Origin of the sequence: Streptomyces sp. NPDC051018 (assembly GCF_044456085.1) — a bacterium.
In the GTDB taxonomy this organism is placed as follows: domain Bacteria; phylum Actinomycetota; class Actinomycetes; order Streptomycetales; family Streptomycetaceae; genus Streptomyces.
In genome coordinates this window covers 345,005-402,675 of record NZ_JBITFN010000002.1, presented here as the reverse complement: position 1 = coordinate 402,675, position 57,671 = coordinate 345,005, and the positions used below count along the sequence as shown (strand labels likewise).

Below are 57,671 nucleotides of genomic sequence, written 5' to 3'. Positions count from 1 at the left end.
GCGGTTGACCTTGACCCGGGTGGGCCACGCGGCGAGTTCGCCGGCGAGACCCCCGACGGTCCAGCGCTCCTCGCGGTCCACCTCGTGGGCGATGTTCCAGCCCTGGTAGAGACCGATGTGGCCGCCGTGCACGGAGAAGACCTGGCCGGTGAAGGGGCAGTCCGCGGTGGCCAGATAGCCGACGAGCGGTGCGATGTTCGCCGGGTCGAAGCGGTCGAAGCCACCGGCCTTCTCGGCCGCCTTGGCGATGGCCTCGCCGAGCCCGGGGGTGGCCGGCACCGGAGCGGTCGCGGCGACCGGGGCGATGGCGTTGGCCCGCACCTGGAAGCGCTTGAGCTCGACGGAGGCGGTGACCGCCATCATGGCCGAACCGGCCTTCGCGGCTGAGTAGTTGAACTGGCCGGGGTTGCCGTGCAGACCCGCGCCCGAGCTGGTGTTGACCACCGAGCGGTCGGAGGTGCGGCCGGCCTTGGACTGGTCGCGCCAGTACACGGCGGCGGCCTTCGTCAGGGCGAACGTGCCCTTGAGATGCACCTCCAGGATGGAGTCGAACTGCTCCTCGGTCATGCTGACGAGCAGCGCGTCCCGGATGAATCCGGCGTTGTTCACGATGATGTGCAGATCGCCGTAGGTCTCCACCGCGGCGTCGACCATCGCCTGGCCGACCGCGAGGTCGCCGACGCTGCCCTCGACGGCGACGGCCTGCCCGCCGGCCTCGGTGATCTCGTCGACGACGGCCTTGGCGCCCTTGATGTCGTTCACGACGACCCGGGCTCCCTCGGCCGCAAGCAGTAGCGCCTCTTCGCGGCCCAGTCCGGCGCCCGCGCCGGTGACGACGGCGACACGTCCGTCAAGCTTTCCCATGATGGTCAGATCGCCTTCGAAGGACGCCTCACCCCCACCACCCACTGACACCTCAACAACCAAGATCAGCCGTTGATTGGACAGACCCGGCCGCGGCTCCGGACGGGGGCTGCCCGGTGCGGCACCGCGCCGGGCAGCCGTCGGGCCGCTGTCGGGCCGCCGGTCAGGACGCCGTTCCCACCCTGGGCTCGCGCGGGAGGCCGAGGGCCCGTTCGGCGATCGTGTTCTTCTGGATCTCGTCCGTACCGCCGCCGAGCCGCAGCCCGGGTGTTCCGCACACCAGCTCGGACCAGGCGTAGGTTCCCCACTCCCCCGTGTCGGCCACCATGGCGGGGCCGAGCAGCAGGGTGGCTATCTCGCCCGCGCGCTGAAGGGACCGGGTGAGGGCGAGCTTGGACAGGGAGCCCTCGGGGCCGGGGACGCCCTTCGCACGGGCGGATGCCGCCGCGCGCCGGGCGGTCCAGGACCGCATACGGTTTCTCGCGTAGAGATCCGCCAGCGCCTGCCGGACCAGCGGGTCCTCCAGCCTGCCGAACTGCCGGGCGGTCATCACCAGCCGGCCGAAGAGATCGGGGCCGCCGCCCCCGCCGCCGCGGGCGGCCGCGGCCCGCTCGAAACCGAGGGTGGTCATCATCGCCGACCAGCCGCCACCGACCTCTCCGAGGCGCGCGGAGTCCGGGATCCGGGCACCGTCGAAGAACACCTCGTTGAAGTTGGCGCCACCGGTCATCTGCCGCAGCGGCAGCACCGTGATGCCGGGTGCGTCCAGCGGCACCACGAACGCGGTGAACGCCTGCTGACGCGGGGCGTCCCGGGACGTACGGCAGATCACGATGCCGAGTTCGGCGTACTGAGCCCCGGAGGTCCACACCTTCTGCCCGTTCAGCACCCACTCCTCGCCGTCGCGCTCCGCACGCAGCGCGATCGAGCCCAGATCGGAACCCGCGCCGGGTTCGGAGAACAGCTGGCAGCACAGCAGATCGCCCCGGCGCAGCGGGCGGAGCCAGCGCTGCTTCTGCTCCTCGGTCCCGAGCGTGAGAATCGTCGGCGCCTCGATCTCCAGGGAGATCGACACCAGATCCGCCACCGCCGGGATGACGAACCCGGCTTCGAGCCGCCGGAAGCCGTCCTCGTACGCGCGGGGCAGACCGGCACCGCCGTACTCGGCCGGCCGGCTGATCGCTCCGTACCCGGCGTCGAACTTCGCGCGCTGCCACTCCTTGAGCGCTTCGATCCCGGCCCGCTCCTCCTCGGGAGAGGTGTCCCGGAAGAGGAACACGCCGTCCGGCCCTCTTCCCCATTCCAGTTCCCTGCTCGCCCCGCGGGGCTCCGCATGGGCGCGGAGCCAGGCCCCGGCGGCTTCCAGGTATGTATCCAACGACGACACCGAACCACCTCCCTCATACCGAATGATTCTTTACTTATACGCGAATCTATGTCAATCCTCCGGCGGACTTACCGGGATCACATCGACGGATCGAGAAAACAATCACTCACTTATACGGCGGTCTTCCCGCTGGGCACGGCCTCTGGCCAGCACACCGTCCCTGCTGCGCACCACCGCGCCGCGGTCAAAGGTCCGCTTCCAGGCCGCGAGGCCCTCGGCCTCGATCCGCGGACCTTTCCCGAGGGCGGCCGCCTCGATACGCCGGGAGGAAGCCAGCATCGCGGCGACTCCCCCGCGGTGATCACCGCTCATCGCCCCGGCGACCCGCAGCGCCGTCGCCGCCAGCGCGCCGTGTGCGACCACCTCGGTGACCAGCCCGGTACGCAGCGCCTCGGCGGCGCCCACGAAGTCGCCGGTGAGGCTCATCCGCCGCGCCGTCGCGAAGCCCACCCGCTCGGGCAGCAGGACCGAGACGCCCCAACCGGGCATCACCCCGACCCGGGCGTGGGTGTCGGCGAACACCGCCCGCTCGGAGGCGATCAGGAAGTCGCAGTTCAGGGCGATCTCCAGACCCCCCGCGACGGCCGGACCGTTGACCGCGCCGATCACCGGTGTGGACAGCGGTGCCCAGGCGCGCCCGGCCGGGATGCCTTCCGCGTTCCCGGTGCCCACGTTCCGGCCGCTGTCTCCCAGCTCCCGGAGATCGAGCCCCGCGCAGAAGGCGGGATCGGCGCCCGTGAGCACGATCGCGTCGATGTCCGGATCGCGGTCCAGCACGGCGAGTTCCCGGCGCATGGCCCGGATCAGCTCGGCGTTCAGGGCGTTGCGGACCCGGGGCCTGTTGAGGGTGAGGGTCGCGATGCGCCCGGCCCGTGCCACGAGTACCGGCGGTTCGGCGCCCGCCGCGCGCCGGTGTGTCCCGTCGGTCATACCGTCCATACCGTTCTCCCTTGTCCGGGCGTCCGCGGTGACTGTGGGTGTGTGTGGGTGGCCCGGGTGTGGATCAAGCCGGGCCGGGACCCCTGGCAGACGCCTCCGTCGAACGAGTCGGCCGCGGCTGGATCCGTGCGCCGCCGGGGCGTGCGGTGTGTGTGGGTGTTGTCCGCCGGGTACGGCCTGTCCACGAGGCCGGAGGTCTCCACGGCCGCCGCGGCGGCGGTCCGTATCCGGGGTGTGCCCGGTGACTGCCGTACCCCCACCGCCGCACCCCGGTGACCGCCGTCCCCGAGCCGACGGGGCGTTCACCCGCAGGTGCCGTTCCCCGGCCCATGGCCCCCGGCCATCGCCTTGAGCCGTCCGATGTCTGCGAGACGGCGGACGGGGTCGGCCGCCAGAGGTGTGACGAGGAGGGTGGTCACACCGGCCGCGCGGTATGCCTCGACGCGCTCGGCGACATGGGAGGCCGGACCGATCAGGGCGAGGGCGCGCAGCAGTTCCTCGGGTACGGCCGCCGCTGCCTCCTGTTTCCTCCCCTCCAGATAGAGGTTCTGGATCAGCGCGGCCTCACCGGCGTAGCCGTAGCGGCAGGCCAGATCGTGGTAGAAGTTGCGTCCGCGCGCGCCCATCCCGCCGATGTAGAGGGCGAGTTGCGGACGCGCCCGGTCGATCAGACCGTCGACGCCGTCCCCGATGGCGAGCGGCGCCGAGACCGCGATGTCCAGTTCCCCCAGCGAGGGATCCCGGGACGCCCGGCCTTCGGCCAGTGCGGGGCCCCAGACCTCGCCGGCCTTCTCCGGATGGAAGAAGGCCGGCATCCAGCCCTCGGCGATCTCGGCGGCCAGGGCGACGTTCTTCGGGCCGATGGCGCCGAGCATGACGGGGATACGGTCACGCACCGGCCGCGCGATCAGCTTGAGCGGCTTGCCCAGACCGGTCCCCTCACCGGGCGGGAGCGGGATCCGGTAGTGGCGACCCTCGTACACGACATGCTCCCGGCGCCAGGTCCGCCGGCAGATCTCCACGATCTCGCGAGTACGGGCCAGGGGCGCGGTGTACGGCTGCCCGTGGAAACCCTCGATGACCTGCGGGCCCGAGGCCCCGAGTCCCAGGGTGAACCGGCCGTCGGAGACATGGTCGAGCCCCGCGGCCGTCATCGCGGTCAGGGTGGGGGTGCGGGTGTAGATCTGGAGGACCCCGGAGGCGATCTCCAGCCGTTCGGTACGCGCGGCGAGAAAGCCGAGCATGCTGATCGCGTCGAAGGAGTAGACCTCGGGGACGAAGACGATGTCCAGTCCCGCTTTCTCGTAGTCGCCGAGCCGGGCGACGGCCTCCTTGAAGTCGACGCTGTAGCTCACGGACATGCCGATTCTCATACGGGACCTCCTGAGACACCGGCTCCGCCAGCGGTTGCCGGGCAGGCGCCGGCCGGGCGCGGTCGCGTGCCGGCCGGCGCCCGGGAATCATGCCCGGGCGGCTGAGGGCGCCTTCGGGCCATGGGCCGAAGGCGCCCTCAGCCGCCCGTGACGCCCGGGATCTTGCGGAAGTCCCAGGACACGATCTTCTCGGGGACCATCCGCAGCCAGGCGTGCCGCCGGTCGTACGGCATCCGTCCGCGCCCGAGGTACTTGCGGGCGAAGAGCGCCTCGATGTGTTCCAGTTCCTCGACAGGCTCCCCCGTGCGCGGGGCCTCGCCGACCGGTTCCGCCCTGCCGCGCAACTCCACTCCCCGGATCTCCTCATAGGCGTGGCCGTCGTCGACGACCACGCTGATCCGGGGATCGCGGGCGATGTCCTTCCAGCGCCCGCTGTGCACCAGGGAGTACAGCCACAGGGCCGTACCGTCCCAGGCGTACCAGAGCGCCCCCACATGGGGGCCGCTGTCCGCGGCCAGGGTCGCCACCCGGCAGACACGCTGTCCGGCCAGGTACGCGTCGGCTTCGGGCCGGGTCATCATGATCTTTCTACGGTGCCGCTGTGTCGCCGTCGCACCGGGGCCTCCGGGCCCCGCCCCACGGTCGTCCCGGGGGAGGCTCCCTGTCGGACGCATCGTCACGCGCTATCCCACCCATCTCATCTATGTGAATCATCATTCCGAGAACCGAGGTCTCGAAAGATGAACATCAACGAAGTCGGCACCCAGAGACATGCCAACTGATCTGGTGGTTCCTGTGGGCATCTTGACACTCTGAATCAGGGAGGTAAAGAGTTGTTATGCCAATGATCTGGTCCACAGGCCCACCCATCCTCTTCCGGCGCGGCCCTCACGGCGCGCCGGAGGCGCGGCATCCACCCACCAGGAGATCGCATGGCTTCTTCCACACCGGCCTGGCCCGCGGGTCTGCCCCACCATCTGCCCTGCCCTGATGTCGGAATGGATGTCGTCCTCGCCTCGGCCGCCGAGATGTACGGGGACCGCGCGGCGCTCGTCGACGGCACCCGGACCATCGGCTTCGCCGAGTTCCACGACCAGGCCATGCGGATCGCGGGCGGGCTGCGGGAGCGCGGAATCGGGCCCGGTGATGTGGTCCTGCTGCATGTACCGGGCTCCCTGTGGTTCCCGGTCGTCTACTACGGCATCATGTGCTCCGGCGCGGCCGCCGCCTCGGTCAACACGGCCCAGCCCGCCGAGGTGCTGCGCAAGCAGCTCGCCGACTGCGGCGCCGTCGCGGCCTTCACCCACCCCTCCTGCGCCGGCGGGCTCCTGGCGGCGGGCGGGGCGGAACTCGCGCTGACCGTATGGGTACCGCCCACCGAGGCGGCACCCGAGGGCGCGGACGACGTCCCCACGCCTCCCGCGAACGCCGTACCGCTGGCCGATCTGCTGCGTTCCGGGCCGCTGACCGGGTACCGGGTGCCGCCGGACGCCCTGGCCCACCTCCAGTACACGGGCGGCACGACCGGCGAGCCCAAGGGGGTCCGGGTGCTGCACCGCAATCTGGCGGTGCACACCATGCACGGCGTCACCTGGCGCAGCGGTCATATCGCCCGCGCCACGGAGAAGGGGCTGCTGCGTCTGGACCCGGTACCGGGCGCGTATGAGACGCTGCCGCTGAGCCCGGGCGCCGACGCGCTCATCGATGTCTTTCCGATGATCCACGCCACCGGACTCGTCGGCTACTCGCTCAATGTGCTGCTCGGCACGACCTTCGTGAACTCCGGGCGCTTCGACCCGGCCCGCTATCTCGCCGAGATCGAGAGCTACCGCGCCACCACGGTGCGCGGTGTGCCGACCTTCCACCACGCGCTGCTGCGGGCGGCGGAGGACCGTTCGTACGACCTGTCGTCCGTCCGGCTGGTGTCGATCGGGGCGGCGCCCAGCGACAGCACCCTGCACGACCGGATCAGGGCGCTCTACCCGAACGCCGACCTCACCGACGCCTACGGTCTGAGCGAGGCCACCCTCACCGTGAGCGTGCCCCCGCTCAACAAGGGTGCCCGGCAGCCGGCCGGCAGCGTCGGGGTTCCCGTGTTCGACACCGAGGTCGAGATCCGGGAGCCGGACGGGGAGAAGGTGCTCCCCGTGGGCGCCACCGGTGAGATCTGGGTACGCGGCCCTCAGATCGCGGACGGCTACCACGGGCTCCCGAGCTGACCGCACGCCAGTTCCGGGACGGCTGGCTGTGCACGGGTGATCTGGGGCGCCTCGACGAGCAGGGCTGGCTCTATCTCTCCGGCCGGGCCAAGGACATGATCATCTACAAGGGGTACAACGTCTATCCGGCCGCCCTGGAGGAGATCGTCTGCTCCCATCCGGCCGTCGCCCAGGCGTCCGTGGTCGGCAAGCCGCAGGAGGAGGCCGGCGAGATTCCGTGCGCGTTCGTCCAGGTGCGCCCCGGCTTCGAGGCGGGCCCCGCGCTCGCGGACGAGCTGATGGCCCTGGTCGCCGACCGGGTGACTCCGTACCAGCGCGTCCGTGCGGTCGAGTTCCTGGAGAGCTTCCCGGTCTCGGCGGTCGGCAAGATCCTCAAGTCGGAGCTGAGGAAGCGGTTCTCCCCCGCGCAGGGGTCGTAGGGGTACGAGGGGTCTTACGGGCCCGGTGCGGTGAGGGCCCGGTGGCGGGCCGCACAGCCGCACCGGGCCCGGAGCCGTGGAACCCGTTCCGTATCTCTGTCGGCGAGTAGCCCGATTCCTACGCCAGCTCCAGTGCCGTACGGCATGGAGACCAAGGGCGCCACCCCCGACCCGCAGGGGAAACCAGCGCCGGCCGACACCTGATCGGGCCTGCGTCACAAGGGTCCGGTCAGCCGCGTCGTCCCCAGGACGGGATGTCGAAAAGAGCCAGCTCGTCATCGTCAGGCGCCTGGAAGAGCTTCACGTACTCGTCCAGCAACTCGCGGCCGACCGGGACGGCCCCCTGTCCACCCTCCCGCCTTCGGGCTTCGAGCCGGCGGCACAGCTCATCGGCCGACACGGCGAGGTAGTGCAGTTCAACGGGGATGCCGAGTGCACGGGCCGCCAGGCGCTTCTCGTCCCGCTCGGAGCGCCCCCAGAAGCCGAACTCCAAGATCACAGTCTGTCCGAGCCCCAGCAGGTCCTGGGCATGAGCCCAGAACCGCCTCTCCAGCCGGTCACGCGTCCGCTCGTCGAAGTAGTCGACACCGAGATCCTCCAGCCATTCGTCCGGACACAGACGCACCGCTGGAATCTCTCTCGCCATGAGCTTGGCCAGCGTCGTCTTCCCGGAGCCGGGAAGCCCGCACAACAAGATAAGCCTGGGCTCGGGACTCACATCCATCACGAGCCTCCCCGGCACCGCAGCAAGGTCATTCAGCCATGCTCGCGCAACCCCTCGGGACAACGGAAATGGTTTCCGAGCCCATGACCGCGTTCTCCGAACGCCCGCCTCGGCACCACCCGCACTCGCCGGCTGCGAACCGAGCCCCGGGCCGGGAAACACGCACGCAGGCGCGTGCCCACGGCGTGCCGTCTCCGTCAGGCCGCCGGGCGGCGCCAGGCGGGTTCCGTGAAGGCGACCCAGCGGCGCAGCCTGCGGGCGACGTGCGTGGCGTCCGTACCGACGCCGTGGATCCCGCCGGAGAGCAGGGACCGCTGGCCTTCGAGACCCACGAAGGCCAGCCCGGGGTGCACCGTGGACAGGCCCGAGCGCTGCCGGGGCACACCGCGGAGGTCGAGCGCGCCGATCGGCCGCAGATACTCCACCGCCGGGCGGTAGCCGGTGGCGAGCAGGACGGTGTCGACGTGCTCGGCTCTCCCGTCGGCCCAGTGGATGTCGGTGCCGTCGGCGGCCGTGAACAGGTCACGGTGGTCGAGGACGCCGCTGTCCAGCGCCTTGCGGTACCTGTCGTCGTTGTCGACGATGACCGCGGACTCGTGCAGCGGTATGAGCGCTCCGATCGGCAACAGCAGTCCGGTTTCGAGGGCCTTCCAGCCCGCCCGGCTCCTGGGAGGCCGGAGTTTGGTGTATTTGATGGGGCGTCGGCTGGTCAAGGTGACCCGGGCGTTCCCGGCCACGGCCAGTTCATGGGCGATCTGCATCGCCGAGTTGGCCCCGCCGACCACGACGACCCGCTGTCCCGCGAACGGTTCGGGCGAGCGGTACTCGGCGGAGTGCAGCACCTTTCCGGTGTAGGCGGCGAGGCCGGGTATCTCCGGACGGTTCGGATTGCCGAAGGTGCCGGTGGCGGCCACGACGACCGGGGCGTGCAGCACCTCGCCGGTCTCCGTCGTCACCGCGTATCCCTCGGTCGTGGTGTGGACGGTGGCGACCCGGGCGCCGGTACGGATCTCGCAGTCGAGGCGGGCCGCGTACGCCCGCAGATAGGCCACCATCTCGTCGCGGTGGGGAAGGTGGCCGGCCCGGGCGGGGAACGGCATGCCGGGCAGGCACGACAGCCGGGCGGGGGTGAAGATGGTGAGGCTGTCGTAGTAGTGCGGCCAGGATCCGACCGGTTCGGTACCGGCTTCGAGCACGATCGGCCTGAATCCCTGGTTCCGTAAGGCGTAGGCGGCCCCGAGTCCGTACTGTCCGCCGCCGATGACGATTGCTGTGTCCATGGTCCTCTCCTTCGTACCGGGCCCACGGCCGGGCGGCCCCTCGGACGGGTCTGTCGTGTCCCGTCCGTCGTTCCGCCGTGGTCCCGCCGGTTTCCGTTGTTGTTGTTCCGGTGTCGCCGCGGTGAGGTTGTGGTGTCGTGGCCCGGACGGCCGGTTCAGCCGCCCGGCCGCCGGGCCGCCCGGTCCGGGACGGGCAGCCCGGCCTCGACGGCGGCCACCGCGGTGTCGACGAGGCCGGGGAGCGGAGTCTCACCCCCCAGTCGGTGCCAGAGCGCCACACTGGCCTCCATCGCCCCCTCGACCACGTGGAACACCAGTTCGAGGTACGGATCGCCGGACGGCAGCCCGGTCCGGCGGGCCAGGGCCTCGACGGTGACGCGCTTCTCCTCGGCCATATGCCGGACGAGCCGGGCGGCCAGGGCCGGATGCTCCGTCATCGCCGTGATCCGGGTGAGCCATTCGTCTCGGTCGGCGTCCCACCGGGCCAGATCGTCCCGCCAGGCATGGACCATGGCGTACGGCGGAGAGAGCCCCGCCGGGGCCGCGATGATCCGGTCCGGCAGGGTCGCCATCCGCTCCTCGTCGTCCGGGTACGGCACCAGCAGGGCGTCCTCCTTCACCGTGAAGTAGTTGAAGAAGGTGCGCGCCGAGACCCCGGCCTCCGCACTGATGTCCTCCACGGTCACCCGGTCGAGACCGCGCTCGGCCACCAGCCGCAGGGCCGTGGTCACCAGCAGCCGGTGGGTCTGCCGCCGTTTGCGCTCACGGAGGCCCAGGGTGGCGCCACCGGTCCGGCCGCGGGCTCGTTCTTCCCTCGTCACCATTCCACCGTAAGGGCAAGAATGCAGAATCTGCAAGGTTTCACGCTCTGCAATTATTGGTCAATCCGAATACGGGACAGCCGGGTTGGGCAAAGGCGCCGACGCCGGACGGACGGGTCCGACCGGGGCGCGCTTGCTCCGGGCGGCCTTCCCCGCCTCCCCGACCCGCCGACTTCGCCGTCCTGCCAGCCCTGTTCACCGGACCGGCCGTCCTCACGGTGGACGTTCACACTTCCGGTCGGCACCCGCCGGGACCCTTCAGTGGACGGACCGCCCCCGGCCCGACCAGTGGGGTGCGCGCAGCTCCCGTTTGAGGATCTTGCCCGCACCCGAGAGCGGCAGGGACGCGACGAACTCGGCGCTGCGCGGCGACTTGTACCCCGCGATCAGGGTCTTGCAGTGTGCCCTCAGCTCCTCCGCGGTGACCGTATGGCCGGGCGTGAGAACGACGACCGCATGGACGCGCTCCCCATAGGTGTCGTCGGGCACGCCGATGACCGCGCAGGAGCCGACGGCCGGGTGCTGGACGAGCGCGTTCTCGACCTCGGCGGAGTACACGTTCTCCCCGCCGCTGACAATCATGTCCTTGATGCGGTCGACCACATGGACGTACCCGTCCTTGTCCAGATAGCCCGCGTCCCCGGTGTGCATCCAGCCCCCGCGCAGCGCGGCGGCGGCCTCCTCCGGGCGCCGCCAGTACCCCAGCATCACCTGGCCGCCCCGGCAGATGATCTCCCCGACCTGCCCCCGCGGCACCTCCGCGTCATCGGGGTCCACCACCTTCAGCTCGGTGAACGGGACCGGGCGCCCGACGCTGTCGAGGCGGGACTCGTCCTCATGGTCCTCGGGGGTGAGCATCGTGGCCGCCGGAGACAGTTCGGTCATGCCGTACCCCTGCGCGAACCGGGAGCCGGGGAAGGCTTCGAGCGCCCGGCGCAGCAGTGTCGGGGAGATGGGCGAGGCGCCGTACTGGATGTGCCGGATGCTGGAGAGGTCGTACTTCCCCCGCTCGGGGTGGTCCAGCAGGGCCTGGATCATGGTCGGCACGATCCACATCAATGTCACCCGGTGCCGCTCGATGGCCCGCAGCGCTTCGAGCGGTTCGAATCCGGGGAGGATCACCTGTGTGCCGCCGAAGGTGTTCTGGTAGTTCCAGCACCCGAACCCCCCGGCGTGGAAGAGGGGGTTGAACAGCAGGAGGCGGCCGCCGGGGTGGATGCCCCGTACGGTCGCCTGGATCCCCAGGGTCGAGATCACCAGGTTGGCGTGGCTCAGCATCACGCCCTTGGGGCGTCCCGTGGTGCCGCCGGTGTAGAAGATCCCGGCGATGTCCTGCCCTCTGCGGACGGCGTCGGCGACCGGCTCGTGTCCCTCGACCAGTTCCTCGTAGTCGAGAGTCCCCGGCGGGGCGGCCCCGTCCCCGGCGTGCACCACCGTCACCCCGCCGGGCACCGCCTCCCCCGCCCCCAGCAGTGGCAGCAGGGCATCGTCGACCACCAGGACATCCGGCTCCGCGTCGCCGAGGGCGAACGCCACCTCGGCCGCGCTCCACCGGGTGTTGAGGGGAACCACCACCCCGCCGGCCCACCAGGTGGCGAGCACGGACTCGTGGTACCGGTCCGAGTTGCGGGCCAGCACGGCGACACGGTCGCCGTCGTCCACGCCCAGGGCGCGCAGCGCGCCGGCGAGTCTCGTCACGCGCTCCACGGATTCCCGGACGGTCCTGACACGTCGCCGAAGACGGTCATCGGACGGTCGGGACTCTGCTGGAGCGCGCGGTGGAGCGACTGGGTCAGATACATCGTCTCTCTCCTCGCTGTACGGTCACTGATGCGCCGGGGCACCGAGGTGGCGGGCGGCCGCTCGTCCGTGACGGCACGGCCGTCCGCGGCGCGGCCGCGGACGGTGGATCAGGCTGAGCGCCGCCGCCGCGGCCGGACCACGGCCTCCTGGACCGACGAGGCCACGAGCACCCCCTCCCGCGTCCAGCACTCGCCCGTGCCGAGGCCCCTTCCGTCCGCGAGCAGGGGACCGCGCACGGAGAGCAGCAGCCACTCGTCGGCCCGGAACGGCCGGTGCAGCCACAGCGCGTAGTCGAGTGAGGCCAGATGGATCCTCGGTGTGTGGCGGCGCAGAGGGGCCGGCAGTTCCCGGTGCATGGCGGCGGTGGGGGCGAGCGCCGTGTCCGCCGCGTAGACGAGGGCGGACGCGTGGAGGAGCGGATCGTCGGGGAGCTTCCCGGGGACCTTGAACCAGATGTACTGCCGGGTGACTCCGGTCGGTGGAACACCCTCACCGGGCTCACCCGGAAGGTGATAGCGCAGGTCGAGCCGGCGGTGGGCGTGGGCCATGACGAAGTCGCGCGGGCGTTCCGCGGCCCAGACGGGCAGGGGGTCGGGCAGGTCCTCGGGGCCGGGTATCACGGGCATTCCCGGGTGCGGGCCGTCCGTGGTTCCGGCGCTCTCCCCGGCCTGCGAGTCTTCCGCGTTCTCCGGGACCTTGAAGGACGCGGAGAGCGTGTAGACGGTCCGGTCGTGCTGGTGTGCCACGACGGTGCGGTTGTCGTAGATACGGCCGGAACGGACCCGTTCCACCCGGTACTCGACCGGCTGCTCCGGATCCCCCTGGCGCACGAAGTACCCGTGCATGGAGTGCGGGAGGCGGGACGCCTCGACGGTGCCGCCCGCCGCCACGAGGGCCTGTGCGGCGACCAGACCGCCGTACGCCCGGCCCGGGGCACCGGCGTGGCAGTCGCCGCGGAAGGTGTCGGCACCCAGAGCCTCCAGGGACAGATACGCGGCCAGGCCGGGAACAGGGGCCGCCCCGGGGGTCCCCTCCTCCCCGGGCGCGACGGCGCCCTCCTGTCCGCCGGGGGGACGAAGCCGGGCTCGGGACACAGATCGCTCCTCGTACTGCGGCGGCCTGATCGGCCGGGGACGGAACTGCCCTGGGCCGCGCCGCCACCATCCCGCCGGGGCACGGGGGTACGGCCGGGGCCGCCGGGCCCAGGGGTGGGGGCACCTCCCGGGCCGCCAGGCCCAGAGGGAGGGCGTCGCCGGGTGGACCTCCCCGGTCACCGCGCTAAGGGCTGTCCCGTAATCGGCGGTGGATCAGCGCGCGGCGTCAGATGCGGTGCATCGCAAGGCGGAGGAGCGCCCGCATACTGGGCGTATTTGGGCGTTTCGACAACGAAGCGAGGTGCCGTAGCTGTCGTCGTGCGCCCGCCGGAGATTGCGGGACAGCCCTTAGACACCGAGGGACTTGGCGATGATCGTCTTCATGACCTCGCTCGACCCGGCCCAGATGCGGGAGACGCGGATGTCGGCGTACAGCCGTGCGATCGGATAGTCCAGCATGTATCCGTAACCTCCGTGCACCTGAAGGCACTTGTCGATGATCCGGCAGGCGGTCTCGGTGCAGAACAGCTTCAGCCGGGCCGCGTCGGCGGAGGTCAGCTCACCCGTGTCGTGCAGTTCGAGGGCGCGGTCGACCATCGTCTGCCCGGCCTCGGCCTCCGCCGCGCACTCGGCCAGGACGAACTTGGTGTTCTGGAACTCGGAGAGGGGCCGCCCGAACACCTGCCGCTCCTTGGCGTAGGCGATGGCGAAGTCGATCGCGGCGACGGCCGCGGCCTGGTTCTGTACGGCGCAGGCGAGACGTTCGTGGACCAGGTTGAGCGTGAGGTAGGAGAACGCCGCGCCCTCCTCGCCGGTCCGGTTCTCCACCGGCACGCGTACATCGGTGAAGGAAAGCTCGGCGGTGTCGGAGGTGCGCATGCCGATCTTCTCCAGCTTGCGGCCGACGGCGTAACCCTCGTTCGTGGTGTCCACGCACAGGATGGACAGGCCCGCGCGGCGGTCCTCCGGGGTGGCGGGTGGGGTACGGCAGACCACGAGCATCAGATCGGCCTGGACCCCGCCGGAGATAAAGGTCTTGGCACCGTTCAGGACATAGTGGGTGCCGTCCTCGGAGAGCACGGCGCCGGCGGTGATTCCGGCGAGGTCGGAGCCGGTGCCCGGTTCCGTCATCGCGATGGCGGTCATGATGTCGCCCGACAGGAATCCGGGCAGCCAGCGGCGCTTCTGCTCATCGGTGCCGAACTTGAGCAGATAGGGCAGCGCCAGACCGGTGTGGGCCCCTGTCGACCCCAGGCTCACTCCGGCGCGGGCGACCTCCTCGGCGATGACCGCCGCATACTTGTAGCCGGTCACCCCGGCGCCGCCGTACTCCTGGGGCACCTCGATGCCGTACACACCGACCTTCCCGAGCTTGCGGTAGAGGTCGCGCGGCACCATCCCGGCCCGTATCCACTCGTCGTGGTGGGGGACGACCTCCTTGGCGATGAACGCGCGAATGGTCTCCCGGAATGCCTCGTGCTCCTGTGTGAACACCGTGCGACGCATGGGCGTAACTCCCCCTCGGACGATGCGGTCATCCGATCGAGTCTTTACAATGAGATAGAAGGTGCACTCAAATTAGCCAGGGAAAGATGCCCTGTCCAGGATTTGAGCACCGCATCCCGGCCGAGGGGGATCAAGAAGAAGGTGAACTAGCCTTTACTTATGGCGTCGGAGCCCTGGCGGCCGAGAAGGAAGCGCAGCATCAGATCGGCGACCCCGTCGGTCGACGCTCTGCCGCCGCGCTGCTTGACCACGGTCGCCTGCACGGCCGTACGCGCGGCGGAGAACAGGACCCTGGCCTCGGCCTCGTCGAGTTCGGGCCGCACCTCCCCGAGCACGGCGACACAGACGAAGTGGACCCCGGCCCGGCGGTGGCGCAGCCGGGTGCGGTCGCCGTCCGGCAGTTCCTCGGTCTCCCGCCCGGCGACGGCGGTCAGATCGGTGTCGTCGAGCGCGACCATGGCGTAGGCGCGGGTGACGAGCCGGAGCGCCTCCTGTGCGGAGTCCGCGGCCTCCAGGGCCTGTTCGACGGCCGCCTCGGTCTTGCCCACCGCGTAGTCGCAGACGTCGACGAGGATCTCGGCCTTGCTGTCGTAGGTGCCGTACACGGTGGGACCGGAGATGCCGACGGCCTTGCCGATCTGGTCCATCCCGACGCCGTGGTAGCCGTAGCGCCGGAACAGCAGGGAGGCGGCGTCCCTGATCTCCTGGCGGCGCGGGCGGGGGGAGCGCCAGGTCCGGGGCTGCGGCTTCGGCCGGGCGGCCGGGATCCGGGCCGCCGGGGCGGTCACCATCGCCAGGATCGCGTCGGTGAACAGCGCCTGGAGCCGCTGGTGGGGCGCGGCGCCGGAGCGCCGCGCCAGCATCATCAATGAGCCGTTGACCGCACGCTGGCGCTGAACGGCCTCCCAGCGGGAGATATCGGGCACAACAGCCCGCATGACCGTCTCCCACTGCCCTGTGAGTTCACGCTCCCCGATACGGATGCGGGCACTGGCCGCGTCCGTCAGCCAGCGCCACTCACGCAGATAGGTGGCGACGCGGTCGGGCCGGGAGAGGGTGAGGCCGACGGCCGAGGCGACGACCTCCTGCATGGCCTCCCGGGGCGAGGACCCGGGGGCGGGCACGGCCTTCGCCCGGAAGTCGTCCAGACAGCTCTGGAGGATGGACTGGAGCAGGTCCTCCTTGCCGGCGAAGTGCCGGTAGATGGCCCCCGAGGTGACACCCACCCGGTCGGCGATGTCGCCCACGCCGGTCGCGGCGTAGCCCCGGTCGGCGAACAGCTCGGCCGCGGCCGTCTCGATGATGACCCGTCTGCCCTTGGGGCGCCGGGCACGGTCCGGCGCGGTTCCGCTGATGGTCACCGGAAGATCACGTCCGCTCCGTCGGGATGGCGGACGCCCTGGCCCGCTGCATGACACCGGGGGCCTTCCATCGGAACCAGTCTCTACTTACCGATCTCCCGCCATACGGAAGCGTCGAGCAGCCCCCACGATTCAAGGACAGCCTCCCACCTCTACCTTCCGTACGACCGTTTACATATTACCAGCAGAAGTCTCCGCTGCACCGCTCAGACCTGGTCTCTTATGGACCTGTCTCCGGGGAGCACGGATCAAGCCATCCCGAGTCAGTGCGTACATCGATCGAGCCACCAGAACACCGGACGAAGCAGGCGGGCGCAGAGGGAGGTGAATCCTCTCGCGATGAGTCGTTCACATACACCCGGCGAGGCCGAGGCCGTACATGGCCGCAGCGGCGATGGGACGGCGGGACGCCATGACCCGCGGGGAGACCGAACCGTACCCGCCGGGGACGCCATGGCGGGCCGCCGGTGCCCGCGGGGACACGAAGGTCACGACCGCTCGCGGCGCAGGGCCGGGCGGGAGTCCGCGACCCCGCACGGGGGCCGGGGCGACTCGGCAGACGCGTCCGGAGGCTCCGGCTCCGGGAGGCTCCGACGGCAGCGGGAGCGCGCCCCGTCCGCCGAGCCGGCCATCAGGACAGCGGCACGGAACCGGAGGGCCTCGGCCACTACCGGTCCACCACCGCGAGAGTCGCCGTCATGGAAGTCGCCGCACCCCAGGCCGTACCGGGGCGGGGCGGCCGGGCCGGGGCCGCACGAGCGGCGGCGGCCGGGGGCGGCGCAACGGGTCGCACCCGGCCGCCCCCGGCACGGCGTTGCCAGGCGTCAGGCGTCAGGCGTCAGGCGTCCATGGACGCCGCGAGGGAGCGGGGGCGCAGATCGGTCCAGTGGGTCTCGACGTACTCCAGGCACGCCTCCCGGGTGTTCTCGGTGAAGGCGATCGCCCAGCCCCCGGGCACCTCCGCGAAGGCCGGCCAGAGCGAGTGCTGGCCCTCGTCGTTCACCAGGACGAGAAAACGGCCTTCGGGGTCGTCGAAGGGGTTGCTGCTCAAATTCGCTGCCTCCTCGGGTACGACGGGCCGGTGGCGGCCGCATGGTGACGGCGGACCGGCCCGTCGTCGTGCATACGGACGACGGGAAGTACCATGGTGAGGTTAGCCTCACCTAACACAGTTGAGCCTAGCGGCTTCCTCGTCCCCCTCACAAGGCGGCGCTCATCAGGGTTGTGACGCCCCGTCACCGATTCCGGCGGGGCCGGCTCCGGGATCCGGTGGGCCGCGTGCACATCAGGGCGTCGGGCCTCACCCGCGCCGCTGAGGCAAAGGATCAAGCTTAGCTCAGGAAAACCTCTGAATCCTATGGAGGTTCCTTCCGCGGTAATGACCGGACGCCGACCGGCGTGGATTCTGACTGCCCATGCATGAATGACATGGCACAGCCAAAAGTGGGAGGGGTTATGGCAAAGAATCCCCAACGGTCGAGGTCGCGCAGATCCACCCGGCAACGCCTGAGACTGATCGCCGGTGCGGTCGCCACCGTACTCGCCGCCGAGATGGCCGTGATCACCGCAAGCACCGGTCAGGTCGTCGCACTCGAATCCCGGCAGCCCGGCGCGCGCACCGCCCCCGCGGCGCCCGCGCCCCTGGGCCCCGCCGAGGCCCAGGACGAGGCGTCCGCCCGGCTCATGGCCCGGCTCCAGAAGCGCAGGATCGAAGTCCTGTCGGCGCGCACCGAGTCCTCCGCCACCTATGTCCTGCCCAACGGGCAGACACAGACCGGCCTCTACGCGGCACCCGTCCGGATCAAGCGCGGCAGCGCCTGGCAGGACATCGACACCACCCTCGCGGACAAGGGCGCGGCCCTGCGACCCCAGACCACGAAGGCGGACATCGCCGTCTCGGACGGTGGTGACACAAAACTCGCCTCCGTCGCCCAGGGCGGACGCAGCTTCGCGATGGGCTGGGAGAAGAACCTGCCGGCGCCGAAACTGAAGGGCGATACCGCCTCGTACGCCGTCGGAGACGGTGAGACGCTCACCGTCACCGCGCTTCCGCAGGGCTTCTCGCAGAACGTCCATCTGGCCAAGGCGCCCGCACAGCCGGTCAGTTACCGTATCCCCGTCGAAGCCAAGGGGCTGAAGCTGTCCCAGGCGCCCAGCGGACGCCTTCTGCTCAAGGACTCCGCGGGCAAGCTGGTCGCCGAGGCGCCAGCGCCCATGATGTGGGACTCCTCCAAACACCCGCGCTCGGGCGAGTCCAGACACCTGGCCAGGGTCCCGGTGAAGATCGAGACGGCGAAGGACGGGAAGCAGACCCTCGTTCTGACACCCGACCCGAAGTACTTCACCAGGGATCTGACCTACCCGGTCACGGTCGACCCCACCTCCACCCTCGCCGCCACCACGGACACCTGGGTGGCCACCAACTACCCCGACTCCCAGGTCTCCTCGGCCGAACTGAAGTCCGGTACCTACGACGGCGGCTCCACCAAGGCCAGGGCGTATGTGAAGTTCGATGTCTCGGCCTTCCGGGGCAAGCGCATCAGCGACACCAACCTGAGCCTCTACTCGTACTACGCGTCGACCTGCCAGACCACGGGCTCGGGCACCCAGGTGCGGCGCGTCACAGGCGCCTGGAACTCCTCGACGGTCACCTGGGGCGCGCAGCCGGCGACCACGGCCACCGGCGCGGTCGTCAACACCGCCGCCAAGGGCTGGAACTCCAGCTGCCCGGCGGGCACCGTCGACTTCGACATCGACGGCATCGTGCAGGCGTGGGCCGACGGCCAGCCCAACCAGGGTCTCCAGATCCGGGGCACCAGCGAGACCGACTCGCTGACCTGGCGGCGCTTCCGCTCGGCGAACCACGCCGCCGGGGACCACGCCCAGGAGCCGCATCTGACGGTCACCTACGACGCGTATCCGGGTACGCCGACCGCGTCCGCGATCTCGCCGTCCGCCGTCAACGCGTACAACGGCGTCCGGTACGTGACCTCGGGGACCCCGACCCTGTCCGCGAAGGTCACGGACCTCGACACCGCCACGGTCAGGGCCCAGTTCGAGATCACACCCGACCCGGCGCACAGCGGCACCGCGTACACCTACACGGGCACCAGTGCCGCCGTGGCCTCCGGGTCGGACGCGAGGCTGACCGTTCCCACGGCGAGCAAGCTGCCGGAGGGGGCACGGCTGCGCTACCGGGTGCGCGGCTACGACGGGGCCGCCTACGGACCGTGGAGCGCCTACCAGACGTTCGCCGTCAACACCGACAGGCCCGCCGCGCCCTCGATCAGCTGCCAGACCTACGACAAGGACACCTGGACCCCCCGCGCCGGCGGCCCGGTGACCTGCACCCTGGACACCACCGCCGCGGACGGCCGGGGCTACCTCTGGGGTCTGGACGACGCCAATCTGCCCCACCGTGTCGACGACACCGCGAACGGCACCGGCGGCGATGCCCTGACCATCACCATCAACCCGGCCGACGGCTGGCACACCCTGCGGGCCAAGAGCGTCGACGCCGCCGGCAACCTCTCCTCCGACAGCACCGCCTACAGCTTCGGGGTCGGCGCCGACGGCGCGGCCGTCGTCTCGCCGTCCGACGGTGACGACACGGCCCGGCGCGTCTCCCTCCAGGCCAGGGGCAGAACCGAGTACACCGGTGTGACGTACGAGTACCGGCGCGGCGAGACCGACTCGTGGAAGACCGTGCCGGCCGCCCAGGTCGCGAACGCCGAGGGCGAGTCGGTGAGCTGGCCCGCCACCGTCACCTCCGGCACCGCCCCACCGCTGGTGTGGGACGCGGCCAGCACGCTGGCCGAGGACGGCGTCCTCGAACTGCGGGCCGTGTTCGGCACCGGAACGACCGCCAAGTACTACTCCCAGGTGGTCGAGTTCACCCTGGACCGGCAGGCGGGCAGCGCGCCGGCCCTGGAGGTGGGCCCGGGCACGGTCAACGCCCAGACCGGCAACTTCACCCACAGCGAGACCGACGCGGAGTTCTTCGGACTCTCGGCCGACCGTTCGCACTCCTCGCGCCAGCCGGTGGCGCAGGATGTCCAGGAGGGACAGGCCGCGATCTTCGGCCCCAACTGGTCCTCCGGCGTCAGCGCCGAGGACGCGGGCACCGACTGGACGGTCCTGCGCAGGACCTCGGCCACCTCGGTCGAGATCCTGGACTCGGCCGGAGTCGCCACCGCCTTCACCGCGACCAGCGGCGGCGGCTGGAAGGCCGAATCGGGCTCCGAGGACCTGACCCTGACAGGCTCACTGAGCGGTACGTTCACGCTCAAGGACACCGGCGGCACCGTGAGCGTCTTCCGCAAGGTCGACGCGGCGGCGGCCTCCTGGACGCTGGCCACCACCGCTCTGTCGGTCGACGACTCCACGGCCACCGTGGTCTCCGAGAAGGTCACCGCGGGCACCACGGTCCGGTTCCGGCCCAAATATCTGATCGGCGCCTCCGCGGCGGTCCCCACGGCCACCTGTCAGGCCACACCGGCCACCAACGGCTGCCGTGTCCTGGAGTACGTGTACGCGAACTCCACCACGGCGACGGCGACCGCCTTCGGCGACTACACCGGACAGGTCGCACAACTCAGGCTGTGGGCCACGTCCCCCGGCGCGAGCGCGGCGACGGCCGAGACCGTCACCCAGTACGCGTACGACACCTCCGGGCGGCTGCGCGAGGTGTGGGACCCGCGGACCAGCCCCGTACTGAAGACCGCGTACGCCTACGACGGCGCGGGCCGGCTCACCACGCTCACCGAGCCGGGCGAACTGCCGTGGACACTGGCCTACGGCAAGGCGGGAACCGCCGTCACCGCGGGCGAGGGCATGCTCCTGTCGGCGTCCCGGCCGACCCTGAAGCAGGGCAGCGCCACCGAGACCGACGGCGGCAGGGCCGTCACCACGGTCGTCTATCAGGTGCCGGTCTCGGGCTCCGCCGCCCCGCACCAGATGAACGCCGCCGCGGTCGCCGTCTGGGGCCAGAGCGACGCCCCGGCCGAGGCCACCGCCGTCTTCCCGCCGGACCAGGTCCCCGCCTCCAACGTCGGCACCGCGCTGGCCGCGGACGCCTATGACCGGGCGACGATCGTGTACGCCGACGCGTCGGGCCGTGAGGTCAACACGGCGCAGCCGGGCGGCCATATCGACTCCGTCGACTACAACCAGTACGGCTCCGAGGAGCGCTCCCTGACCGCGGGCAACCGGGCCCTCGCGCTCGGCGCCACCGACGCGGCCGCGGCGGAACTGACCCGGCTCGGCATCATCGACAAGAGTGTCGCCGAGCGCGCCGAGCAGCTTTCCACCCGCACCGAGTACACCGCGGACGGGCGCCGCGAGACCGAGGAACTGGGCCCGCTGCACCTGGTCACCCTGGAAGGCTCCCTGTCCGGGGGCACCGGAGACGCGACACTGCCGGCGGGCAGCGTGGTCCCGGCCCGCACCCACACCGTCAACACCTACGACGAGGGCCGGCCCGAGAACTCCGCGGTACAGGATCAGGTGACCACCGCGGTCACCGGCGCCGCCGTACAGGGCTACGCCACCGACGCCGACCGCCGGACCACGGCGACCGGCTACGACTGGTCCTCCGGCAAACCGACACGCAGTGTCGTCGATCCGGGCGGCCTGGCGATCACCACCACCACGGCGTACGACGCCGCGGGCCGCAAGACCCGGGAGACCTCGGGCCGCTCCAGCGGCGGCGACGCGCTGACCACCCGGACCGAGTACTGGTCGGCCACCGGGACCGGAGCCTGCGCGGGCAAGCCCGCCTGGGTCGGTCTGGTGTGCCGTACCAGCCCCGCCGGGACGGTCACCGGCGGCGGATCCGAGCCGGCCGAACTGGTCACCAGGACCTACGGCTACGACCGCTGGGGCAATGTCGCCACCACCACCGAGACCGCCAACGGAGCCACCCGCACCACCACCGTCACCACCGACACGGCGGGCCGCCAGACCAGGTCCACGGTCACCGGCGACGCGGGCACCCCGGTGCCGGAGGCCACGACGGTCTACCACCCGCAGAACGGCGAGGTCGCCTCGCAGACCGCCGCCGGCGCCACCGTGGCGTACGGCTACGACGCACTGGGCCGCCGGATCAGCACCACCGACGGTGGCGGCAACACCGTCACCACCGCCTACGACGACCTGGGCCGGCCGGTCCGGGTCTCCGACTCGGCGCCGTCCACCACCACCTACACCTACGACACCGACGCCGAGCCACGGGGCCTTGCCACCAAGGTGACCGACTCCGTCGCCGGGTCCTTCACCGGCACCTACGACGCCGACGGCGAACTCGCCACCGAGACCCTGCCCGGAGGGGTCGGCCTGGCCGTCGAGCGGGACCCGGCCGGCAACACCACGGCCCGAAAGTACACGGCCGCCGACGGCACGGCCGTGCTGGCCGACACCACCGGGTACACCGCCCACGCCCAGCAGGCCGGGCACGACCAGTCCGACGGCACCGCCACCAGCACCGCGTACGGCTATGACGCGGCAGGGCGGCTCGTGACCGCGCAGGACACCGCGGACACCGCGTGCACCACCAGGTCCTACGCGTTCGACGCGAACAGCAACCGCACCGGCCTGACCACCGCCGACTGCTCCGAGGAAGGAACCGCCCCGACCCGCACCTCGCACACCTACGACAGCGCGGACCGCATCGTCGACAGCGGCTACACCTACGACGCCTTCGGCCGCACCACCGCGACACCGGCCGGTGCCGCGCTGACCTACTACGCCAACGACCTCGTCCGCAGCGAGACCGTCGGCGACCTCCGCCAGACCTGGGACCTCGACGCCGCCGGCCGGCTGGCCGCCTGGACCGTGGAGTCCAAGGGCACCGACGGCAGCTGGACGAAGACCGGGTCCAAGACCCATCACTACGGCAGCGGGGACAACCCGACCTGGACCGCCGAGGACGGTCAGGGCACCATCACCCGCTACGTCGGCGGACTCAGCGGCCAGTTGACCGCGACGACGGACAAGACCGGCGGACTCGTCCTCCAGTTGCTCAATCTGCACGGGGACGTCTCCGTACAGCTCCCGGCCGCCAACGGGGCACCCGTCGTGCTGCGCACCGACGAGTACGGCAACCGGACCCCGGGCACCGGTGCCGCGCGCTACGGCTGGGTCGGCGGCCACCAGCGCTCGTCGGAGACACCGAGCGGCTCCACCCTGATGGGCGTCCGCCTCTACTCGCCGCTCACCGGCCGCTTCCTCCAGACCGACCCGGTGCCCGGCGGCTCGCTCAGCCAGTACGCGTACCCGGGGGACCCGGTCAACGCACAGGACCTGGACGGCGAGCGCTGGAAGAAGAAGAAGGTCTGGAACGTCAAGAAGAAGAAGGCCAAGAAGCTCGCCCGCTCCATCAACGCGGGCGCGCGCCTGGTATCGGCCTTCGCCCGGATCGGCCTGACCATGCCTCAGATGTGGGCCAAGATCGCGGGCCTGGCGCTGGAGGGCATCGGCGGCGCGATGCGGTGGTTCGCCGCCGAGATCAGGGTCAAGAACGCGATGCCCAAGAGCAAGGGAGTCACGATCACGGTCGGGATCTGGCAGAAGAGCGGATGGTGGAGGTGGGTGATGTATCCGAAGATCAAGGTCAGCCGCTGGAAGAAGTAGCGGTCTGAGGTGAGGGGAGGAGCCGGCCGGTCTCACCCGGCCCCTCCCCTCACCGCTCCCGTCCCCCTACCATTCCGCACACCCCTCAATTCCTCGTATGTCCCCCGGACCTCCGACGTGAGGACGTCTCAGTGATCGTGTTCCAGGCCGCTTTCCTCCTGCTGCTGGTCCTCCAGGCCGTGCTGGTCGTACGGCGAAGCCGCGGCTGGCTGCTGGAGTCCGCCGTCACCGCAGGATTCGCCCTGGCCTTCCTCCTCGCGCCACCCGACGGCGACTGGCATCTGATGGAGACGGCCGTCAGGGTGTACGTGGCCCTGGGCGTCGCCCCGCTCATGGCGAAGACCCTGCGCAAGGCCGGTACTCCGCGCGAAGAGCTCGACGACATCAGTTCCCCGCGCCTGTGGGCGGGGGCTGCGGCCTGCGCGCTGCTGGCCGCCCTGGTCGCACGCGTACCGTTCTGAGGGCTGCACCGGCCCCTGGCAGCCGGGCCGCCGCGCCTGCACCTCCGGCCGCTCCTGGTCAGCGGCGGCCCGGTCGGGAACACCGGGTCACGCCCCGGCTCACCGGGCCACAGCCAGGCGGTAGTCCTCGTCCGTGGCGAGGAGGTTCTGGTGGGTGTCCTCGGCGGTGATGACCCCGTCGTCCAGGACGAGGACACGGTCGGCGGCGTCCAGAAGGGCCGGGCTGCCGGTGATCACGACGGTGGTGCGGCCCCGGCGCAGTTCCGCGATGTTGCGCGCGATGAGCTGTTCGGTGACGGCGTCGACAGCCGTGGTCGGGTTGTGCAGGACGAGGATGCCGGCGTCGGCGGCGAGGGCGCGGGCCAGGGACAGCCGTTGGCGCTGTCCTCCGGAGAGGTTCGCGCCGCGGTCGCGTACGCCGTGGTCGAGTCCTTCGCGGTGGAGGGCGACGACATCGGTCAGCAGGGACGCCTCGACGGCCTCGGGGATCATCCGGCTGGTGCCCGAGGGGTCGATGTTCGTCCGGAGGGTGCCCGCGAAGATCTCTCCGTCGCCGGGGTTCACCAGCATCCGTTCGCGGACCGCCTCGATGGACAGGTCCGCAATCTCCTGTCCGCCGATCCGCACGACTCCCTCGTACGCGCCGGGCGGGACGTTCACCGCGAGGACCGAGGCGAGGTCGGCCGCGGCGCGCGGCTGGTGGACGGCGATCGCCGTGAACTCCCCTGCGGGTACCCGGAGTTTCAGCGCCCGCAGGGCCCCGTACCGGACGCAGTCGATCTCCAGGTCCCCGCCCGGTCCGGGGCGCCCCTGCCCGGGGGTCGTCACCGGGGACGCAGCCAGGACCAGCGCCATCCGCTCGGCCGACGCCCGCGCGATCATCACGTACTTCGGCATCTCCGAGAACAGCCTGAGCGGTTCCATGATGAACTGCGCCAGTCCCACGGCCATGACGAGTTCCCCGATGGTGATCCGGCCGTCGAACGCCAGCCACCCCGCCGTCAGGGTCACGGCGGCGGCGAGGATCGCGTTGAGGGCCAGCGCGGTGCCCGCGTAGACGCCGTTCACCCCCGCGACGGTGATCGCCTGCCGCTTCGCCTCCGTGCTGACCGTACGATAGGACCGGAACGCCGCGTGGTTGCCGCCGAAGCCGTGCAGCGGGCGCAGGCCGGTGATCAGATCGGCGACCTTCGCGCCCGCCCGGGCGACCCGGGCCTGCTGTTCACGGGTACTGGCGCCGATCCTGCCGGACATCACGCTCAGGACCGACAGGATCGCGATCGTCCCGACGATCACCAGCAGTCCGAGCCGGACGTCGGCCAGGCCGAGGGCGACCGCCGCGATCAGCACCGCGACCAGCGAGCTGATGAGCAGCGGCACGACCTCGACGATGTCGGCGCTCTGGTCGGCGTCCTCGGTGGCGATGGTCAGCACCTCGCCGGACTTGAGGTCGGTGTCCCTGGCCACCGGCTGGAGTCCGCAGGCCGCGACCCGCACCCGCCAGCGGTGCGCCTCGGTCGTGTTGGCCTTCTGGAGGATCCGCATCCCGAACCGCCACGACAGCGACACGGTGGTGATGATCACGGCCAGCGCGGCGATCGACAGGGCGAGCGAGCCGGGGTTCCGGTCGCGCATCGTGTGTTCGACAATCAGACCGAGCGCGATGGGGAAGGCGGTCTCCCCCGCCTGGTACAGGCCCATGAGGAGGGTGCCCCAGGCCATGGCGCCGGCGTTGCGCCGCAGTGCTGTCCGGATGACGTCGGACCCCGTGCGGGGCCGCTGTGTGTCAGGAGTGGTCATCGAGGTGACGGGCAATCCCTTCGGGGGTTCGGAGGTGAACGGTTCACGGGGTCGTGTTCACGGGGACCGTACTCCCGGCGGTGCGGCCCGGTCAGCCGCACCGCCCGCTCGGAGTGCCCTCCGGCCGCCCGGAGAGGCCGTGTCACCCGTGCCGGCGGTCGCCGGAGCGGCCCGGTGGGGTCCCCTCGGACGGAGTCCGGGGAGAACCCGAGCCTCCGTCAGTCCTCGACGCGGGCCCGTCCGAACCGGCTCACGATCTCGGGGTCACGGTGGTCGAGGAACAGGGACGCGCCGGTGTCGAGGGCGGTGAGGGCGGTCATCTCCTCCTCCGTGAGGGCGAAGTCGAAGACGTCGAGGTTCTCCGCCATACGGTCCGGGTGGACGGACTTGGAGATGACGACGACCTCGCGCTGAATGAGCCAGCGCAGGACGATCTGGGCGACGGACTTGTCGTGGGCCTCGGCGAGGGGGATGAGGTCCGGGTGGTTGAAGAGGTCCTTCCGGCCGGCGGCGAGGGGGGCCCAGGACTCGATCTGGACGCCGTGCTCGCGCATGAACGCCTGGTCGGCGGCGCGTTGGTAGAAGGGGTGGGTCTCGATCTGGTTGACGGCGGGGGCGATGTCGTGGTTGTCGATCAGGTCGATGAGCCGGTCGGGGAAGAAGTTGGAGACCCCGATGGCGCGGATGCGGCCGTCGCGGTGGAGATCCTGCATGGCACGCCATTCGCTGTAGACGTCGCCGTAGGGCTCGTGGATGAGATAGAGGTCCAGATGGTCCAGCCCGAGCCTGCGCAGTGAGGCGTCGAACGCGCGCTTGGTGTTGTCCTCGCCCGGGTCCTGGACCCACAGCTTGGTGGTGATGAACAGTTCCTCGCGGGGAATGCCGCTGGCCTTGACGGCACGGCCGACGGCCTCCTCGTTCTCGTAGACGGCCGCGGTGTCGAGCAGCCGGTAGCCGGCGGCCAGGGCGTCGGCGACGGCTTGTTCGGTCTGCTCGGGCGGGATCTGGTAGACGCCGAAACCGAGGATCGGCATGTCGACGCCGTTGTTGAGGGTGATGTACCGCATGGGGGCTCCCTGAGAATGGTTGGGGTCCGGGAGGACCGGGTGTGGCTGATGGGTGCGGTCCGGGACGTGTACGGCCGCCCGCGGCACGGCGCCGGCGCGCTCGTCAGCGGTTGTCGCGTTCGGTGGCCAAATCCGGCAGCGCGCGCCAGAACGCCGTGATCATCCCGGTGTCGATGTCCGGGACGGTCACGCCGAGCCGCTCCAGACTGCGCAGGGTCCGCGGGTTGCGGTAGGTGTCGCCCGCTCGGCCTGCTCCGGCGTCGGTGGAGCGCGCGTGCTCCTCGAAGGTGTCCAGGTAGGGCAGGAACGCCAGGTCCCGGCCCGCTTCGCTCGCGCGCCTGAGCCGGCGCAGCCATTCGCCGAGCGGCACGGGCACCGTACGCGTTCCGTGCATCGCGTCGAAGACCGCGAGGAACTCCTCCGCGCTCGTGTGCCGGACATGATGGAGATGGCACACGGCGGCGGAGTCGGGATGGTGATCGAGTGCGAGGGCGACCAGGGCGCGGGCCGCGATGTCCGCGGGGACGAGGTCGGCGTGTGCCACCGGGTGCCGCGGATAGCAGCCCAGCGCGGCGGATGTGGTCAGCAGCCGGCAGTAGAAGTCGTCCTGGCTGACGGCTCCGTGCCGCGAGTCCGCCCACACCCGGCCGAGCCGGTACACCCGTGCGTCGGCGCCCCGGGCGACGGCGTGCTGGACCATTCGGTCGGCCACCCATTTCCCGGCCACATAACCGTCCGCCAGGGGATGCCGTTCGCCCGAGGTGTCGGAGTCCTCGGTGATCAGCCGGGGGTCCGGGCCGCCGCGGAAGAGCCCCAGGGTGGAGATGTGGTGGAAGCGCTTGGGGCGGCCCTCGGCCGCGAGCCGCAGCAGTTCCCGTGTCCCGTCGACGTTCGCCGGCTTCAGATGCTCGTACGACGACAGGTGGTGCACGTACGCACCCGCGTGCACGACGGTGTCCACCTCGTCCGCCAACTGCCGCCACCGGGCGGGCGAGACGCCGAGGCCCGGCCGGGCCAGGTCACCGCGGACGACGTGGACACGTGGGTCGTCCGCCGCCGCGCCCAGGCCGTAGGAGCCCGTCACCTCGTTGAGGCGCGCGCGCACGGCCTCGGCCGACTCCCCGCGTATCAGGCAGATCACCTGAGTACCGGACGGCTCGGTCCGTGTCAGCAGCTCCCGCAGCAGAAAGGCGCCGACGAACCCGGTGGCTCCCGTGAGCAGGATCCGGCGCGGATCCTCGCCCGCCCGCGCCCGGCCGGGTGCCGGGAAGCGCGTTCCGGTGTCGAGCCGTGCCTCGGCGTCGGTCACCACGGGCACGTCACTCGCCGTACGCCCGGCCTGTTTGCCCTCGATGAGTACGGCGAGCCTGCCGGCCGTGGGGGCCGCGAGGAACTCCCGCACCCACAGACGCACCCCGAGTTCGGCCCGCACCCTCGCCAACAGCCGGACCACCAGGAGCGAATGCCCGCCCAGGGCGAGGAAGTCGTCGTCGGTTCCCACCCGCTCGACCCCGAGGACCTCGGCGAACAGAGCGCACAGCACCTTCTCGTGCCTGGTGCGGGGCTCACGGCCGGCGACCTGTGCGGTGAGGTCCGGTGCGGGCAGAGCCCGCGGGTCCAGCTTCCCGTTCGCCGTCAGCGGCAGGGCGTCCAGGACCACGAACGCGGAGGGGACCATGTATTCCGGCAGGCGCCCGCGCAGATGGTCCCGGAGCCGTCCTGTCAGCTCCCGCGTGGTCTCCGGTGTGGTGGCGGCTGTCGCCGGGACGACATAGGCGGTCAGGCGCCTGTCGCCGGCGCGGTCCTCGCGGGCGATGACCACCGCCTGGGCCACCTGCGCATGGGCGGCCAGCGGTGCCTCGATCTCACCGAGCTCGACCCGGTGCCCCCGGATCTTGACCTGCTGGTCGGTACGTCCCAGATACATCAGGTTTCCGTCGGGCCGCCGGACCACCAGGTCCCCGGTGCGGTACATACGCCCGCCGGCCGCGCCGAACGGGCAGGCGACGAACCGGTGCGCGGTCTGGGCGGGCTGCCCGAGATAGCCGCGCGCGATCCCGATGCCCGACACATACAGCTCACCGGGGACCCCGTCCGGCAGCGGCCGCAGCCAGGGGTCCAGCACATACACGTCGGTGTTGTCGATCGCCACGCCCACGACCGGGTCCTGGCATTCGTAGGTCCCGACGCCGAGGGTGTTGATGGTGTACTCGGTGGGACCGTAGAGGTTGTAGCCCACGGTCCCCTCGGTTTCGGCGAGCCGCTGCCACAGTGCCGGGGTGACGGCCTCGCCGCCCAGCAGCACCAGCGCGGGCCGCCGTGCGGGGTCGTCGAGCAGGCCCTCGGCCACCAGCTGCTGCGCATAGGTCGGGGTCACATTGATGACGTCGATCCCGTGCTCACGGCAGTACTCGACCAGCCGGAGCGCGTCGCGGCGCAGTTCCTCGTCGCAGATGTGCACCTCGTGGCCGTCGGCGAGCCACAGCAGTTCCTCCCACGACATGTCGAAGGCGAAGGACACGGTGTGCGCGATCCGGAAGACCCGGTGGCCGTGTTCCTCCAGCACGGGCTCGAAGATCCTGCGCTGATGGTTGATCAGCATATTGGTGAGCCCGGCGTACTCGGTCACCACGCCCTTGGGCTGCCCGGTCGATCCGGAGGTGTAGATCGTGTACGCGGGGTGCCGCAGCCGGTCCGGGTCGTCCGGTGCGAACGCCGGATACGGCTCGGCCTCGGGCAGGGGGCGGTCCAGCTCGATCAGATCGCCGGTGAGCCCGGTCAGCCGGGGGGCCACGGTGCTCACGGTGAGGATCACGTCCGGGCGGGCGTCCCCGACGATCGAGGCGATCCGCTCGTCCGGGTGGTCCAGCTCCAGCGGCACATAGGCGGCACCGGTGCGCAGCACGGCGAACAGCGCAACGATCGAGTCGAGGGAGCGCGGGATCGCGAGACCCACGGCCGCCCCGGGGCCGATGCCGCGCCGGGCGAGCACTCCCGCCACCGCGCGGCTGCGGTCCCGGAGTCCGGCGAAGGTCATGGTCCGGCCGTGGGCGACGAGCGCGACCCGGTCGGGGTCGCCGTCCGCCGCCCGGTCGAAGCGGTCGACCACGGTGTCGGTGCCGATGTCCGTGCGCCCGGCGGGCTCCGGCTCCGGCCCCACGCCCCGCAGCGCGCCCACCGGTCCGGTCGACCGGGCCAGGTCGTCGAGGACACGTACGTAGTCGCCGAGCAGACGCCGGGCGGTCCCGGGGTCGTCGCGGTACTCCAGCGTGACCGTGAGCCGGTCGCCGGGAGTGACGATCCAGGTGAAGGGGTAGTGCGTGGAGTCCTCGGACCGTACGGAGGTGATGCCGTGCCGGGCGTTCATCTCGGCGAACGCGTCCATGTCCAGGAAGTTCTGGAGCACGAAGAGATTGTCGAACAGGGTGTCGTGCCCGCCGGCCCGCTGGATCTCGCCGAGCCCCAGGTGCTCGTGCTCCATCGCCTCGACCCGGGCCGTCTGCACGGCCGACAGATACTCCCCGACCGTGTCGTCCGGCCGTGCCCGGGTCCACTGGGGCACGGTGTTGAGCAGTACGCCGACGATGCCGGACAGGCCCTCGCCCTCACGGCCGGAGACGGTCACGCCGAACACGGCGTCGCCTCGGCCCGTGTGGGCGCCCAGCAGCAGGCCGAACGCGCCGGTGAGCACCGAGTTCAGGGTGACGCCGTGCCCTCTCGCCGCGTCCCGCAGCAGGTCCGACTGCTCGGCGGACAGGGTGTGCGCGAGTGTGCGCGGCGGTTCGTCGGACAGGGCGGGCGCCGGTCCGGCGAGCAGCGTCGGGCCGGGGAGGTCCGCCAGGTGCTCCGCCCAGAAGCGTTCCGACACGGCGGGGTCCCTGGCGTCGAGCGCGCGGGCGTGGTCCTCGAAGCTCGGCGTGGCCGGAGCGGGGGCGGGCGGCTCGCCCGCCACGACGGCCTCATAGGCGTCGAACAGGTCCCGGAGCACGATCTCCCGGGACCAGCCGTCCCACAGCAGCAGGTGGTAGCTGAGCAGCAGTCCGTCGCGCCCCTCGGGCAGGCGTGCCACGGTCAGCCGGATCAGGGGGGCCTCGCCCGGGTCGAAGCCCCGCTCGCGGTCCCGGGCGCACAGGGCCTCGGCGTCCGCGTCCGAGGCCAGTTCGACCGTACGGACGCCGACCCTCCGGCCCGCCCTGAGGACCTGGACCGGGGTACCGTCGTCGTCGGTGGTGAAGCCCGCGCCCACGGACGGGTGCCGGGCGATCACCCGGGCCATCGCCTCGGCCAGCGCTTCGGGGTCCAGGCGCCGGTCGAAGGTGAAGTAGCTCTGGGCGACATACTGCCCGGCCGGTCCCGCCAGCTGGGCCTGGAAGAACAGGCCCCGCTGGAGCGGGGTGAGCGGTGCGGTGCGCTCGGCCGTCACGGAGGCGTCCGCGATGGCCTCCAGCGCCCTGAGCCAGTGCCCGGTGATCTCGTCGGGGATGCCCTCGGCGAGGGTGAAGGCCGCGTGCAGGCTTCCGGTGGCCGCGTCGGTCCAGGCGTTGACCTCGACGGCGTAGGGGCTGCCCTCGTCGACGCCGGTGATGGGGAGCGCCTGGGACTCGCCGCCCCGGCCGAGGTAGTTGAACAGCACCTGCGGGCGGGCCCCGAGCAGCGGGGCCGTCTGCGGATTGAGGTATCGGAGCAGCCCGTAGGCGAGGTGCCCCCACTCGTCCGGCCGGCGTTCGGCGACCTCGCGCGCCGCAGCGACGGGGTCGGTGTGGGCCGTGAGCCGTACGGGCGCGATGGAGGTGAACCAGCCGACCGTACGGGTGTAGTCGTGGTGTTCCAGCGCCGGGACCCGGCCGTGCCGCTCCACCTCGACGGCGAGATCGGCGGGCGATGCCTGGACATGGGTCAGCGCGGTCCGCAGCGCGCCGCACAGCAGCTCGGTGAGGCCGACGCCGAGTGCGGCGGGCGCGGTCCGTGTCAGCCGGTCGCCGGCCTCGGGAGGGAGTACGACCGTGATCTCGCGCGTGTTCCCGGCCACGGGCAGCAGCGGGGGCGCCTGGAGGGTGGTGACCCAGTGCCCGAGGTCGTCGGTCACCTGGGCGGAGCGTACCGCCAGGGCTTCCGCGTACTCGGCGTAGGACGTCGTCGTCGGCGCCGGGGGCGCTCCGCGCAGGGCGGCGGCCAGATCGTCCAGCAGGATCAGCCAGGACACCGCGTCCACGGCGAGATGGTGCACGGCGACCACCAGCGTCCGGCGGGCCGCCAGCCAGGAGAACGCGATGAGGTCCCCGGACCCGGGATCGAGGCGCCCGGCGGCCTCGTCGGCCGCGGCGGCCGGGTCGGTCGCGTCCGTGCGGACGACGGCGACCTCACGGGCGGGTTCGGTGCGCAGTGACCACACCCCGTGCCCGGTGCTCAGCCGCATCCGCAGGGCCGGGTGCGCGGCCACGACGGCGTTCGCGGCGCGCTCGGCGTCGGCGAGACCGGTGCCTTCGGGTGCCACCACCGCCCTGGCCTGCGCGAACCGGGCGAGCGATCCGCCCAGTTCCCGCCGGCGCAGGATGATCGGGGTCGGGGTCAGGGGGCCGTCAGCACGGCGGGGTGGTGACGGGTTCGCCGTGGGCCCGGGTGTGCGCGCCTCCAGCCGACCGGCGAGCGCCCGCGGTGTCCGGAACAGGAACACGTCCCGCGGGGCGATCGGCAGTCCGAGCGCCCTGGCCCGGTTGATCACGGTGATGGCGGTGATGCTGTCGCCCCCGGCCCGGAAGAAGTCGGTGTCACCGTCCACGTCGGAGCCGGGCAGCGCTTCGGCGAAGACGCCGGTCAGCGCGGCGAGTACGGAATCGTCCAGGGTCTCAGGGACGTCGTCCCGCGCGGCCCGCTCGGCCAGGGCCCTGCGGTCCAGCTTGCCGTTGACCGTCAGCGGCAGGGCGTCGGCTGTCAGCACCCGGCCCGGCACCATGTGCTTGGGCAGCTTCCCGGACAGCAGGCCGGTGAAGCCGCCGGGCACTCGACCCACGACGTGGGCGACCAGGTGGTCGCCGCTGTCGGCCACGGTGACGGCCGCATCGGCCACACCGTCGAGTTCCCTGATCGCGGACTCCACCTCGGCGAGTTCGATACGGAAGCCCTTGAGCTGCACCTGGTCGTCGGCCCGGCCGATGAACTCCAGCCCTCCGTCGAGCGTTCGGCGGGCGAGATCGCCCGAGTGGTACATACGGGAGCCGTCACCCGCGAACGGATCGGCGACGAACCGGCCCGCGGTGAGCCCCGGCCTGCCCAGGTAGCCGAGCGACACCTGGTCGCCCGCGACGTAGATGGCGCCCTCCCGGCCCGGGGGTACGGGCCTGAGCCGGTCGTCGAGCAGATAGGTGACCAGGCCGGGTATCGGGCCGCCGATCGGGCTGACGCCGCGGAAGCCGAAGTCCTCGTCGGTCAGCACCCGGTGGGTGACATGGACGGTGGTCTCGGTGATGCCGTACATATTGACCAGTTCGGGGGAGCCGGTGCCGTACCGCTCGACCCAGCCGCGCAGCCGCCCGAGGTCCAGCGCCTCGCCCGCGAAGATGATCCGGCGCAGTGTGGTGACCGGCTCGGCGGAGTGCCGGTCGGCCTCGATGAACTGGTAGAAGGCCGACGGAGTCTGGTTGAGCACGGTCACCCCGCGCTCGCGGACGAGCCGGTGGAAGTCGACCGGGGAGCGGGTCAGCCCGTACTCCGGCACCAGCAGCTCACCGCCGTGCGCCAGCGCGCCCCACAGCTCCCAGACCGCGACGTCGAAGGAGTAGGAGTGGAACTGGACCCACACATCGCGCGGACCGAAGTCCATGGCGGGCCGTGTGTTCGTGAGCAGTGCCACCACACTGGAGTGCGCGACGGCGACACCCTTGGGCCTTCCGGTCGAGCCGGATGTGTAGATCACATACGCGGGGTGATGGCCCCCGGCCCCGGACCCGTCGTCCCGGGGGCGGGCGGTCTCCGGCGGCGGTTCGTCTCCCGGTACGAGCACCCGGGCCCGCACACCCGCCCGGGCCAGCAGCTCCGTGAAGCGCTCCCGCTGGTCCCGGTCCACCACCACGACCTGGGGAGCGGCGTCGGCGAGGATGTACTCCAGCCGTTCGTCCGGATAGGCGAGGTCCAGCGGTACGTAGGCGCCGCCCGCGGTGACGGTCGCGACCAGGGCGACGACCTGCTCGACGGAGCGCGGGACGGCGACGGCGACCCGTGTGCCCGGTCCGGCCCCGGCCGCGCGCAGGGCGGTGGCCAGTTCGTCCTTCGCCGCGGCGAGTTCGCCGTAGGTCATCGACCGGGTGGCGCCGTCGAGGCCGCACTGGGTGACGGCGGTGGCGGCCGGGTCTCGGCTCGCCGCCGCGTCGAAGAGTCCGTCCAGGGTCGTCGGGGTGCCGGCCGCTGCCGGGGAGGGGCCGCCCTCGCCCCCGCGGAGCGCGGGGGGCCGGGCGCCCGTGGACACCAGGTCGGCGACCGGGGTGTCCGGACGGGTGAGCAGGGCGGTGAGAGCAGAGGTGAAGGTGCGCAGGATCGCCCTGGCGCCCGCCTCCCGCAGCAGCTCGCCGTCGTAGATCAGATTGAAGCGGGGACGGCCGTCGGGCGCGCGCTCCACCACCAGGCTCAACGGGTAGTGCGGGGCGCCCTCGTTCACGATCCCGGTGATGACCAGCGAGTCGCCGGGGCGCCGCAGGCCGTCCGTGTCGGTCGGGACGTCGAAGACCACCAGGGTGTCGAACAGGGCCCCGGCGCCGGCGCGGCGGCCGATCCTGGTCAGTGAGACATGCTGGTGCGCCAGCACCGCGCTCTGGTGTTCCCGCACCGAGTCGAGGAGCTCGCGCGCCGTGGTGCCAGGGTTCCACCGGGCCCGTACGGGGACGGTGTTGATGAACAGGCCCACCATGTCCTCGATGCCGGGTACGTCCGCGTCGCGCCCGGACACCGTGGAGCCGAACACCACATCGGAGCCGTGCAGGATGCCGCCCAGCGTCACCGCCCAGGCGCTGTGCACGGCCACGCTCAGGGGCACACCGGCCGACCGGACGGCCGCGTCGATGTCCACCTCGGTCCGGGCGGCGGTGTCGGCGAAGCGGTCGGACGGGGTGTGTCCCCCGGCGACCAGGGAGGGTCCGGGCAGGCCGGCGAGCTGTTCGTCCCAGACCCGGTCGCTCTCCTCGCCGTCGCGTCCGGCGAGCCGGCGTACGTATTCGGGGAAGCCGCCGCGCGGGTACAGCGCCCCCGGCGTGTGGTACTCGGCCAGCAGCGCGCGGAGCATCGGCGGCACCGACCAGCCGTCGGCGATGATGTGGTGCACGGTCTGCACCAGGACGGTCCGGCCGGATCCCGCGCGGATGAGCGTGTACCGCATCTGCGGGCCGGTGGCCAGGTCGAACCCGGCGCGCCGGTCCCGCTCGGCGTAGTCGCGGATCTCCGCGTCGGTGATCCCGGGGCGGTCCAGCGTGGTGAAGGGCGCCTCGACGCCGCTCTCCAGCACGGAGACCACACGGCCGTCGGCGAGGGCCGTGAACCGCGCGGCCAGATTCGGGTACAGCGTGAGCAGCCGGGTGGCCGCCGCCGCGAGCCGGCCGGCGTCCACCTCGCCCTCCAGCGTCAGCAGTTGCTGCTCGACATAACTGCCCGCCGCCTCGTCGTCGAAGACGGAGTGGAAGTACAGGCCCTCCTGCAACGGGGTGAGCGGCAGGATGTCCCGCAGCGCCGGGCCGTCCAGGTCGTCGACGTCGGCCTGGGTGAGCGGCAGCGGGGCGAAGTCGCTGGGAGAGTGGCCGCCCCCGTCGAGGGCGGCCAGCCCGGCGAGGGCCGCCCGGAAGTACGCGCCGACCGTCGAGATGTCCTCGTCGGTGAACATCCCGTCGGGCCAGGAGATGGTGGTGACCAGCTCGTACCCGCCGGCGGGGGCGGGCTCGGCGATCGCGTTGAACTCCAGGGCGCGCGGCAGGCGCATCCTCGGGTCACGCTTCTCGCCCAGCTGTCCCGTGGTACCCGCGAGCTGCCAGTCGCCGGGCGCGCCCGCGTCGAAGCGGCCGAGGTAGTTGAACAGCACCTGCGGCGCGGGGGCGTCGAACGCGGTGCCGGACAGATACCGCAGGGCCCCGTAGGAGATGCCGTTACCCGGCACCCGGGCGAGGTCCTCCTTGACCGCCTTCAGCGCGGCGGCCAGATACGCGGGCGCCGTCAGGTCGGCCGCGGTGCCGGGGTCCACAGTCACGGGAAACAGGGTGGTGAACCAGCCCACGGTCCGTGACAGCTCCGGCTCGAAGCCGGCGGTGCCCGCCACGAACCGCCCTTCGCGGCCGTGGCCTTCGAGTTCGATGTGCGCGAACGTCTGCTCCTGCCCGAGATCGCGGCGCCACCGGGCGAGGGCGACCGCGAGCGCGGTCAGCAGTACGTCGTTGACTCCCGCGTGGAACCTCGCGGGAATCTCCCCCAGCAGCGCTGCCGTGACCTCGGGCCCGGCCGTGACGGTCCGTACCCGCTCCCCCGCGACGGTGTCGGTCTTCGACAGCGGGCGCCTGCCCAGCGGTCCGTCCGGGCCCGGCAGGGGACGCCGGAAGCAGGTGGGGTCGGCGCCGGAGGCGGCGCGCTCCAGCAACTGGGTCCAGCGCCGGAACGACGTGCCCACGGGGGGCGGTTCGACGGGCGCGCCCGAGGTGAACTGCCGCCAGGCGGTGGCGAGGTCGTCCATCAGGATCCGCCAGGAGACCCCGTCGACCACCACATGGTGGACGACCACGACCAGTTGCCGTACCTCACGGCGCCAGACGGCACGCAGCATCACACCGTCCGCCGGGTCCAGTCCGCCGGTGGCGAGCGCGACGCACTCGTCGAGCGGCCGGTCGCTCTCCTGCCACCCGCGGGCCGTCCGCGCCGCCTCCGGGATGTCGAAGCTCCAGCGTTCACCGCGCACCAGCCTGGCGCGCAGCATGTCATGGCGCCCGACGACGGCGGTGAGGATCGTGTCGAGGGCATCGGGCGTCAGGTCACCGGGGGTGTTCAGCACCACCGACTGGACGAAGCCGTCGATCGCGTCCGTGGTCTCGCCGAGCCACCGCACGATGGGCGATCCGGCCACGGACCCGGTCGCCACATCGTCGTGGTCGACGGTGGAGACGTCCTCACGGCTCGCCACGGCCGCCAGCTCCCCCACGACGCTGTGGGTGAAGATCTGCCGTGCCGTGACATGGAGACCCGCGTCCCGCAGCGCGCTCAGCAGCGAGATCGCCAGAATGCTGTCCCCGCCGAGCTGGAAGAAGTCCTGGTCGACACCGACCTCGTCGAGTCGCAGCACCGCCGCGACGGCCGCGCACACCGCGCGCTCCCTGTCGTCGGCGGGCCGGACGAGTGAGCCCGTCCCGATCACGGGCTCGGGCAGCGCGCGCCGGTCGACCTTGCCGTTCGCGGTGAGCGGGAAGTCCTCCATCACGACGATATGGGCGGGCACCATGTACTCCACCATGTGCCCGGCGGCCCACGCCCTGACCTCGTCCGCCCGCAGGTCCTCGCTCCCGGCGCCCGGGATCACATATCCCACCAGATAGGTGCCGCCGGCCGTGTTCCGCCTCGCGACGACGCAGGTGTGCCGTACCCCGGGGTGCTCCGCGAGAGAGGCCTCGACATCCTCGATCTCCAGGCGCATACCGCGGATCTTGATCTGGTTGTCGGCCCGGCCGAGGAAGTCCAGCGACCCGTCCGGGGCGTACCGGGCGAGGTCACCGGTCCGGTACAGCCGGGACCCGTCCCCGGCGAAGGGGTTCGCCACGAACCGGGACGCCGTCAGTCCGGGGGCGCCCGCGTAACCGCGGCCCAGGAGGAACCCGCCGACGTACAGTTCACCCCCGACCCCCACCGGGACCGGGCGCAGTTCGTCGTCGAGCACGTACAACTGGGTGTTGGGGTTGGCCTTGCCGATGGATGTCGACAGGCGTTCCGCCGCGCCCCGGTAGACGACGTGCGAGACGCCGATCGTCGTCTCGGCCGGTCCGTAGCCGTGGTAGAGGGGGATGGCGAGCCGGGCGCGGAACCGCTCGTACAGCTCCGGGGTCAGCACCTCGCCGCCGCACCACACATGCCGCAGGCTGTCCAGCCGCCCGGAGTCGCCCGCGATCTCCAGCAGGACGTCCAGCATGGACGACACCAGATAGGTGAAGGTGACACGCTGCTCGGCGATCACGCTCAGCAGATGGTGCGGGTCGCGCTCGCCGCCGGGCCGCAGGACCACCAGCCTGCCACCGCGCACCAGCGGGAGGAAGATCTCGTTGATGGAGATGTCGAAGGACAGCGGCGCCTTGAACAGCGAGGCGTCGTCGTGGCCGAAGCCCAGGATCTCCTCGGCCTGCCACACAAGGCGCTCGCTGATCGCCTCGTGGCGGATCATCGCGCCCTTGGGCCGCCCGGTGGAACCGGAGGTGAAGATCACATAGGCGAGGGCGCCCCCGGGGACGGTGACCCCGGTCCCGCCGGAGGGGCAGGAGCCGAACCGCCAGTCGCCGAGGTCGACGGCCACCGCGTCCGGCTCCCCCGGGGCGTGCTCGCCCGAGTCGTTGAGCTGCGCCACGATCCGGGCGTCGTCGATGACGACCGCCCGGCGCGCGGCGGGCCACCGGGGATCGAGCGGTACGAAGGCGCACCCCGCCTGGAGCACACCGAGCAGCCCGATCACCATCTCGGCCGAGCGGCCGAGGGAGATACCGACGACCTGTTCGGGGGTGAGTCCGCGGGCGATCAGATGGTGGGCCAGCTGGCTGGACAGCTCGGCCGTCTCACGGTACGTCAGCGAGCGGTGCCCGTCGACGACGGCGACGGCGTCCGGCCTGGTGCGCGCCTGCTCGCGGAACAGCTCCACCAGGCTCGGGCGGACCCGGTCGGCCCCGGTGTCGTTCCACCGGGTCAGCTCCTCGGTCCGCTCGGCCGCGCCGGACGGGCCGATGGTGCCGATGGGCCGGTCGGGGAAGTCCGCCAGATCGTCCAGCGCTAGCTGTGCGTCGGCCGGCGCGACGCCGTCCGGGAGGGCGATGCTGCGGCCGTCCGCGCCGACCTCCCAGCCGGCGGGCCCGTCCCCGCCGTTGTCGACCCACCCGAGGACATCGGCGAACAGGGTGCCGGGGGTGAGGTCGATGCCGTCGGGACCGCGGCCCGTCGCCCAGTACGACAGTCCGATGGCGCATGCCGCGGCGATCGTCCTGTCGGAGTGGTCGCCGGTGCGCCGCCGTACCCCGGCCAGGCGCTCGGGAGAGAGCAGTACGAGACGATCGCTCGGTTCCGTCATCAAAAGACTCAGCGTCCCTTCGGGTTCACAACAGCCGGCCCCACCGGTTTCAGATGTCCTCACTGCCTTGCCGCCAGGCCCGCCACAGGCGCCCGTACCGGCCGCCCAGGGCCACCAACTCCTCGTGTGTGCCCTGCTCGACGACGCGTCCCGCCTCCAGTACGGCGATCCGGTCAGCGGCCATCGCCTGGGTCAGCCGGTGTGCCACGAAAAGCGTGGTCCGGCCCGAGCACGCGGCCAGTACGGCCCGCTCCAGCGCGGCGGCGCCCTCGCTGCCCGCCTCCGCGGTCGACTCGTCGAGCACCACCACCGGCGAGCGGCGCACCACGAGCCGGGCCAGGGCGATCTGGGCGACCTTGGTGCCGTCCAGGCGCTCGCCGCCCTCACCGACCGGGGTGTTCAGCCCCTCGGGCAGCGCCTCGACCCACTCACCGGCACCGGCCGTGCGCAGCGCGTCCAACAGTTCGGCGTCGGTCGCCTCCGGTGCGGCCAGCCGCAGATCGCCGGCGAGCGGACCGGAGAACACGTGCGTCTCCTGGGTCAGGATGCTCACCAGGGCCCGTACCCCGGCCTCGTCCAGATCCGCGAGGTCGGTGGGCCCGACGCGCACCGACCCGGACTCCGGGGTCCCGATGCCCGCGATCAGCGCGGCGAGCGTCGACTTGCCCGCGCCCGTCGCCCCCACCAGCGCGAGCGAACCGCCGCCCGGGATCGTCAGGCCGACGTCCCGCAGGACCGGCTCCCCGGCGCCGGGATAACGGAACGTCAGCCCCTCGACCGTCACCGGGGGCGGCGCGGTGTCCGCCGGCGCCACGGCCGCGTCGCCCACCAGCCGGTCCTCCGCGGCCTCCCCCAGCACCCCGACCAGCCGGATCAGGCTCGCGCCCGACTTCTGTGCCTCGTCGAAGGTGAACATGATGGAGCCGAGCGGGGTGAACAGCCGGTGGAACAGCAGCGGTGCCGCCGCCACCTCGCCCAGACTGGCGGCGCCGGCCTCCAGCAGGGCGTATCCCACCACGATGATCAGGACCAGCCCGGTGAACTCGGCGCGGTTCTCCCTGCCGACGAACCGGCCGAAGAGCCGGAACACCTCGATCCCGAGTTCGCGCACCCGCCACGACTCACGGGTGACCTGCTCGCGGAAGTCGTCCTCCAGGCGGTACGCACGGACCGTGTCGATCCCGTTCAGTCCGCTGATCAGCGCCTGGGCCCGGTCGGCCTGGGCCGCCCGCTGCCGAAGATAGAGCGGGGCGGACCGGGGCAGATACCAGCGCAGGGCGAGCGCGTACGCGGGCAGGGCGCCCGCTCCCGCCAGTCCGAGCCGCCAGTCCAGTCCGAACATGCCCACCGTGGCGATGACGACCAGTACTCCCGCCGAGAACACCGTCGGGACGGCCGTGCGGATGCCGTTGGACAGCACGGCCACATCGTCACCGACCCGGGACAGCACATCGCCCCGGCCGACCTGCTCGATCCGTGCGCTCGGCATGCCCAGCACCGCGCGGACGGCGCCTTCCCGCAGCCGCGCGAGCAGATCCGCGCCCAGCCGTCCGATCAGCCAGGTCGACACCGCGGTGGCCGCCGCGCCGAGCAGCGCGGCCGCCACCATCCACGCTCCCAGGGTGACCAGGACCGAGCGCGGTTCGCCCGCGGTGACCCCGTCGACCACCCGGCCGAGGAGCAGCAGCGGGAGCACCTGGAGAGCCGCCCCGGCCACCGTGGTGACCACGGTGGCCGCCGCCTGCCAGGGCACGCTCCGGCAGTGTGCCCAGACCCATCGGGTGGCCTCGCGTCCGGTCGCCGTACGTAAGGCCGCCGGGGCGGCGCGCGTTTCGGTGGTGCTCACACCCAGGGCCTCTCGTCGTGTCGGATCCGCGGGGCTCGCCTGCCCGGGGCACCGTGCCTCTCCCCCATAACGCTCCGGGCACGGGCGGGGACCGGGCCCGGTTGCAGCCGGGGCCCGCTCCCCGTACGGGCCGGCCCGTCGCGGGCGGCGCCGGGCCGTGCCGTCACCGTCCCGCCGGGCCCCCGGCCCGTGTGCGCCCGGTCGCCGGGGTCACCCGGGTACGTTCCGTACGAGAGCGACCCTCTGCCGTGCGGCCGTGTGCCGCGAGCCCGCCTTCCCGGCACACGGCGCGATGATGACGACCCGTCTACCCGACCGACTTGACGAGTTCGTCGATCGCGTACGGCAGGGACAGCAGCGTGCCCTGGGACATGGCCGCGCCGACCGCCGGGCCCTCGCTGTCCAGCAGGTACGACACATTGCCCTTCTTGACCGCGGACAGATTGGTGAACAGCTCGAACTTCTTGAGCGCTTCCTGGTCGGCCCGGTCGTTGATGACGAAGAGGTGGTCGACGTCGATCAGGTCCATACGCTCGGGGGAGAGCACGGTGAAGAACTTGCCACCCGCGACCTTGTCGATCTCGGTCGCGCCCTTGAAGCCGAGGCCCGTGACCAGCCGTCCGCGCACATCGGTGGTGGCGAACGGCGCCACCTTGTTCTCGTACCAGGACAGGGCGACGGCGGTCCGGCTCGCGAACTCTGGGTGCGCCTTACGGGCCGCGTCGAGCTTGTCCTGGATACCCTGTACCAGCTCGGCGCCCTCGTCGGCCTTGCCGAGCGCCTTGGCGATATGGACGGCGTTGTCCTGCCACCGGGCGCTGAACGGCTCCTTCTCGGCCTTGGTGCGGCCCACCGTCGGGGCGATCTTCGAGAGCCGGTCGTAGGCGGCCCGGTCGATCTCGGAGTAGACCGCGATGATCAGATCCGGCCGCAGGGCGGCTATCTTCTCGTAGTTCGGGCCGGAGTCGCCGTTGCTCATGACGACCTCGGGGCGGGTGTCTCCCCACTTGTCCTTCACCCAGGGCCACTGGGTGTTGATGTCGGGGGACTTGCCGGGCGGGTTCGGATACTGGTCGACCATGCCGACCGGCTTGATGCCGAACGCCAGGACCGCCTGGTCGTCGGTGTAGCCGACGGAGACGACCCGCTGCGGGGTCTTGGTGATCTTCGTGGATCCGAAGGCGTGCTCCACGGTGACCGGGAAGACGCCGGTGGCGGCGGCCGGGGTCTTGTCGTCCTTCTCGCCGGGCGAGTCGGAACCGCACCCCGCGAGAAGACCGACGCCGAGGACGGTGGCGGCTAACGCGGCCGTCAGCCGCCGCCAGGACTTCATGACCGTCGTTCGCTGGAGAAGCATCCGGGATCCCTTGCTGTCGTGCTGTCCACTGCACCCCCGTCTAAGGGCAGGCAAACCTTACCTTTTACAGATGAGGTTAGCCTAGCCTTACTTGCCAACTTCCCGCTACCGGAACTCCGTTGGTCCGCCCACGGGGCCGGAGGGCGCCTCCGGCTGTGCTGGGTGCGACGGGGTACCGGAGTCCGCTCAACCGGCCGCCCGCCGGGCACCGTCCCGTTTCAGCGCCGAACCCGGCCGGCACGGGCCGGGCGGGTCCGGGCCGGGGCGGGTCGGGTCCGTGTCGGGTCCGGGCCGAATGCGGAGACGGCCGTGCCGGTCACCCAATCCGTCGCGGCGCCGATACGGGTACGCCGTGCGGGGAATCCGGCACCCGGTCGGGCCGGACATGGGTACGGCCGATCGGCACGATCAGCGGCCGGTCCCCCACCGGGTCGTCGATCACCCGGGCGCGCAGCCCGAAGGCCTCGTACAGCAGCTCGTCGCTGATCACCTCACGCGGGTGTCCCCGCGCCAGGATCAGCCCCTCCCTCATCACGATCAGGTTGTCGCTGTAGCGCGTGGCCAGATTGAGGTCGTGCAGCACCATCACCACGGTGCACCCCGACTCGTGCAGATCGTCCACCAGGTCGAGCACCTCGACCGCGTGTGCCAGGTCCAGATAGGTGGTCGGCTCGTCCAGCAGCAGCAGGTCGGTGCCCTGAGCCAGGGTCATCGAGATCCAGACGCGCTGACGCTGCCCGCCCGACAGCGCGTCGACCGGGCGGTCGGCCAGATCGGACACCCCGGTCATGGCCAGCGCGCGCTCCACCACGGCGGCGTCGTCGGACGACCACTGCCGCAGCCAGCTCTGGTGCGGATGCCTGCCCCTGGCGACCAGGTCGGCCACTGTCAGGCCCTCCGGCGCGACGGGTGCCTGCGGCAGCAGTCCGAGCTTCCTCGCCACGTCCTTGGTCCTGAGCCGGGCGATGTCCTCCCCGTCCAGTACGACCGTGCCCCTGGTCGGCCTGAGCAGTCGTGACAGGGTCCGCAACAGGGTTGACTTCCCACAGCCGTTGGGGCCGATGACCGTGGTGATCACCCCTGGCGGAATCGCCACGTCGAGATCGTCGATGACGTTCCGGCCGCCGTATCCGACCGTGACGCCCCGGGCCGCCAGCCGTGAGACGTCACCGACGCCGACGCCGGTCCCGGCCCGGATCTCCGCGCCGGTCCCGGTTTCCGTCCCGGTCCCGGTCCCGGTCTCCGTCCCGTTCTCGGTGATGTATTGAGCACCCACAGCGCCCCCTAGGTTGAGGTTGGCCTGACGCCTGACTCTTGCAGCGGCTATCTGCGGTTCGCCCGTACCAGCAGATAGATGAGGAAGGGGCCGCCGATCACCGCGGTGACCACTCCGACCGGGAGCGAGACCGGCAGGACCGTACGCGCGGTCAGGTCCGCACCGGTCAGCAGCAGCGCTCCCACCATGCCGGAGGCCACCAACGGCGGTGTCGGGCACCTCGCCAGACGCATCGCCACCTGGGGCGCCACCAGCGCCACGAACGGGACCGGGCCCGCCGCGCTCACCGACACACCCGCCAGCAGGACCGCGCACAGCAGCAGCACCGCCCGCACCCTCGCGTACCGGACCCCCAGCCCCGCGGCGACCTCGTCGCCGAAGTGCATCGGCTGGAACTGGAAGGCGACACACAGCACGACGACCACGAGGACCGCCGTGCACCAGAGCGCCACCCGGACCTCGCCCCACGACCGGCCGTCCAGCGAGCCGACCAGCCACGCCTGGGCCCGCGCCACGTCCCTGATGTCCGCCGTGACCAGCAGCCAGGTCGTGATCGCCTCCATCACGGCGCTCACCGAGATGCCGATGAGGATGAGCCGGAAGCCGTCGATCCCGCGCCGCCAGGCCAGGAAGTACACCAGCAGCCCCGTGCCGAGGCCGCCCGCGAGCGCCGCCGCCGACAGCCCCACGGAACTGACGACGGCCGCGGCGGTCCCGCCCGACACCGTCACCAGGAACACCGCGACCGCGCCGGCGCCCCCGGTGATCCCCAGGATGTCCGGGCTGGCCAGCGGATTGCGCGCGACGGACTGGGTGAGCGCCCCGGACACCCCCAGCGCGATCCCCACGACGAGCCCGGCCAGGGCGCGCGGCATCCGCAGGTCCATGATCACGAACTCGTCGACGGGCTCTCCCCGGCCGAGGATCGTGGCGATCACCCGGGGCAGTGCGATGGGGAAGTCCCCGACGCCGATGGACAGGCAGAACACCAGGAAGGTGGCCGCCGTCAGCAGCACCGTGACGCCGGCGATCCAGGGCCGCCAGACGAACGACACCCGGCCGAGCCGCACCCCCGGCGGCACCGACCGCTTGGTCTCCGTCCCGTTCACCGGCTCGCGGGCTTCTCGCATCTCCGTCCCGTTCACGCGCTCTTGAGCTTTCCGCGCCACACCAGCACCGCGAAGAACGGGGCGCCGAGGAGGGCGACGACCACTCCCGCGTCCAGCTCACCCGGCCGTACCACCAGGCGCCCCGTGATGTCGCAGACCAGCAGGACGACGGCGCCGAGCAGACCCGCGTACGGCACCAGCCAGCGGTAGTCCGGCCCGGTCAGATAGCGGGCCGTGTGGGCCACCATCAGTCCGAGGAACGCGATGGGGCCGCACGCGGCCGTCGCCGCGCCCGCCAGCAGGGTGATGGCGACGACGCCGATGGTCCGGCTGAGCGCGATGTTCACTCCCAGCCCCCGTGCCACATCGTCACCCAGGTTGAGCAGGTTGATGGCGGGCAGGGTGGTCAGTGCCAGGGCCAGCCCGGCCGCGACGAACGCGGCCACCGGCCAGATGACGTCGAATCCGACGCCTGCCAGTGAGCCCGAGTTCCAGAACCGATGTGCGTTCAGTGACGCCTGGTCCGACAGTGCCACCGCCGTGGTCGTCGCCACGAGGAAGACGGTGACCCCCTGCCCGGCCAGCACGAGCGTCAGCGGGTTTCCGGCCCCACGGCCGATGCTCGCCAGCCCGAAGACGACGACACCGGCGACCGCCGCCCCCAGAAAGGCGAACCAGACGTACTGGAACGGGTCGGAGAACCCGAACAGAAAGACCACCATCACCACGGCGAAGGAGGCGCCCGCGTTCACCCCCAGCAGGCCCGTGTCGGCGATGGGGTTGCGTGTGTACCCCTGGATCAGCGCCCCGCCGGTCCCGAGGGCGACGCCCGCCACGATCGCGAGCACCGTCCGGGGCAGCCGCACCGTCCGTACGATGAGCCGGATCTCGGTGAGCCGCTGATCGGCGTCCGGCTCCGCGAACAACCCGTGCCACACCTCGGCGGGACTGAGCGCCCGCGCGCCGACGGCCAGTGACACCAGCCCCGCGGCCACGAGGATCACCACGAGCGTGCCGAGTCCCACCCCCCGGCGCCGCCTCACCTCGGCGCCCCCGGGCGCGGGGCGCCTGGCTGCGGTCGTGCCCATGTCGATGGTCATGCGTCCCTTCGGTTCACCACGGACGCGCGGCCGGTGACGGCGCGTCCGTTACGGGTCTCCGGCGCCGGTCCCGCCCGCCCCTGTGCTCCCTCGGATCGCCGGGGAGCGCCCCGCCGCCGGCCGGCCCCGCCGTTCACACCGCGGGGCCGGAACACCCGGTTCTGCACGAGCTCGCTCCTCAGGTCCTGCCCGCGGTTCCGTCCGCGCCGGTCCGGGCCTCGCCGGACACCGGCTCCAGGCCCCGGCCGAGCAGCGAGTCCAGGATGTCGCCGACCCTGATGGCGGTGTTGGACAGCAGCGACGACGTGATGCCGTGCGTGTGCTCCGTACCGCCCTGGAGATAGATTCCGCAGCGCAGTTCGGGGTGGGTCGCCACGCGGTAGTCGCGCTCGACGCGTACCCGGCCACCGTCGTCGCGGAGGCAGCGGTCCGCGACCTCGCCGAGGACGCCGAGGGAGTCGGCGGGGCTGTAGCCGGTGGCGAAGACCACCACATCGGCGTCCAGGGAGATCTCCTCGCCGGTGACGAGGGACGTGACGGTGGCGCGTACCCCGTCCGGTGTCTCCGCGACTCCGGTGAGCCGGGAGACGTTGAGGAAGCGCAGGCGCTCGGTGCCGAGGACCTTCTCCTGGTACATCAGCCGGTACAGGTCGTCGATGAGGTCGATGTCCACCACGGAGTAGTTGGTGTTGCCGTGGTAGTCCATCAGCCGGCGCTTGATGTGGTCCGGTGCGGTGAAGTACTCGTCGACGGCCGCGGGGTCGAAGATCCGGTTGGCGAAGCCGCTGTCGTCGGCGGGGCTGTAGCCGTAGCGGGAGAAGACGGCGCAGACCTCGGCCCCGGGGAAGCGGCGGTGCAGATAGGCGACGTTCTCGGCGGCGCTCTGCCCGGCACCCACGACGATGAACCGGGAGGGGGAGGCTTCCGCTAAGCCGTCGACCTTCGCCAGCAGTTCGGAGTTGTGCCAGACGCGTTCGGTGCGCTTCACGCCGTCCGGCATGAGGGGACGCAGTCCGGTCCCGATGACGAGGTTGCGGGCCCGGTGGAGTGCGAGCCCCTCCCCCGAGCGGACCGTCACATCCAGATACTCCACGACGCCGGCCCGGACCACGGGCGTGACGCCGACGACCTCGTGGCCGTAGGAGACCATGTCGTCGACCTGGGCCGCGGCCCACTCGAAGTAGTCGTGGAACTCCACCCGCAGCGGGAAGAGGTTCTTGTGGTTGATGAAGTCGATCAGCCGTCCCCTGCTCTTCAGATAGCACAGGAAGCTGAACTCGCTGGCCGGGTTCCGGAGCGTCACCAGGTCCTTGAGGAAGGACACCTGCATGGTCGCGTCGTCGATGAGCATTCCGCGGTGCCAGCCGAAGCGCGGCTGCTGCTCGAAGAAGTGGGCGCTGACCGCCGATTGCCCGCCGGCGTGCGCGTTGTGCTCGCTGAGCGCGATCGCCATGGCCACATTGGACGGCCCGAAGCCGATACCTATGAGGTCGTGGACCGGTGGTGCGTCACCAGGAAGAACCTGTGACATGTCACTCCCATCGTGCGGGGCAGCCGCTTGCCTGCCCCGGGAAGAGTACGAAGTGGTGGGCACGCCGACGAGGCCCACCGAACTTAGGTGAGCCTAAGCTAAATCCATCGGCGCTGTCGATAGGGCAGGGCGAAATCACAGGGGGCGCACACTTCGGCCAACTGGGCTGCCATATACGCCCGTTGCACGCTTAGGCAAGCCTTGCTTTACTGGCGCACGGTCAGCCCCTGCCTCAAGGAGGAACCTCATGCGGGTCGTCATGTTCGGTTACCAGACCTGGGGGCACCGCACCCTCCGAGCCCTGCTGGATTCCGAGCACGACGTGGTGCTGGTCGTGACGCACCCGAGGAGCGAGCACGCGTACGAGAAGATCTGGAGCGACTCGGTCGCCGATCTCGCCGAGGAGCACGGCGTCCCGGTGCTGATCCGCAACCGACCGGACGACGACGAGCTGTTCGAGCGCCTCAAGGAGGCCGGCCCGGACATCATCGTGGCCAACAACTGGCGTACCTGGATCCCTCCGCGCGTCTTCGGGCTCCCGCGCCACGGCACGCTGAACGTCCACGACTCCCTGCTGCCGAAGTACGCCGGCTTCTCACCCCTGATCTGGGCGCTGATCAACGGTGAGTCCGAAGTGGGCGTCACCGCGCACATGATGAACGACGAACTGGACGCCGGCGACATCGTGCGGCAGGACTCGGTGCCGGTCGGCCCCGCGGACACGGTCACCGACCTCTTCCACAAGACGGTCGACCTCATCGCCCCGGTCACCATCGGCGCCCTCGGTCTGATCGCGTCCGGGAGGACCGAGTTCACCCCGCAGGACCGGTCGCAGGCGAGCTTCTTCCACAAGCGGTCCATCGAGGACAGCCGTATCGACTGGTCCTGGCCCGCGGAGGACCTGGAGCGCCTGGTACGCGCCCAGTCCGAGCCGTACCCCAGCGCTTTCACCTTCCACAGGGGCAGGCGGCTGGAGGTCCTGGCCGCGTTCGTGTCCCGGGGCCGGTACGGCGGCACTCCCGGCCGCGTCTTCTACCGCGAGGGCGCGGGTGTGGTGATCGTCGCGGGAGCCGACGCCCGCACCGGCCGCAACCACGGTCTGGCCATCACCCGGGTACGGACCGAGGGCGGCCGGGAGCTGCCCGCGACCGAGTACTTCACCTCCATGGGCGGCTACCTCACCAGCCGCCCCTGAGTCGCCGGACCGGCCGCGGCCCGGTTTCCGGTACAGCAGCGTCAGGCGGGGGTCCGCGCCCCCGGGCCATGCCCCCGGCCGTGCGGGTCCCCGGGCTGCCCCGTGAGGCGCCCGGGCACCCGCCGGTCAGGTGGTCCGCGCGGGTGGTCGGCGGGACCATGGAGGACGGGCCCGCGAACTCCTCACGGCACTGACCCGACGACCCGACGACCCGACGACCGGACGACCGGACAACCCGTCGACCGGAAGGAGGCCCGTCATGGCAGAGCGCACGACCGTACGGCGTCTGATGGAGGAGTACGGCCGCACCCACGCCGGGGAGGCCGGAATCCGGCTGCGGAACACACCGGCGCCGCTGTACCAGCTGCTGACCCTCTGTGTGCTGTTCTCGATCCGCATCAAGGCCGATATCGCGGTGGCCGCGGCCCGGGAACTGTTCGGGGCAGGAATGCGCACCCCCCGGGCGATGGCGGATTCCTCCTGGCAGGACCGGGTGGACGCCCTCGGCCGCGCGCACTACGTGCGCTACGACGAGAGCACGTCGACCGCGCTGGGTGCCGGGGCCGAACTCGTTCTCGACCGGTACCGCGGCGACCTGCGGCGGCTGCGCGACGACGCCGGCGGCGACCCGGAGCGGACGCGTGAGCTGCTCCGGGAGTTCCCCCGCATCGGACCGGTGGGGGCGGACATCTTCTGCCGGGAGGCACAGGGCGTATGGCCCGAGCTGCGCCCGTCCTTCGACGAGCGGGCCCGCACGGCAGCCGCCGGCCTCGGGCTCCCGAAGACGCCCGAGGGCCTGGCGCGGCTCGTCGCCGCCGACGACCTGCCGAAGCTGGCGGCCGCCCTGGTCCGGGCCGGACTCACCAGGGGTGCCGTCGACGAGCTGCGCGGGACCGGCTGAGCCGGCACACGGACGCATCCCGCTCCCGGGATACCCGGGCGGGTGTGCGGGGCACCGCAATCGGCTGACGAAGTACGCCGGGAGGACGGGGCCGGTGTCAGGTCCGGGTGCCGGACTCCGCCGGGCCGTGGTCGCGCTGGAAGGTCGCGTAGAGCCACCACAGGGAAGGGATCAGCAGAAGCGCTCCCGCGGCCAGTGAGCCGAGGCTCGCGGCGAGCACCCTGTCGGTCGCGGCGGCCCGCGCGAGAGGCAGACCGGGGAGGATGTCCGGGTACTGGGCGACGCCCCAGCCCCAGAGCAGCCCCGTCACGGCGAGCGCGGCGGTCATCCGTACGGCCACCAGGTAGCGTCCGTGCGCCAGCAGGGCCAGGGAGACGATCCCGGAGGCGACGGACACGATGAGCAGCGGGAGGGCCGCCCAGTGGGTGAGGTCCCCGAAGAGGACGGGCGCGTCGGCGTGCAGCACGATCAGGCCGAGGACGGCCAGCACGCCGACGACGACTCCTGCCGCCAGCGCGCGGCGGCGGAGCGCCTCGGTCAGGGCGGCGTCGCCCGTGCGCTGTGCGTCACGGGTGAGATAGACGGCCGCGAGATAGGCGGCCGTGCCGATGGCGAGGGCTCCGGTGATCAGGGAGGTGGGATTGGCCCAGCTGGTGACGAGGTCGCCCTCGGCGATTCCCGGGGGAACCCGGCCGGAGGCGATCGCTCCGGCGACGGCGCCGAGGAAGAAGGGGGTGACGAGGGAGGAGAAGGCGAAGGTCGCCCCGAACAGCCGCTGGTACCCGGGGCTGCGGCTGACCTTGCGGAACGCGAAGGCGGAGCCGCGGGCGATGATGCCGAGGGCCACGGCGGTGAGCGGGATGTACAGCGTGGAGGCGATGGCGGCGAACGCGGAGGGCAGCCCGGTCCAGGTGAGGACGATGATGAAGATCAGCCAGACGTGGTTGGCCTCCCAGACGGGCCCGATGGAGTGCTCGACGAGTGCGCGCTGGGGCCTGCCGCGCTCGGTGCCCCCGGCGAGCAGATCCCAGATGCCGGCGCCGAAGTCGGCGCCGCCGAACAGGACATAGGCGGTCAGCCCGGTCCACAGGACGATCAGAAGTACGTCCGGCAGGTCCATGGGGGCCTCAGATGACCTTGTAGTCGGTGACATCGCGCTCCTGCGGCGCGACGGGAACGGGTTCGTCGCGGGAGAGCCGCCGCAGCACGTACAGCGTCGCGACGGTCAGGACCGCGTACACGACCGCCACCAGCACACAGCCCCAGATCAGGCCGGGAGCGGGATTGACGGCGTCCGCGGTGCGCAGCACCCCGTAGACGACCCAGGGCTGGCGCCCGACCTCCGTGACCGTCCAGCCCGCTTCCAGGGCGAGGACGGCGACGACACCGGAGACCGCCGCGGCCCGCCAGAACCAGGGTGTACGGGGCAGATCCCGGCGGCGCCACCACACCCAGGCGAACCAGAGGCCCAGCAGCAGCAGGGCGAAGCCGCAGCCGACCATGATCTGGAAGGCCCAGTGGGTGATGTTGACCGGGGGCCAGTCGGCCCGGGGGAACTCCTCCAGACCGGCGATCTCGGCGGTCGGCGACCAGTGGGCGAGCAGGGAGAGCCCGTTGGGGATCTCCAGCGCCCAGCGGAGCTCGTCGTTCACCGCCACTCCGCCGATGTGCAGGGGTGCGCCCCGTTCCGTGTGGAAGACGCCTTCCATGGCGGCGAGCTTCACCGGCTGGTAGTCGGCGACGAAGTGGGCCGCCCAGTCACCGACGACGATCTGCACCGGGGTGACGAGGGCGGCGAGGGTGAAGGGGACGAGAAAGCCGAGGCGGTGGTAGCGGTCGCGTCTGCCGCGCAGGATCGCGAAGGCGTGGACCCCGGCCATGAGGAAGCCCGCGACCATGAAGGCGGCGAGGATCATATGGACGGTCTGGGACGGCGTCGCCGGGTTGAACATGGCCGCCCACGGGTCGACCGAGACGATCCGGCCGCCCACCTCGTCGAATCCGGTGGGCTGCTGCATCCAGGCGTTGGCCGTGACGACGAAGAAGGCGCTCGCGACTCCGGCGACGACGATGGGGATCCCGGTGAGCAGATGCGGCACGGGGGCCATACGGTCCCAGGCGTACAGATAGACCCCGATGAAGATGGCCTCGATGAAGAACGCGATGCCCTCCAGGGAGAACGGCAGACCGATGACCTCGCCGTACGTGCTCATCAGGCCCGGCCACAGCAGGCCCATCTCGAAGGAGAGGATGGTCCCGGACACCGCTCCCACGGCGAACAGGACTCCCATGGCACGGGCCCAGCGCCGGGCCAGCAGCCGGTAGTTCACATCCCCGGTACGGTGGCCGCGCCACTCGGCGATCAGGGTGATCGCCGGCATCCCCACACCGAGGCACGCGAGGATGATGTGCCAGCCGAGGGAGAGCGCCATCTGAACGCGTGCCGCCCCCAGGTCCGGCGGGGTGACAAGCGTCTCGACGACGAACAGCATGGCGCTCCCGGCGCTCCCGGCAAGGTGTGGGGGCGGTCCCCGCGGACCACCCGACACCAGCGGCCGGGAAACCGGCCGCGGGACCGCCGCACGCCCCCCGCAACGGCCCAGCCGAACCACCCGCCCGGCAGACCTGGATACCCGGCCGCGGGCGCTTGGTTCCGGCGGAGGCTACGGTCCGACATCCTCTCCCGCGCTTGAGGACCGGGGTCCGGGGCAGCGCCCCGCAAGGCAACGCGGATGCTTGGGCCCCGGAGAAGGCCGCGGGTCCCGACATCACAGCCTCTCCGGCGCTTGAGGAGCGGGGTCCGGGGCAGAGCCCCGCAAGCGACCCGGACCCGGCAAGAGCACGCACGCCAGGAGACCGGTCCGGGGAGAGCCCACCTCGAAGGTACGCGGCCACCAGGGGCCCTGCCGGACGGACCGCTCCCGGCGGACCTGGAAACCCAGCCGCCGGATCCATGGGCTCCCGAGAAGGCCACGGGTCCCGAAAACTCAGCCTCTCCGGCGCTTGAGGAGCGGGGTCCGGGGCAGAGCCCCGCAAGCGACCCGGGCCCGGCAAGAGCGGACCAGCGACCACGTCCGGCCGCAGTCGCCTCGGCGAACCGTGCTCCCGGGCAACCCACCGGCCGGGAAGGGCCCACCGGCACGCCACCCGTCCGCGTGCCGCCGGGCCTCCCGGCCGCCGGGCCCGACCCCCCGGGACAGGGCAGGCCGGAACAGGGCGGCCGGAGGTCCCGCCGGGGCTTCAGCGCCCCAGCGCGCGGGCGAGTTGCTGCTTGGTCATCGTCGACCGGCCCTCGATATTGCGCTTCCTCGCTTCTGCGTACAGCTGGTCCTTGGTGGGCCCCTGCGCCCCGCCGTGGGAACGCTGCCCCCCGCGCTGGGACGCCGACTTCGGACCCCGGAGCGATGTCCTGCTCGCGGACCTCGACTCCCCGGCGCGGGCGCGCTCCTTGTTGACCGTACGGGCGGCCATCTCCCCGGCCCGGCGGGGGGATTCGCCCCGCCTCTCCGCGGACTCCTTGATGTATTCGTACTGACGTTCCCTCTTCGCGCCTGAACCTCGTGGCATGTCCGTATCTCCTCTCTTCCTCGACTGCTTGCTCGGGCTCACGGCGTCCCGATGCCTCACGACCATCAGCGGCGGAGACGGCGGAGGCCGCAACGGGGCGGGACCGGACGGCCGCACGCCTCCACTCCTGCGGGTAGCCAAGCGCCGACGCCATGCGCCACGGGAGGGGCATGAGGGCGCGGTCCGGCGCGGGCCCGAGCGGAGGAGGGCCCCCGGGTACCCGGCCTCCCGCGGTTTCGCCACCGCACGGGCCGTCCGAGGGAGGCCGCGGCGGCCATCCGCGACCGCCGCGGCCCTCCGGCGGCCGTACCCGCCACCACTTCCCCGTACCTGCCCGCCGAGAATCAGCGTTCCGGCAGGTCAGCGCACTCTGCCCCGGGGCTTCAGGGGCACCGGCGGCAGCTCCGGCGCGGGCAGTGGATCTCCGTCGTACCCCTGCACCTCACCGAACCGCCGGCCGTGCATCCAGTCCTCGCGCGCCTGGGCGATCTCTTCCTGGGTCCGCCCGATCCAGTTCCAGAACATGATCAGCTCCTCCTCGAACGGCTCACCGCCCAGGAGCATCAGCCCGGCATCGGACTCGGCGCGCAGGGGGAGCGCGGTGCGCCCGCAGCCGAGGTAGAGCATGGACCCGGGGAGCACGGGCACGCCGTCGACATGCGCTTCGCCCGACATCGACAGGACCGCGTACTCGAAGTCGGGATCCAGCGGAAGACTCATCTCCGCACCACGGGCCAGGGCGAGATCGGCTCCCACGATGGGTGTGTACGCGGTGCCGGGCGAGGTGGCACCGTCGAGCGACCCCAGGACGACCGTCGCCCTCAGCCCGGGGGCGGTGACCGCGGGCAGGTCCGTGTGGTGCTGGAAGTGGGGCTCCACATGGCGGTGGGCGTCGGGCAGCGCCACCCACAGCTGGGCCCCGTGGAGGAAGCGGGCATGCTGCCGGGGGCTCTCCTCGGAGTGGCTGATCGCCCGGCCGGAGGTCATCAGCCCCAGCTCGCGCGGGCGGATGGTGGCGAGTCCGCCGGTGCTGTCCCGGTGGAGCACCTCGCCCTCATGGAGCCAGCTCACCGTCTGGAGGCCCATGTGCGGATGCGGCGGGACCTGCATTCCGGGCTCGTCGGCGATGTCATCGGGCCCGTAGTGATCCACGAAGGCCCAGGCACCCACCATCCGGCGGCCCAGATTGGGCAGGAGCCGGCGGACCTCGGTGGACTCGCCGAGCTGGACCCGGCGGGGGCTGAGGAGTTCACGTACGGGCTCCGCCGCGACGAAGCCACGGCCGCCGCAGACGGAGAGTGCGGCCTGACGATCGAGATTGCTCATGGCGCTCAACCTATTCCCGTGGGGGTCACGGTCGGCAGACCCCACACACGTGACATGATAGTGGAATATTCAACTATCCACTCCGGTTGACGCGGAGGCAAGCGACACCGGCGACCCGGCAGGCTCCGAGGAGCCCGGGAAGCCCCCGGAGCCCGAGAAGGAGGGCAAGTGAACGAGACCTACTACGAGTTCGGCACCGCCGCCGAGCGGTGGGACCGTGCACAGCTGTTCTTCGACGCCAAGGAGTACCAGACGGCGGCCCGCATTCTGCGCGGTCTGGTCGCCGAGGCGCCGGAGCAGGTGGCGCAGCGGCTGCTGCTCGCCCGCGCCTACTTCCACTCGGCCCAGCTGGGCAGGGCCGAGACGGAGCTGCGTGCCGTCCTGGAGCTGAACCCGGTGGAGCACTACGCCCGGCTGATGCTCGGCCGGGCGCTGGAGCGCCAGGGGCGGCCGGGGGACGCGGCACCGCATCTGCGGATGGCCGCGGCGATGTCCGGGGAGTGAGCACGGGGCCGGAACGGTCCCGCCGGGGCATACGGCCCGCCCGTCCGGTCCACCGGACGGGCGGGCCGTACCCGTTTCGGCACCGCCGCCGCGGGGGGCTCTCGCGGGCGTTTCGCCTCCGGGGGCGAAGGCGGTGTCACGGCGTCGGGGCGTCGGCGACGGGCTGCGGTCACGTCGGAGCGCCGATGCCCTGGGCGTGGCCGCCCTCCTGGACCGGTCACCGTCGCGCACAGCCCCACGTCGGGGCGCCGCCCCGAACCCCGCGCCTCAAACGCCGGCGAGGCTGAAAACACTCCCCCACCGGCGGCACGCAGGACCAACGCAACACATCACCACCCAGAACCCCACACACCACCGAAGCACCGAAGCACCGACACCCAGAGCATCACCGCCCTCCCGAACCGGCCACCCCACACACAACCCCATGCCGGGACACCGCCCCGAACCCCGCGCCTCAAACGCCGGCGAGGCTGAAAACACTCCCCCACCGGCGGCACGCAGGACCAACGCAACACATCACCACCCAGAACCCCACACACCGAACACCAAACACCAAACACCGGCGAGGCTGGGAAAACGCCACCGCGGGCAGCGCGCACGGGCTCCGGGCTCCGGTCGTCATCAGGGCGCCGACACCCGGAGTGTGGCCGACCGGGTCAAGACGCTGGACGTCTCAATCATGGGCAAACCGATATTTCCTCCCTCGGTCTCACACTGCGAGACTCGATGGAAGCGCCCGCCCTGCCACGAGCCGTCCACCACAGCAGCCAAGCATCCGAGGAGCCCGGTCATGGGACTTCGTTACGACTCCTTCTACATCGGCGGCGCATGGGTCCGGCCCCGTACGGACCGGGTGATCGTGCCGGTGAACGCCAGCACGGAGGAGCCGCTGGGGCAGGTTCCGGAGGGTATCGAGGCCGATATCGACACGGCGGTCGCCGCCGCGCGCCGGGCCTTCGACGAGCCCGGTGGCTGGAGCGACTGGGCCCCGGCGCGGCGCGCCGAGGTGATGGAGCAACTCGCCCTCGCGATCGACAAGCGCGCCGACGACTTCGTGGAGCGGGTCAGCGCCCAGAACGGCATGCCGGTGGCGGTCGCCCGTCAGCTGGAGGTCGGCTATCCGAGCGCGGTCCTGCGCTACTACGCCTCACTCGCCCGCGAAGCCGTCTTCGCGGAGACGCGGGCCGGTTTCTTCGGCGGCTCGATCGAGGTACGGAAGGGGCCCATCGGCGTGGTCGCGGCCATCGTGCCGTGGAACTTCCCGCAGGCCCTGTCCATGTTCAAGCTGGCCCCCGCGATGGCGGCCGGATGCACGCTCGTCATGAAGCCGTCGCCCGAGACCGTGCTCGACGCCTATCTGCTGGCGGAGGCCGCCGAGGAGGCGGGCGTCCCGGCCGGAGTCATCAACATCGTCCCGGCGGACCGTGCGGCGGGAGCGCATCTGGTCGCCCACCCCGGTGTCGACAAGGTGGCGTTCACCGGTTCCACGGCCGCGGGCCGCTCGGTCGCCGAGACCTGCGGACGTCTGCTGCGCCCGGTCACCCTGGAGCTGGGCGGCAAGTCCGCCGCGATCGTCCTGGACGACGCGGAGCTGGACCTGGAGCGGATCGGCGAGGGACTGTTCGGCGCCACACTGCTCAACAACGGCCAGACCTGTTTCCTCGGTACCCGTGTCCTCGCCCCGCGTTCCCGTTACGCGGAGGTCGTCGACGCCTTCACCACCCTGGCCGAATCCCTGCGGGTCGGGGACGCGAGCGATCCGGCGACCCGCATCGGGCCGCTGGCGACCGCCCGTCAGCGTGAGCGCGTCGAGTCGTTCATCGCCCGGGGCGGGCCGACGGCGCCCGGCTGACGACCGGGGGCGGACGGCCCGAGGGCCTGGACCGCGGCTGGTTCGTCCGTCCCACCGTGTTCGCCGACGTCGACAACGGCGCCGCCATCGCCCGCGAGGAGATCTTCGGCCCGGTGCTCTCGCTCATCCCCTACGACGACATCGACGACGCCGTACGCATCGCCAACGACTCCGACTTCGGTCTCGGCGGAACGGTCTGGACCGCGGACCCCGAGCGCGGTGCCGCGGTCGCCCGCCGGATCCGTACGGGCACGATCGGCGTCAACCGTTACATCCCCGACCCCGCGGCGCCGTTCGGAGGCATCAAGTCCAGCGGGCTGGGCCGGGAGCTGGGCCCCGAGGGGCTGGCCGCGTACCAGCAGTCGCAGACCGTCTACCTCTGAGCCGGTCCGCCGGCCCTCCCCACGGGGCCGGCGGGCCCCGGGGCCCTCGTACGGGACGCGGGCCGGGCCCATGCGCGGACCCAGCCGATCCCCCGGGGAACATCGCCCGGCCACGGCCGGAAGGCCCCGGCGCCCCGCAGGAACGCTCCGACGCGGCTGCCTGGAGCCATGCTCGTCGACAAACCGTCGTGCCCACTGGCGGAGCGGCCGCACCGAGCCGCCGCGGACCGCAGCGGAGGCAGGCTGCCCCGGGCGCGCCCCTGCGGGCCTCGGGCGGCCCCAGCCAGGCCGCGGCCCGGGCCACGTCACCCCAGACCCGGGCCGCGCCGCCACCGCCACGCACGGCACGAACCACCCGCCCGCCCGGGGCCCGACCGCTCACAGCGGCGGGTCCGGCCCCGCGCCCCTTCACCCCGTACGGTGATCTCGGATCCCGTACGGGAATCCCTACTGAACGTCGACACCGTGCGCACGGGCCAGGCCGTCGAGCCCCTCCGCCCAGCCCTGTCCGATGGCGCGCATCTTCCACACCGGGCGCCCGTTCTGGATGCGCCGGTACAGCTCCGCGACGACCATGGCGCGTACGTCCGGGTCGCTCGGCGGCTGGAACGCCCAGGCCGCCCCGCTGCCGCACTCCATGCGCAAGGCGGCATGAGTGAGAGCGGAGCAGGTGAGGTCCGACTCGACGTTCATGTTG

General features: G+C 71.7%; 34 protein-coding genes and 1 pseudogene (2 of these 35 running past the window's edge). 8 read left to right on the top strand and 27 right to left on the bottom strand.

The window, feature by feature from the left end:
* The 5 genes from ACIBCM_RS05465 to ACIBCM_RS05445 all read right to left on the bottom strand — a co-directional run.
* Nucleotides 1–864 carry the 5' portion of an SDR family NAD(P)-dependent oxidoreductase gene (locus ACIBCM_RS05465; RefSeq protein ID WP_399240474.1) on the bottom strand. Its footprint begins 18 nt before the window's first position, so 864 of the gene's 882 nt are visible here — the first part of the coding sequence; the start codon lies at nt 862–864; the stop codon falls past the left edge of the window.
* 163 nt (nt 865–1,027) lie between these two features.
* Nucleotides 1,028–2,251: an acyl-CoA dehydrogenase family protein gene (locus ACIBCM_RS05460; protein WP_399240471.1), complete on the bottom strand. Its 1,224-nt coding sequence runs from the start codon at nt 2,249–2,251 to the stop codon at nt 1,028–1,030.
* 102 nt (nt 2,252–2,353) lie between these two features.
* Nucleotides 2,354–3,190 (bottom strand): enoyl-CoA hydratase, encoded by an 837-nt coding sequence (locus ACIBCM_RS05455; protein ID WP_399240469.1) that lies wholly within the window; start codon nt 3,188–3,190, stop codon nt 2,354–2,356.
* 302 nt (nt 3,191–3,492) lie between these two features.
* Nucleotides 3,493–4,563, bottom strand: a complete 1,071-nt coding sequence (locus tag ACIBCM_RS05450) for an LLM class F420-dependent oxidoreductase (protein WP_399240467.1) — start codon at nt 4,561–4,563, stop codon at nt 3,493–3,495.
* Between the two features lie 137 nt (nt 4,564–4,700).
* A complete protein-coding gene (locus tag ACIBCM_RS05445; RefSeq protein ID WP_399240465.1) occupies nt 4,701–5,144 on the bottom strand; it encodes a pyridoxamine 5'-phosphate oxidase family protein in 444 nt (147 codons plus the stop codon).
* Between the two features lie 351 nt (nt 5,145–5,495).
* Between ACIBCM_RS05445 and ACIBCM_RS05440 the strand changes: the two genes are divergently transcribed.
* Both ACIBCM_RS05440 and ACIBCM_RS05435 read left to right on the top strand, forming a co-directional pair.
* Nucleotides 5,496–6,782, top strand: coding sequence for a class I adenylate-forming enzyme family protein (locus ACIBCM_RS05440; protein WP_399240463.1), 1,287 nt, complete (start codon nt 5,496–5,498; stop codon nt 6,780–6,782).
* A gap of 95 nt (nt 6,783–6,877) precedes the next feature.
* Entirely contained in the window at nt 6,878–7,201 is a 324-nt protein-coding gene (locus ACIBCM_RS05435; RefSeq protein WP_399240461.1) for a hypothetical protein, read from the top strand.
* A gap of 229 nt (nt 7,202–7,430) precedes the next feature.
* Here ACIBCM_RS05435 and ACIBCM_RS05430 read toward each other — a convergent pair whose 3' ends face one another.
* The 8 genes from ACIBCM_RS05430 to ACIBCM_RS05395 form a co-directional block, all read right to left on the bottom strand.
* Nucleotides 7,431–7,943: an AAA family ATPase gene (locus ACIBCM_RS05430; RefSeq protein ID WP_399240459.1), complete on the bottom strand. Its 513-nt coding sequence runs from the start codon at nt 7,941–7,943 to the stop codon at nt 7,431–7,433.
* A 179-nt stretch (nt 7,944–8,122) separates the two neighbouring features.
* Nucleotides 8,123–9,205: a flavin-containing monooxygenase gene (locus ACIBCM_RS05425; protein WP_399240457.1), complete on the bottom strand. Its 1,083-nt coding sequence runs from the start codon at nt 9,203–9,205 to the stop codon at nt 8,123–8,125.
* Nucleotides 9,206–9,360: 155 nt separating this feature from the next.
* Nucleotides 9,361–10,029 carry a TetR/AcrR family transcriptional regulator gene (locus tag ACIBCM_RS05420; RefSeq protein WP_399240455.1) on the bottom strand — a complete coding sequence of 223 codons (669 nt, stop codon included), beginning with the start codon at nt 10,027–10,029 and terminating at the stop codon, nt 9,361–9,363.
* Between the two features lie 255 nt (nt 10,030–10,284).
* Nucleotides 10,285–11,724: a long-chain-fatty-acid--CoA ligase gene (locus ACIBCM_RS05415; protein ID WP_399240453.1), complete on the bottom strand. Its 1,440-nt coding sequence runs from the start codon at nt 11,722–11,724 to the stop codon at nt 10,285–10,287.
* Nucleotides 11,725–11,936: 212 nt separating this feature from the next.
* Nucleotides 11,937–12,923 (bottom strand): acyl-CoA thioesterase, encoded by a 987-nt coding sequence (locus tag ACIBCM_RS05410; protein WP_399240451.1) that lies wholly within the window; start codon nt 12,921–12,923, stop codon nt 11,937–11,939.
* A gap of 348 nt (nt 12,924–13,271) precedes the next feature.
* Complete coding sequence (locus ACIBCM_RS05405; protein ID WP_399240449.1) at nt 13,272–14,429, bottom strand: acyl-CoA dehydrogenase family protein; 1,158 nt, start codon at nt 14,427–14,429, stop codon at nt 13,272–13,274.
* 146 nt (nt 14,430–14,575) lie between these two features.
* Nucleotides 14,576–15,790: a TetR family transcriptional regulator gene (locus ACIBCM_RS05400; protein ID WP_399240447.1), complete on the bottom strand. Its 1,215-nt coding sequence runs from the start codon at nt 15,788–15,790 to the stop codon at nt 14,576–14,578.
* Nucleotides 15,791–16,628: 838 nt separating this feature from the next.
* On the bottom strand, nt 16,629–16,841 hold the full coding sequence (locus ACIBCM_RS05395) for an MbtH family protein (protein WP_399240445.1): 213 nt from the start codon (nt 16,839–16,841) through the stop codon (nt 16,629–16,631).
* Between the two features lie 404 nt (nt 16,842–17,245).
* Here ACIBCM_RS05395 and ACIBCM_RS05390 point away from each other — a divergent pair, with 404 nt between their 5' ends.
* Together ACIBCM_RS05390 and ACIBCM_RS05385 are read left to right on the top strand one after the other, a co-directional pair.
* Nucleotides 17,246–23,419, top strand: coding sequence for a DNRLRE domain-containing protein (locus ACIBCM_RS05390; RefSeq protein WP_399240443.1), 6,174 nt, complete (start codon nt 17,246–17,248; stop codon nt 23,417–23,419).
* A gap of 131 nt (nt 23,420–23,550) precedes the next feature.
* The gene (locus ACIBCM_RS05385; RefSeq protein ID WP_399240441.1) at nt 23,551–23,880 is read left to right on the top strand and encodes a hypothetical protein; all 330 of its coding nucleotides are present in this window, start codon (nt 23,551–23,553) and stop codon (nt 23,878–23,880) included.
* Nucleotides 23,881–23,979: 99 nt separating this feature from the next.
* Here ACIBCM_RS05385 and ACIBCM_RS05380 read toward each other — a convergent pair whose 3' ends face one another.
* From ACIBCM_RS05380 to ACIBCM_RS05340, 9 genes are all read right to left on the bottom strand, one after another.
* Complete coding sequence (locus ACIBCM_RS05380; protein WP_399240439.1) at nt 23,980–25,680, bottom strand: ABC transporter ATP-binding protein; 1,701 nt, start codon at nt 25,678–25,680, stop codon at nt 23,980–23,982.
* A 218-nt stretch (nt 25,681–25,898) separates the two neighbouring features.
* Nucleotides 25,899–26,747: an aldo/keto reductase gene (locus ACIBCM_RS05375; RefSeq protein ID WP_399240436.1), complete on the bottom strand. Its 849-nt coding sequence runs from the start codon at nt 26,745–26,747 to the stop codon at nt 25,899–25,901.
* 103 nt (nt 26,748–26,850) lie between these two features.
* On the bottom strand, nt 26,851–39,027 hold the full coding sequence (locus tag ACIBCM_RS05370) for an amino acid adenylation domain-containing protein (protein ID WP_399240434.1): 12,177 nt from the start codon (nt 39,025–39,027) through the stop codon (nt 26,851–26,853).
* A 49-nt stretch (nt 39,028–39,076) separates the two neighbouring features.
* Nucleotides 39,077–40,873 carry an ABC transporter ATP-binding protein gene (locus tag ACIBCM_RS05365; protein ID WP_399240432.1) on the bottom strand — a complete coding sequence of 599 codons (1,797 nt, stop codon included), beginning with the start codon at nt 40,871–40,873 and terminating at the stop codon, nt 39,077–39,079.
* Between the two features lie 307 nt (nt 40,874–41,180).
* Nucleotides 41,181–42,230: an iron-siderophore ABC transporter substrate-binding protein gene (locus tag ACIBCM_RS05360; RefSeq protein WP_399240430.1), complete on the bottom strand. Its 1,050-nt coding sequence runs from the start codon at nt 42,228–42,230 to the stop codon at nt 41,181–41,183.
* Nucleotides 42,231–42,546: 316 nt separating this feature from the next.
* Complete coding sequence (locus ACIBCM_RS05355) at nt 42,547–43,428, bottom strand: ABC transporter ATP-binding protein (RefSeq protein ID WP_399240797.1); 882 nt, start codon at nt 43,426–43,428, stop codon at nt 42,547–42,549.
* A gap of 125 nt (nt 43,429–43,553) precedes the next feature.
* Nucleotides 43,554–44,636, bottom strand: a complete 1,083-nt coding sequence (locus tag ACIBCM_RS05350; RefSeq protein WP_399240428.1) for a FecCD family ABC transporter permease — start codon at nt 44,634–44,636, stop codon at nt 43,554–43,556.
* 11 nt (nt 44,637–44,647) lie between these two features.
* Entirely contained in the window at nt 44,648–45,703 is a 1,056-nt protein-coding gene (locus ACIBCM_RS05345; RefSeq protein ID WP_399240796.1) for a FecCD family ABC transporter permease, read from the bottom strand.
* A 190-nt stretch (nt 45,704–45,893) separates the two neighbouring features.
* Nucleotides 45,894–47,246, bottom strand: a complete 1,353-nt coding sequence (locus ACIBCM_RS05340; protein ID WP_399240426.1) for a lysine N(6)-hydroxylase/L-ornithine N(5)-oxygenase family protein — start codon at nt 47,244–47,246, stop codon at nt 45,894–45,896.
* A gap of 247 nt (nt 47,247–47,493) precedes the next feature.
* Between ACIBCM_RS05340 and ACIBCM_RS05335 the strand changes: the two genes are divergently transcribed.
* Together ACIBCM_RS05335 and ACIBCM_RS05330 are read left to right on the top strand one after the other, a co-directional pair.
* On the top strand, nt 47,494–48,441 hold the full coding sequence (locus ACIBCM_RS05335) for a methionyl-tRNA formyltransferase (RefSeq protein ID WP_399240424.1): 948 nt from the start codon (nt 47,494–47,496) through the stop codon (nt 48,439–48,441).
* 259 nt (nt 48,442–48,700) lie between these two features.
* Nucleotides 48,701–49,342 carry an endonuclease gene (locus ACIBCM_RS05330; RefSeq protein ID WP_399240422.1) on the top strand — a complete coding sequence of 214 codons (642 nt, stop codon included), beginning with the start codon at nt 48,701–48,703 and terminating at the stop codon, nt 49,340–49,342.
* Nucleotides 49,343–49,439: 97 nt separating this feature from the next.
* On the opposite strand, the gene ACIBCM_RS05325 is transcribed toward ACIBCM_RS05330, so the two are convergent.
* The 4 genes from ACIBCM_RS05325 to ACIBCM_RS05310 all read right to left on the bottom strand — a co-directional run bounded on the left by ACIBCM_RS05325 (nt 49,440) and on the right by ACIBCM_RS05310 (nt 54,235).
* Complete coding sequence (locus ACIBCM_RS05325) at nt 49,440–50,462, bottom strand: cytochrome d ubiquinol oxidase subunit II (protein ID WP_399240420.1); 1,023 nt, start codon at nt 50,460–50,462, stop codon at nt 49,440–49,442.
* 7 nt (nt 50,463–50,469) lie between these two features.
* Nucleotides 50,470–51,834: a cytochrome ubiquinol oxidase subunit I gene (locus ACIBCM_RS05320; RefSeq protein WP_399240418.1), complete on the bottom strand. Its 1,365-nt coding sequence runs from the start codon at nt 51,832–51,834 to the stop codon at nt 50,470–50,472.
* Between the two features lie 748 nt (nt 51,835–52,582).
* Nucleotides 52,583–52,909, bottom strand: coding sequence for a plasmid stabilization protein (locus ACIBCM_RS05315; protein WP_399240416.1), 327 nt, complete (start codon nt 52,907–52,909; stop codon nt 52,583–52,585).
* Nucleotides 52,910–53,269: 360 nt separating this feature from the next.
* Complete coding sequence (locus ACIBCM_RS05310; protein WP_399240414.1) at nt 53,270–54,235, bottom strand: pirin family protein; 966 nt, start codon at nt 54,233–54,235, stop codon at nt 53,270–53,272.
* A 168-nt stretch (nt 54,236–54,403) separates the two neighbouring features.
* On the opposite strand from ACIBCM_RS05310, the gene ACIBCM_RS05305 reads away from it, so the two are divergent.
* Together ACIBCM_RS05305 and ACIBCM_RS05300 are read left to right on the top strand one after the other, a co-directional pair.
* Complete coding sequence (locus ACIBCM_RS05305) at nt 54,404–54,739, top strand: tetratricopeptide repeat protein (protein WP_399240412.1); 336 nt, start codon at nt 54,404–54,406, stop codon at nt 54,737–54,739.
* Between the two features lie 790 nt (nt 54,740–55,529).
* A pseudogene (locus ACIBCM_RS05300) lies at nt 55,530–56,974 on the top strand (aldehyde dehydrogenase).
* A 447-nt stretch (nt 56,975–57,421) separates the two neighbouring features.
* Here ACIBCM_RS05300 and ACIBCM_RS05295 read toward each other — a convergent pair.
* Nucleotides 57,422–57,671: the 3' end of a TerD family protein gene (locus tag ACIBCM_RS05295; protein WP_399240410.1), read on the bottom strand. It continues 1,439 nt past the right edge of the window; the window shows 250 of its 1,689 coding nt (coding positions 1,440–1,689); its start codon lies beyond the right edge, outside the window — the gene reads right to left on this strand; it ends in the stop codon at nt 57,422–57,424.

Bases quoted from the DNA above. Each gene is read 5' to 3' on its own strand.
- ACIBCM_RS05455 (WP_399240469.1), bottom strand. From the start codon at position 3,190: ATGGACGGTATGACCGACGGGACACACCGGCGCGCGGCGGGCGCCGAA.
- ACIBCM_RS05450 (WP_399240467.1), bottom strand. From the start codon at position 4,563: ATGAGAATCGGCATGTCCGTGAGCTACAGCGTCGACTTCAAGGAGGCC.
- ACIBCM_RS05445 (WP_399240465.1), bottom strand. From the start codon at position 5,144: ATGATGACCCGGCCCGAAGCCGACGCGTACCTGGCCGGACAGCGTGTC.
- ACIBCM_RS05440 (WP_399240463.1), top strand. From the start codon at position 5,496: ATGGCTTCTTCCACACCGGCCTGGCCCGCGGGTCTGCCCCACCATCTG.
- ACIBCM_RS05435 (WP_399240461.1), top strand. From the start codon at position 6,878: ATGATCATCTACAAGGGGTACAACGTCTATCCGGCCGCCCTGGAGGAG.
- ACIBCM_RS05425 (WP_399240457.1), bottom strand. From the start codon at position 9,205: ATGGACACAGCAATCGTCATCGGCGGCGGACAGTACGGACTCGGGGCC.
- ACIBCM_RS05420 (WP_399240455.1), bottom strand. From the start codon at position 10,029: ATGGTGACGAGGGAAGAACGAGCCCGCGGCCGGACCGGTGGCGCCACC.
- ACIBCM_RS05405 (WP_399240449.1), bottom strand. From the start codon at position 14,429: ATGCGTCGCACGGTGTTCACACAGGAGCACGAGGCATTCCGGGAGACC.
- ACIBCM_RS05390 (WP_399240443.1), top strand. From the start codon at position 17,246: ATGGCAAAGAATCCCCAACGGTCGAGGTCGCGCAGATCCACCCGGCAA.
- ACIBCM_RS05380 (WP_399240439.1), bottom strand. From the start codon at position 25,680: ATGACCACTCCTGACACACAGCGGCCCCGCACGGGGTCCGACGTCATC.
- ACIBCM_RS05375 (WP_399240436.1), bottom strand. From the start codon at position 26,747: ATGCGGTACATCACCCTCAACAACGGCGTCGACATGCCGATCCTCGGT.
- ACIBCM_RS05370 (WP_399240434.1), bottom strand. From the start codon at position 39,027: ATGACGGAACCGAGCGATCGTCTCGTACTGCTCTCTCCCGAGCGCCTG.
- ACIBCM_RS05360 (WP_399240430.1), bottom strand. From the start codon at position 42,230: ATGCTTCTCCAGCGAACGACGGTCATGAAGTCCTGGCGGCGGCTGACG.
- ACIBCM_RS05350 (WP_399240428.1), bottom strand. From the start codon at position 44,636: ATGCGAGAAGCCCGCGAGCCGGTGAACGGGACGGAGACCAAGCGGTCG.
- ACIBCM_RS05345 (WP_399240796.1), bottom strand. From the start codon at position 45,703: ATGGGCACGACCGCAGCCAGGCGCCCCGCGCCCGGGGGCGCCGAGGTG.
- ACIBCM_RS05340 (WP_399240426.1), bottom strand. From the start codon at position 47,246: ATGTCACAGGTTCTTCCTGGTGACGCACCACCGGTCCACGACCTCATA.
- ACIBCM_RS05335 (WP_399240424.1), top strand. From the start codon at position 47,494: ATGCGGGTCGTCATGTTCGGTTACCAGACCTGGGGGCACCGCACCCTC.
- ACIBCM_RS05330 (WP_399240422.1), top strand. From the start codon at position 48,701: ATGGCAGAGCGCACGACCGTACGGCGTCTGATGGAGGAGTACGGCCGC.
- ACIBCM_RS05325 (WP_399240420.1), bottom strand. From the start codon at position 50,462: ATGGACCTGCCGGACGTACTTCTGATCGTCCTGTGGACCGGGCTGACC.
- ACIBCM_RS05320 (WP_399240418.1), bottom strand. From the start codon at position 51,834: ATGCTGTTCGTCGTCGAGACGCTTGTCACCCCGCCGGACCTGGGGGCG.
- ACIBCM_RS05315 (WP_399240416.1), bottom strand. From the start codon at position 52,909: ATGCCACGAGGTTCAGGCGCGAAGAGGGAACGTCAGTACGAATACATC.
- ACIBCM_RS05310 (WP_399240414.1), bottom strand. From the start codon at position 54,235: ATGAGCAATCTCGATCGTCAGGCCGCACTCTCCGTCTGCGGCGGCCGT.